This window comes from Roseibium sp. (assembly GCF_048260565.1).
In the GTDB taxonomy this organism is placed as follows: Bacteria; Pseudomonadota; Alphaproteobacteria; order Rhizobiales; family Stappiaceae; genus Roseibium.
Genome location: NZ_JBLXGP010000005.1, coordinates 115,344 through 171,438 on the forward strand (window position 1 = coordinate 115,344; position 56,095 = coordinate 171,438).

Sequence of the window (56,095 nt, forward strand, 5' to 3'; positions counted from 1 at the left end):
CCGGCAGACGCGTGGGTTTGCCGTCGGCGGTAATGACGGCGACCACCACATGTGCGGCAACCAGCAGGTCTTCGCCGCGGCAGATCTCCTGATCGAGGACGATACGCGCGCCCTTCAGTTCCGAAAGCCGTGTCCGGACTTCCAGAACGTCGTCAATCGTCGCAGGCTTGCGAAAGTCCATGTTCATGGTCCGCACGGCAAAGGCCAGAGATTGCCCGGTTTCCCCCGCCTTGAGTTGCGCGTGATGAATGCCGGCAAGACGCAGAAAATCGGAACGGCCCCGCTCGAAAAAGCGCACAAAGGCGCCATGATAGACGATGCCGGTGAAATCCGTGTCCTCATAATAGACGCGGACCGGCAGCACATGAACGCCGTCGTCAAGACGGCCGGCAAGATCGGGCCAGGTGGTCACCGCAGTCTCCAAACTCAATATCAGGGCACATGAAACAGGTTCCACGTGACAAAGTACATGCAACGGGGCCCAAATGGCAGAAGGCCTCGCAACGGACCAGAGCCGGCGGAGCCTTCGGTTTTGTCGTTGAACCTGATCAGGCGGCGGCGACCTCGGCCAGGAAGCTCTCGACCGACTTCCTGAGCTGTTCTGCCTGCTGCTTCATCTCCAGCGTCGCTTCGCGCATCTGCTCGACCGATCTGGAGTTTTCCACCACATCATCGTTCAGTGAGGCAACGGCTTCGGACACGTTGCGCGTTCCACCGGCCGCTTCCGTCACGTTCTGCGAGATTTCGGATGTTGCCGATCCCTGCTGCTGGACCGCCGAGGAAATGGTCGTCGTGTAGTTGTTCACTTCCTCGATCGAGCTCGAAACGTTCTGGATTTCCTGAACGGCATCGGTGGTCGATGCCTGAATCGCCGAAATCTGGGCCGAAATTTCTTCGGTCGCCTTGGCGGTCTGCTCCGCCAGCGACTTGACTTCGGACGCCACGACCGCAAATCCGCGCCCGGCTTCCCCGGCCCGCGCCGCCTCGATGGTTGCGTTCAGGGCGAGCAGGTTGGTCTGCTCGGCGATTTCCGAAATCAGCGACACCACATCGCCGATCTTGTTGGCCGCCTCGGCAAGGCCCTCGATCTTCTGATTGGAGGTCTGTGCGCTCGTCGTGGTCTGACCGACGATCTCCGCGGTGGTTGCCACCTGCCGGGAGATCTCGGCAATCGAGGCGTTGAGTTCTTCCGTCGCCGAAGCGACCGCCTGCACGTTGGCGGAGGCGTTCTCGGAATCACTCACCGCCCCGGCGCCGCGTTCGGCCGCCGCTGCAGACCGGTCGCTGAGCACATTGGACAGGTCATCGACCCGGCGGATGTTATCCTCCACCACGGCCAACACCTGCTGCGCCTCGGCTCGGAATCCGCTGATCAGCGAATCGATCCGCTGTTCACGCTCCTCACGAGCGACATGACCGACCTTGCGTTCTTCGGCAAGCCGCTCCCTTTCGATGGAATTCTCCTTGAAGATCGCGATGCACCGCGCCATGTCGCCGATCTCGTCGCCGCGCTCGGTGGCGTCGATATCGACCTCAAGCTCACCGTCCGCGATCCTGCGGGCAGCGGAATTCAGCGTGTTGAGAGGTGCGAACATGCGCACGGTCAGCCACCAGATCAGGCCGACGATCGGCAGCATGCACAGGATGCCCACCAAAATCACGCCATAGGTAATCTTGCTGGCCGCTGCCGTAAGTTCGGTCTGCGGAACGGCCTCGATCACGCCGTAAGTCTTGTCATGAACCTGCGCTTCGGAGCGGAAGAAACGGTAGAGCGTATCGTCGAGCGACAGCAGGTCCGGACCGTCCTGCACATCTGCAAGCTGAAATTTGCGAAGCGCGCTGCCGTCGGCACCGAGTTCGATGGCCGTGCCCGCGCTGTCGACGAGAAAATTCGATTCATGCTCGCCGATCCCGGTCGGCTCGTTCAGCAGCGCGGCAAAGCGGTTCATGTTGACCGACAGGCCGACCGCGCCGAAGTAGCGGTCCATGTAATAGATCGGAGCGGCAATCACGAGGGCGACCTTGCCGGCGTCCGACACCACAAAACCGGAGCTGTACATGGTTCCCGGCTTCAGCGTTTCGTCGCCGGCCGCTTTCATGACCTGATCGAGAGCCAGCTTGAACGTGTTCTGCGCCAGTTCCGGTGCGACGATGTTACGGGCGAATTCGGATCCCTTGTTGTAGGAATAGACGAAATCCCCGTCCGGACTCATCAGCGCGATATCGCCGAACAGGCCCTGGTTCACGATCTTCTTGAACGCCTGATGTACGATCTCGTGGTTGGTGATGTAGTAGTTGTCCGCGCCCTCGGGGGTCACCAGAAGATGCCTCTGATCGGCCGGGTTCGGATTGTCGTCGACGAAGAATTTGCGCAGGTCCTGTTTCTCGCCGTCCTCCAGGCTTTTCCAGCCGGCATTGGCCTTCAGGAGCGCGTCCTTTGCATCTTCGAGGGAGACGAAAAAGCCCGCGCTGTCGCGGACCTGCTCGAGCGCCAGTTCCAGCGTCTTCTGCTTGCCGAGCGTCGCGCTCTTGAGCGCGGCGTTGGCCTGGGTGTTCGCGACACCGCTGGCAAGGTTGGACGTGACCAGCACGATCGCCAGACACATGACTGTTGTTCCGGCAAGGAACATCAAGGCGAGTTTTGTGGATAGGCGCTTACGAATCATCCGTCCCCCCATAGAGATGGGGGATAATTTGCGGAAGTTCGCAAACAAACCCTTAAGAACTAAGGATTATTCGCGATACAGATCTCTATTTCCCGTCCGGATCGACAAACAGGCCCAGTTGAGGCGCATCCTGCCGTTGCGGCACTTGCAGCCCCAGATGACGGAAAGCCTGCGGCGTCAGGACACGACCGCGCGGCGTGCGCTGCAGGAAGCCGTTTTGAATGAGATAGGGCTCGACGATTTCCTCGATCGCATCGCGCGGCTCCGAAAGGGCAGCCGCAATGGTCTCGATACCGACCGGCCCTCCCCCGAAATTCAGGGCGATCTGGTTGAGGTAACGCCGGTCGAGACTGTCGAGGCCGGCATTGTCCACTTCCAGCTGGGAAAGAGCCCGGTCGGCCATAACGCGATCGACCGTGTCCAGGCCCGCGACGACCGCAAAGTCGCGCACGCGGCGCAACAGGCGGCCGGCGATCCGGGGCGTGCCGCGGGATCGTTTGGCGATTTCGTGGGCGCCATCCGGCGCCATGCCGATCCCCAGGATCCGCGCGCCGCGATTGACGATGTGTTCCAGCTCCTGGACCGTATAGAACTCCAGCCGCACCGGAATCCCGAACCGGTCTCTCAGCGGCGTCGTCAACAACCCAAGGCGCGTGGTCGCCGCGACCAGGGTGAATTTCGCCAGGTCGATCTTGACCGAGCGGGCCGCCGGCCCTTCGCCGATGATCAGGTCGAGCTGGTAATCCTCCATTGCCGGATAGAGCACCTCCTCGACCGCCGGATTAAGCCGGTGAATTTCGTCGATGAAGAGCACGTCGCGCTCTTCAAGGTTGGTCAGGAGTGCAGCCAGATCGCCCGCCTTTGCGATCACCGGACCGGATGTGGCGCGGAAATTGACACCGAGCTCACGGGCCATGATCTGCGCCAGGGTGGTCTTGCCGAGCCCGGGAGGCCCGACGAAAAGCACATGGTCCAGCGCCTCGCTGCGCGCCTTGGCGGCTCCGATGAAGACCTTCAGGTTCGCCCGCGCCTGGGCCTGGCCGACGAAATCGTCAAGCACCTGCGGACGCATGGTGCTGTCGATTTCGTCGCCGCGGACTTCAGGCGTTACGATGCGGCTGTCCTCAGACATTGGCGGTCACCAGGATCAGCAGGACCAGGAGCAGGACCGAGTAGGCGACCCTGAAGGCAAAGAATTTCCTGTACTGTCTGACCACGTAGGGGTCATCGGATTTGATCTTCCGGCCTTCGATCGCATAGTCCCGGCCGTCGACCGAAAGCGCGAATTTGTGGTCGATGTACATCATCCCGCCGAGGCCGAGGACGAAGAAGACGACTGCGATAACCGCAAAGATGGCGACGTTCATCCGGCGAGCTCCTTCAGTCCCAGGCGGATCAGGGTCTCGGTTGTGGCATCCTCACCGGCCGATTTCATCGCCCTTGCGACCGCGGCGCTCGCCTGCGGCTGGCCGTAGCCGAGATTGGTAAGCGCGGAAACCGCCTCCGCCACCGGACGGGCGGCGACGTTTTCGGCGACCGTCTGCGAAACCGCGATGGTCTCGCTGTCGACGCTGGCAAAGGCCGGCGCCTTGTCCTTGAGCTCGGCCAGGATCCGCTCCGCCACGCGCTTGCCGACGCCAGGCGCGCGCGAAATGGTCGCCTTGTCGCCAAGGGCAATGGCGTTGGCGATTTCACCGGCCTTCAGGATCCCGAGAATCGCGAGCGCCACCTTGGCCCCCACGCCCTGGACGGTCATCAGCAGGCGGAACCACTCCCGCTCCCCGTCCTCGGAAAAACCGTAAAGACGGATCATGTCTTCGCGCACCAGGGTTTCGATGGAAAGGACGGCGGCTTCGCCTGGCCGCGGCAACACCTGCAGGATGCGCGAGGGACAGTGCACCTGGTAACCGACCCCGTGCACGTCGAGGATGACATAGTCCTCCCCGTAGCTATCGATCACACCCTTCAGTTTTCCGATCATGCGGCCCCCATCTGCGCCAGCCGTGCCGCCGGCGCGCCCCTGTGATGCGCGTGGCAGATCGCAATCGCCAGGGCATCGGCCGCATCGTCCGTATCGAACACCGCGCGCGGCATCAAAACCTTGACCATTGCCCGGATCTGCTCCTTTTCCGCGTGTCCCGTTCCGACCACGGTCTTCTTCACCAGGTTCGGCGCATATTCGGCAACACTGATGCCTGCAAGGGCGGGAACCAGCAGCGCGATGCCGCGCGCCTGGCCGAGTTTCAGCGTCGCTCCGGCATCCTTGTTGACGAACGTATGCTCCACGGCCGCCTCGGCCGGGGCCTGCAGTTCCACGATCCGGGCGAGCCCGTCATGAAGCTGCACCAGCCGCTCGGCGAGGCCCTTTTTGTTGTCGGAGGTCACCGTACCGGAAGCGACGAAGGTCAGCCGGTTGCCGAGCGCCTCGATCACGCCCCAGCCCGTCCGCCGCAAACCCGGGTCGATGCCGAGAACTCGAATCGGATGTGTCATGGAACAAAGCGGTAACAAAACTTCTGCGTTGACGCCAGTTAAAGCGGACTTTAGGCAGTAAGACCCCGTCTTTTTCAACTTTCTTCGACCACTTAGGCAGCCATGCAGGATTTATTGGGTTCATTCACGCCAGGGCTTCTGGCCTTCCTTGCCTGCATCCTTTTCATTGCCGGTGCGGTCCGTGGATTTTCCGGTTTCGGCGCCGCGATGATCTTCATGCCCGTCGCCACGAGCGTGGTCTATCCGCCGACGGCCGCCGCCAGCTTTCTTTTCCTGGATTTCTTCATCGGGCTGCCCCTGGTCTTCCGCGCGCTGCGGTTATGCGACTGGCACACGGTTCTGCCGGCGGTCATCGCCTCGGTCATCTTCGTACATGTCGGCGCGTGGTTCCTGGCGAATACGGACGTCCTCCTGCTGCGCTGGCTGATCTTCGCCATCGTGACCGGGGTTCTGCTGCTCCTGATTTCCGGCTGGCGCTATCACGGCAAGCCGAGCATTCCCGTGTCCTTGGGTATCGGCGCGACCTCCGGAATCCTGGGCGGCGTCAGCCAGGTGTCGGGACCGCCGGTGGTCGCTTTCTGGCTGTCGAGCGCCAAGGAACCGGCGATCGTCCGGGCCAACCTGATCGTCTATTTCACGCTCGCCAGCATCGGCACGATTTTCGCCTTTGCCCTCAACGGCTTTTTCACCGCGGAAGTCGGACGTCTGATCATCGCCGGTATCCCGACCTATGCCCTGGGGATCTTCCTGGGCTCTCGCGGCTTCGGCAAGGCCGACCCGAAGTACTACCGGGTCACCGCCTATGGCCTAATCGCGCTGGCGGCCGCCACCAGCATGCCTTTGCTCGACGGCATCCTTCGGTAAAACAAAAAAGCAGGGCCGAAGCCCTGCTTTCAATTCCGTGATTGAAACGCGCCTCAGGCGAGCGCGGCCATTGTCTCGTCGTCGATGTCGAAGTTCGCATAGACGTTCTGCACGTCGTCATCGTCTTCGAGCATGTCGATCAGCTTCATCAGCGTCTGCGCCTTGTCCGCATCGACCGGTGTCAGGTTCTGCGGCTTCCAGATGATCTTGACCGAATCGGCCTCGCCCAGGTTGCCTTCCAGAGCTGCGGACACATCGTTCAGATCTTCAAAGGCGGTGTAGATCGTGTGGCCGGTCTCGTCGGACTGGACGTCTTCCGCGCCCGCCTCGATCGCCGCTTCCAGAACCGCGTCGGCCTCGCCGGCTTCCGGCTTGTAGACGATCTCGCCGACACGGTCGAACATGAAGGAGACCGAGCCGGTTTCCCCGAGCGACCCGCCGCATTTGGTGAAATAGGAGCGGATGTTGGATGCGGACCGGTTGCGGTTGTCGGTCAGCGCCTCGACCACGACGGCAACGCCTGCCGGGCCGTAGCCTTCATAGCGGATCTCTTCGTAGTTCTCGCTGTCGCCGGCCTGGGACTTGTTGATCGCCCGCTGGATATTGTCCTTGGGCATGGACTGGGCCTTGGCGTTCTGGACCGCCAGACGCAGGCGCGGGTTTGCGTCCGGATCGGGATCGCCCATCTTGGCTGCGACGGTGATTTCCTTAGACAGCTTGGAAAACATCTTGGAGCGCATCGCATCCTGACGGCCCTTGCGATGCATGATGTTCTTGAATTTTGAATGTCCTGCCATGGCTCTTCTCGGCTTTGTGCGGATACGATTTCAGAAAGCTGGCCCGCTTATAGGCAAAGCCGCCGGTAAAATCCAGCGGACGCATCAGGCAGGCCGGTTCGCAGCGGTTCAGCTCTGCCAGAACGGCGGCAGCACCGGCTCCAGCCGGCCGCCGATCCGCACTGGAGCAATGGCCGTTGCCAGTCCGGTGGCATCGTCGGTTTCAATGGCCACGCCGCAGATCGTCGCCTCGCCCGAAGCGGGTGTGAACCGGCCGCCGGGGATCTTGCGCAGGAAGCGGTTGACCGGCTCTTCCTTGTCCATGCCGAGCACGCTGTCATAGGCGCCGCACATGCCCGCATCCGACAGATAGGCGGTGCCGCCTTCCAGGATCTGGTGATCGGCGGTCGGCACATGGGTATGGGTGCCGACGACGAGACTGACCCGGCCGTCAAGAAAATGGCCGATGGCCTGTTTCTCGCTGGTGGCTTCGGCGTGGACGTCGATGATGATCGCATCGGCGACCTGACCGAGGGGACAATCGTTCACCACCCGGTCGATGGCGTTGAAGGGATCGTCCAGCGCGTCCATGTAAATCCGGCCCATGACGTTTGCGACCATCACCTGGGCACCGTTGCGCGCGGTATAGAGATGCGCCCCCCGGCCCGGCGTGCCGGAAGGAAAATTCACCGGCCTGAGCAGCCGGTCCTGCCGCTCGATATAGACAAGCGTATCGCGCTGGTCCCAGACATGATTGCCGGTGGTGACCACATCGGCGCCGGCATCCAGGACATCCTGCAGGATCGCCTCTGTAATCCCGAATCCGGAAGCGGAATTCTCGCCGTTGACGACGACGAAATCGAGCCGGTGATCCTCGACCATGCCCGGAAGCTGCTCGATAACGGCGGTTCGCCCGGTCCGGCCGACAAGATCGCCGAGAAATAAAAGCCTCATTCTGCCTCGCTGAGGGGTTCACGACCAGATGTGCGAAAAAGACCGGTAGCCGTTCTCGGTCAGGATGCCATCCAGGGGTTTGTCATGGGGTTCGGCCGGTACATGGTCGACTTCCTGCGTCTGAAACGCAAGTCCGATGCAGGTCAACGGTCCGTTCTTTTCCAGCGCGGCGATCGCGGTATCGTAGTGACCTTTGCCGTAGCCGATCCGGTTACCGGCCTTGTCGAAGGCCGCAAGCGGCATCAGCAGGACATCGGGCCTCAACTCCGGCGAGGCGGCATCCGGCACCGTGGTCCCGAACCCGGCCGGCACCAGGACGGTCTCCCGGGTCAGCTCACGGAAGATCAGATGCGGCTTGCTCACCACCGGCAGACACAAACGATGCCCCTTTGCCCGCAGCCGGTCGAGCAGCGGTCGCGGATCGATCTCGTCCCGGATCGGCCAGAAGCCGGAGACGACGGCGCCCTCGGGGATAGGCAGGCTGTCGACGGCATCGACCAGGGCAAGCGACAGCTCGATCCGGCGGGTCGGCTCCATTGCGGCACGCCTGGCAAGCGCCTGCCTGCGCAGGACGTCCTTCTCGGCGGCCAGGGAGTTCTCGGTCTGCGTCATGAAACGTGAGCGGAAGGTTGCAGGCTGTTGTCGAATACGGACGTAGCCGCGCGATCGTTGGAATATGCAATCCCGGAGAACCTACAGAGTAGGTGGGCGCCGTGATGCCACAGTCCACGGACCGAAGCAGTGACAGCTCCCTAAGGAATGCGTAAGGCCCCGGGGATAGTGTTTCCTGACGGATCGTGCAGCCACGCCTTCTCCATATAGCGGTGGCAACCGGACAATACCAGCCCGGTGGAGCATCGGATTTCAAAATGGATGGAAACGGATCGCGCCGGTAGCCGAACCGCTTAGTCGGCCTTCAGGCTCCTGGTCAGGCTCTCGGCGAGAACCTCGATCTTCTGTGCGGCCGTTGCGATCGCGGAAGCGGTTTCTGCTTCCCGCCGGTCGAGCGCCTCGCGGGCCACGCTGCCGGCATCCCGGACGGTCGCAAGTTCCTCCTCGAGGCGGGCGACTTTCTTTTCCAGTTCCACGAGCTGATCCGTGGCCATGATCCCGGCCATGACCGTCAGGCGCTGATCGCCGATTTCGCCGAAAGCACCGCGCAATTCGTTGATCCAGCCGTCGAAACGTTCCGCGAGGCCGAGGAGCCTATCCTCTTCGCCGTCGTCGCAGGCCATGCGGAACGAGCGGCCATTGATGGTCACATTGATTTGCGCCATCCCCGGTCAGCCTCCATGCGCATCGAGCACGGTCCGGATCGATTCCATCGCCGAGACAAGACGGCGGGAAACGTCACGGTTCGCATCTTCGAGACGGGCGGCCCGGGCCTCGGCTTTGTCCAGGCCGGCGGCGAGATGGGACCGATCCTCCCCCAGCCGCTGCAGGTCTTCCTGCAATGCATTGAGCGACCGGTCCGCATCGATCCGGCGTTGTATGGAAACCTCAAGCCCGCCCAGCGCCTTTTCAAGACGCTGCAGGGCGGATTCGATTGCTCCACCTGCCTGTGATCCCGTATCCGGCATTTCAATCTCTCTCACATGCGCCTGCAATTTACCGGCGCGGCATCATGCATCCACAATGAAAGAGTTATGGTCGAAATTAAGGCCGCATCCATAACACTCAATGGTTCAAGTTCCTTGCGAGCAAGCAGGCACAATCCTCTGAGACCATTGGCAAGGGTCCCGTCACGCCCGATCCCGGTCAGAAGATTAGGCACCCGGCCATAACCCAGTCAATGCCGCGGTTGTCAGAATCCTCAATTCCCTTTGCATACCGCTTCCCCGCATTCTGCCGTTTATTCGCGCCCGCCGTTTATTGACTCGCGCAGGGTTCCTGATATTTGTCGGGCGCCTTTCGATCCGGCGCCCCGAAAACACCTGCTGCACCCTGCCGGCAGGACCTGGTGCGGCGCCTGGAACGAATCCGAAAAGGCCCCACGAATTCATCCGGCACGCGCCGTTGCAAGCTACGGAAAAAAAATGACCGACCTTGAAAAACATCAGCGAATGGCAAATGCGATCCGCTTTCTTGCCATTGACGCCGTTGAAAAGGCGAAATCCGGCCACCCGGGCCTGCCGATGGGCGCGGCGGATATTGCGACCGTCCTTTTCACCGAGTTTTTGAAGTTCGATCCGACCACCCCGAAATGGGCGGACCGCGACCGCTTCGTCCTGTCGGCCGGTCACGGCTCCATGCTTCTCTACAGCCTGCTTTACCTGCTGGGCTACGAAGACTTCACGCTGGACGAGCTGAAGAACTTCCGCCAGTTGGGCGCCCTGACGGCCGGCCATCCGGAATACGGCCACGGCGGCGGCATCGAAACGACCACCGGCCCGCTCGGCCAGGGCATCGGCAATGCGGTCGGCATGGCCATCGCCGAAAAGCTTCAGCAGGCCCGATACGGTGACGACGTCGTCGATCATTACACCTACGTTCTCGCCGGCGACGGTTGCCTTATGGAAGGCATCAGCCAGGAAGCCCTGTCTCTCGCCGGGCACCTGAAGCTCAACAAGCTGATCCTGATCTGGGACGACAACGGCATTTCCATCGACGGCAGCGTCTCCCTGACCGACAGCACCGACCAGGTCTCGCGTTTCGCGGCCTCCGGCTGGAACACGCTGAGCGTCGACGGCCATGACCCGGCGGCCATTTCCGCCGCCCTGCGCCAGGCGCAGGCGAGCGACCGGCCGACACTGATTGCCGCCAAGACCACGATCGGCTTCGGCGCACCGAACAAGGGCGGCACCTCCGGCGTTCACGGATCTCCGCTCGGCGCCGACGAAATCGCGGCGACCCGCGAAGCCCTGAACTGGCCCTATGAGCCGTTCGAAGTCCCGAGCGACATTCTCGACGCCTGGCGAATTGCCGGGCTGCGTTCCCGCCAGGCGCACAAGGACTGGGAAAAGCGTTTCGCGGAACTGGACGCCGATACCCGGGCCGATTTCGAGCGCCGCAACCGCGGCGACCTGCCCGCCGGCTACGTGGCGGCCGTTCAGGACTACAAGAAGAAGATCGCCGAAGACCAGCCGACCATGGCGACCCGGAAGGCCTCGGAAGCCGTGCTCAACGTTCTGAACGAAGTGATTCCGGAAACCATCGGCGGCTCCGCTGATCTGACCGGTTCGAACAACACCAAGACCCCGCAGACGGTTCCGGTCACCCCGGACGATTTCTCGGGCCGCTACATCCACTGGGGCGTGCGCGAACACGGCATGGCTGCGGCGATGAACGGCATGGCGCTGCACGGCGGACTGATCCCCTACTCCGGCGGTTTCCTCGTCTTTTCCGACTATTGCCGGCCCTCCTTGCGCCTGGCTGCCCTGATGAAGCAGCGGGTCATCCACGTCATGACCCATGATTCCATCGGCCTCGGCGAAGACGGCCCGACCCACCAGCCGGTGGAGCACTATGCAGCCCTGCGCGCCATTCCGAACCTCTATTTCTTCCGCCCGGCGGACGTCACCGAGACGCTGGAATGCTGGCAGTTGGCCCTTGAGACGAAGGATGCGCCGTCGGTCCTGGCCCTCACCCGCCAGAACCTGCCCGCACAGCGCAAGAGCTACGAGGAAACCAACCGCTGTGCCCGTGGCGCCTATGTTCTGATCGAGAGCGAGGAAGACGCCGCCGTCACGATTTTTGCGTCCGGTTCGGAAGTGGAAATCGCCACGGCCGCCCATGCGACCCTGACAGCGGAAGGCATTGCCGCCCGCGTCGTATCGGTTCCGTGCTTCGAACTGTTCGAGGCCCAGTCGGACGACTACAAGGCGAACATCATCGGCACCAGCCCGGTCAAGATTGCGGTCGAGGCGGGTATCCGCATGGGCTGGGACCGGTTCATCGGCATCGACGGCGCCTTCATCGGCATGTCGGGTTTCGGCGCCAGCGCGCCGTATCAGGTTCTCTACGAACACTTCGGCATCACCAGCGATGCCGTGGTGGCTGCGGCGAAAGGTAAACTCGCCGCGGCGTAACAGAACGCGCTAGAAGAAGGCTGCATGCCCTTCCCGCATGCAGCCGCTTGAGGCCCCGACCCCCAGGGCCTGGAATTCGGGAATGCCGTTCTGGGCGTTCAACCAGTCAGTGCGGAGGGGACGCACGACATTATCTGGGAGTGAAGTATGGTCACCAAGGTAGCAATCAACGGATTTGGCCGCATCGGCCGGAATGTTCTTCGGGGCATCGTGGAGTCGGGCCGCACCGATATAGAAGTCGTCGGCATCAACGACCTGGGCCCGGTCGAAACCAATGCCCATCTGCTGCGTTACGATTCCGTGCATGGCCGTTTCCCCGCCAAAGTGACCGTTGACGGTGACACCATTTCGATCGATGGCGGCAATCCGATCAAGGTCACAGCGATCCGCGATCCGAAGGACCTGCCCTGGGGCGAACTCGGCGTCGACATCGCCATGGAATGCACCGGCATCTTCACCGCGCGCGATCAGGCCGCCATGCACCTCGACGCCGGCGCCAAGCGCGTTCTGGTGTCCGCACCGGCTTCCGGCGCCGACAAAACCATCGTCTACGGCGTCAACCACGACACGCTGACCAAGGACGATCTCGTCGTCTCCAACGCGTCCTGCACCACCAACTGTCTGTCCCCGGTCGCCTATGTGCTGAATGAAACCGTCGGCATCGAAAAAGGCATGATGACGACGATCCACTCCTACACCGGCGACCAGCCGACGCTGGACACCATGCACAAGGATCTCTACCGCGGCCGCGCCGCGGCCATGTCGATGATCCCGACCTCCACCGGTGCCGCCAAGGCCGTCGGCCTGGTCCTGCCGGAACTGAACGGAAAGCTCGACGGCTTCGCCATGCGCGTGCCGACGCCGAACGTCTCCGTGGTCGACCTCAAGTTCATCGCCAAGCGCGCGACCACCGTCGATGAAATCAACGCCGCCATCAAGGCAGCGGCCGACGGCGCCCTGAAGGGCGTGCTCGGCTACACCGACGACAAGAACGTCTCGATCGACTTCAACCACGATCCGCATTCGTCGATCTTCCACACCGACCAGACCAAGGTCATGGACGGCACCCTGGTATCGGTCCTGTCCTGGTACGACAACGAATGGGGCTTCTCCAACCGCATGGCCGACACGGCCGTCGCCATGGCGAAGCTGATCTGATGCAGCGGACCGGATTGACATCCGATCTGTGAAAATCGAAGCGGATGCGGCCCGGCCGCATCCGTTTTTTATTGTCCCGTGCTTGAACGTGTCGCAGTTATCTTGCGTTTCACCTCCGCTATGATTTCCGCGGGAGCAGGCTTTCCCGGCCGCATCGCGATCACGCACGCTCTTCGGCATCGGGATTACCCTGACGACACATTCTTCACGTCCTTAATTGGGGGGTTCAAGACATATGGCATTCAAAACACTTGACGATCTGACAGACATTTCCGGCAAGCGCGTCCTTATCCGCGTCGACCTCAACGTTCCCATGAAAGACGGCATGGTGACCGACACCACCCGGATCGAGCGCATCCTGCCGACCATCCGGGCGGTCATCGCCAAGGGCGGCAAGGCGATCCTGCTGGCCCATTTCGGCCGTCCGAAAGGCGAGCGGGTTGCCGACATGTCCCTGAAGCCGGTCGCACGACCGCTGTCGGAACTGCTCGGCCAGGCCGTCGACTTCGCCGATGACTGTATCGGTGAAGCTGCGGCGGAAGCCGTCGGCAAGATGCAAGACGGCAGTGTTCTGCTTCTGGAAAACACCCGCTATCACAAGGGCGAGGAAAAGAACGACCCGGATTTCGCAAAGGCGCTGGCCGCCAACGGCGACGTCTATGTCAACGACGCCTTCTCCGCCGCCCATCGGGCACACGCCTCGACCGAAGGGATCGCGCGGCTCCTGCCCGCCTATGCCGGCCTGACCATGCAGGCGGAACTGGATGCGCTTGGCTCCGCGCTCGGCGAACCGAAGCGCCCGGTGCTGGCCGTGGTCGGAGGTGCCAAGGTGTCCTCCAAGATCGACCTTCTGGACAACCTCGTCGCCAAGGTGGACATGCTGGTGATCGGTGGCGGCATGGCCAACACGTTCCTGGCTGCCCAGGGCATCGATGTCGGCAAGTCGTTGTGCGAACACGATCTGGCGGACACGGCCCGCACGATCATGGCCACCGCCGAAAAGGCCGGTTGCGAGATCGTCCTGCCAGAAGATGCAGTGGTGGCGAAGGAATTCAAGGCCGGTGCCGACAACGAAACCGTCGCCCTTGATGCCATTCCCGCCGACGGCATGATCCTGGATGTGGGTCCCGCCTCCATTGCAAAGGTCAACGAAAAGATCGACCAGGCCGCAACGCTGGTGTGGAACGGTCCGCTCGGTGCCTTCGAGATCGCGCCCTTCGACAAGGCGACGGTCGCCGCCGCACAGCATGCGGCCGAACGCACCAAACAGGGCAAGCTCAATTCGGTCGCCGGCGGCGGCGATACGGTGGCGGCCCTGAACCATGCCAATGCCGGGTCCGCGTTTTCCTATGTTTCCACGGCAGGCGGCGCCTTCCTGGAATGGCTGGAAGGCAAGGAACTTCCCGGCGTGAAGGCCCTCGAGGCCTGAGGCTGAACTTTACGGCAGTTGACGCGCGGCCTCCGGTCGCGCGTTTTCTGTATCCGGAAATTATTTTGGACACCAAATTAAAACTGTCGCAAAGTTCTGGCCTTTGCCGACAATTTAAACGATTTAATCGCCTTTCGACGACTTCCAAAACCGGCAGTATTTGCTAGAACCGCGTCAACTTGATGCCTCGCGTCAACAAATGGCCGCGAACATTTCGGACAGTTACGATTTAAACGCCGGATTACGGGAGAATTGAATGGCTCGAATTACCCTTCGCCAACTGCTTGATCACGCTGCTGAGCATGACTACGGGGTTCCTGCGTTCAACATCAACAACATGGAACAGGCGCTGGCCATCATGGCCGCTGCCGACAAGACGTCCGCTCCCGTCATCATCCAGGCGTCCCGCGGCGCCCGCGCCTATGCCAACGACGTCATGCTGAAGTACATGATGGACGCCGTCTGCGAAATCTACCCGCACATCCCGGTCTGTGTGCACCTCGACCATGGCAACGAGCCGGGAACCTGCATGACCGCGATCCAGGCCGGCTTCACCTCCGTCATGATGGACGGATCGCTGGAAGCCGACGGCAAGACCCCGGCCGACTGGGACTACAACGTCGGCGTCACCGGCAAGGTGACCGAGATGGCCCACCTCGGCGGTATTTCCGTGGAAGGCGAACTCGGCGTCCTCGGTTCCCTTGAAACCGGCATGGGCGACAAGGAAGACGGCCACGGCGCAGAGGGCAAACTCTCCCACGACCAGCTTCTGACCGATCCGGAAGAAGCGGTGAAGTTCGTGCAGGCGACCAAGGTCGATGCGCTCGCCATCGCCATGGGCACCTCCCACGGCGCCTACAAGTTCACCCGCAAGCCGGACGGCGAAATCCTCGCCATGCACGTGATCGAGGAAATCCACCGCCGCCTGCCGGACACTCACCTGGTGATGCACGGCTCGTCGTCGGTGCCGCAGGACCTTCAGGACATCATCAACCAGTATGGCGGCGAGATGCCCCAGACCTGGGGCGTGCCGGTGGAAGAAATCCAGCGCGGCATCAAGAACGGTGTGCGCAAGATCAATATCGACACGGACAACCGCATGGCCATCACCGGCCAGATCCGCAAGGTTCTCTCCGAAAACCCGGGCGAATTCGATCCGCGCAAGTATCTGAAGCCGGCCCGCGACGCGATGGAAAAACTCTGCATCGCCCGCCTGGAAGCCTTCAACACGGCCGGTCAGGCGCCGAAGATCGGACGTATAGCAACCCTTGCGGAAATGGCAGCCAGCTACAAGGACGGCAGCCTGGATCCGAAGATCGGCTGACCGTCCGGCCTGTTCAGTCTTTGACAACAACGACAAGTTTATTGAAAGAGGGGCCTTGCGTCCCTCTTTCGCCGTCTTTAGGGACAAGAAACCGGACAGGCGCATGATGCGCCATTGTTTCATTATTGAACGGATCTCATCGTGAACCGCCCGCGCCTCTTTCTCATCACGCCACCGGCGTTCGATCCCGCCAAGCTCGCCGCAGATCTTGGCGACGCCTTCAAGGGCGGGGATATCGCCTGCGTGCTGATTTATATGCCCGACGCTGACGGCAAGGCGCTTCAGGAAGCCGCACAGGTTCTCGTTCCGGTCATCCAGGACGGCGGCGCGGCAGCCCTCATCTATCGCGACACCCAGGTGACCGGGCGCAGCGGCGCGGACGGCGTTCATATCGACACGTCCCTGGAAGACGTAAAACTGGCGGTGGAAAGCCTCCAGCCGGCGAAGATCGTCGGCGGCGGCGGCACCAAGTTGAAGCACCAAGACATGGAATGGGCCGAGACCGGGATCGACTACCTGTTCTTCGGTCGCCTGGATCTGGAAGAAAAGCCCGATCCCCATGCCAAGACACTGTCCAAGGCGGAATGGTGGTCGCAGTTGTTCGAAACGCCCTGTGTTGCTCTTGGAGGCAATACCATCGCATCCGTCGAAGCGGCCGCTGCAACCGGCGCGGATTTTGTCGCGCTGAAGGACGCGGTCTGGCAGAATCCGGAAGGCCCGGCTGCCGCCGTATCGGCGGCCAATGCCATTCTGGAAGCTCATCCGTTTGAGGACACCGACTGAGGAACGAGGCCGAACCGCATGGAAGTGATCCGCAAGAACCTGCGCACATGGCTGGCCGGAGCACTCTCCAAGCTTGTTCTGGGCACCCTCATTCTGATCGGCGCCTGCCAGACCGGCCTGGTTTCCCGATCCCTTGCGCAGAGCGAACCGCAGACCGCGCCGGCATCGCCCCCCGTTTCACAGCTCCCCACTCCCCTGCCCGAGGCCGTACCGGAGGGGGCTGCAACAGGCGATCAGACGCTGGAGACGGAGAAGCCGCCGGCACTCGTCAGCACGACTGACGTGCAGCCTCCCCTACCGCCGGAAGGCGCCAGCACCACGCAGGACTATGTCTACAGCCTGTTCCAGCGCGGCTGGTATCTGTCGACGCTCGCCGCGGCGACACCGCTGGCGGAAGAGGGCAATACGGCGGCTCAGACCCTGATCGGCGTTCTGTTCGAAGCGGGACTCGGCATCCCTCAGGACAAGGAAAAGGCAGCCCAGTGGTACGAGCTGGCCGCCGTCAAGAACGACCCGCACGCTGCATACCGGCTCGCGCAACTCTACCTGCTGGGCACCGGTGTCAAACAGGACAAGAAACGGTCGGCCGACCTGTTCGAAATCGCGGCCAAAGCGGGCAATGCGGAAGCCAAATACAATCTCGCCCTGCTCTACCAGGAAGGCGAAGGCCGGCCGTACAATGAGGAAAAGGCGCGCGAGCTCCTGGAAGAGGCCGCCGAACTCAACGACCCGCAAGCCCAGTATGTCCTCGGCCTGTCCTATCTGGAGGGACCCGGCGGCTACAGCGATCCGGGCAAGGGCGCCTTCTGGCTCGGCCGGGCGGCCCGGCGCGGCAACACCGCGGCTCAGGTTTACTACGGTATCCTGCGGTTCCAGGGCAAAGGCGTCGAACCGGACGAAAAGGAAGCCGCCGACTGGTTCGAGCGCGCCGCGCAGGCGGGGAACCCGGTCGCCATGAACCGCCTTGCCCGCGTCTATGCCTATGGCCGGGGCCGCCAGCAGGATCCGGTCGCCGCGGCCGCCTGGCACTACGCCGCGCGCGCCCTCGGCGTTTCGGACCTGAAACTGGACGGCTTTGTCGCCACCTTGAACGGCGACCTGCTGGCGGAAGCCAGGAAACGGGCGGAACAGTATTCGGCGACCGTTTTCGCGCCTTCGGAGGATCCCGCGCGCACGTCGCCCTGAGCGCGGTAACACTTTTCGCCTTTTTTCCTTGAATCCGGCCCGCATTTGTGGTCGACAGGCGCCACATCGGGTTTGCGCATGGGAAACTTGTCCCGTCTCCGCACCCGCTTTGTCTCAAACAGTCAATTCAATCGGTCGTTCCATGAAAATCAACGGTAACGAAATCAAGCCTGGCAATGTTCTCCAGCATCAGGAAACACTCTGGGCAGTCGTAAAGGTCGATCACGTCAAGCCGGGCAAGGGCGGCGCCTTCGCCCAGGTCGAGATGAAGAACCTCATCGACGGACGCAAGCTCAACGAACGCTTCCGTTCCGAAGACAAGGTCGAACGTGTTCGCCTTGAGCAGAAAGACTTCCAGTACCTGTACACCCAGGAAGACATGCTGATCTTCATGGACACGGAAACCTACGAGCAGCTCGAACTCCAGGCGGATTTCGTCGGCGACCGCGCGGCCTTCCTCCAGGACGGCATGATGGTGACCGTGGAAATGCACGAGGAACGTCCGATCGGCATCACCCTGCCCCAGCATGTTACGCTCGAGATCGCCGAGGCCGACGCCGTGGTCAAGGGACAGACCCAGTCCTCGTCCTACAAGCCGGCCATCATGGAAAACGGCGTCCGCGTCATGGTTCCCCCGTTCATCACGGCGGGCGAAAAGATCATCGTCGACACCGGCACGCTGGAATACGTCCGCCGCGCCGACTAGGCTTTCCCCAATCTGCACTCCGGCGCGCCTGACATCCGGGCGCGCCTCATAACAAGCGACAAAAAGAAAATGGCTCGCACCGCCCTCCTCAACGTAATGGTTCAGGCCGCCATGAAGGCAGGCCGCAGCCTTGTTCGCGATTTCGGCGAAGTGGAAAATCTCCAGGTTTCCCGGAAGGGTCCGGGAGATTTCGTCTCCGCCGCAGACCGCCGGGCGGAAGAGATCATCCGTGCCGAACTGACGAAGGCCCGCCCGGCATTCGGCCTGGTGATGGAGGAAAGCGGCGAGGTCGAAGGAACCGACGGCCAGCACCGCTGGCATGTGGACCCGCTCGACGGCACCACGAACTTCCTCCACGGGATTCCGATTTTCGCCAGTTCCATTGCCCTTGAGCGCCAGGGCCAGATCGTCGCCGGGGTGATCTACAATCCCGTCATGGACGAACTCTATACCGCCGAACGCGGCCGGGGCGCCTTCCTGAACGACCGCCGCCTGCGGGTCGCGGGCCGGATGGAGCTTCCCGACATGGTGTTCGCCACCGGCCTGCCGTTCATCGGCAAGGGCGACCATGGCCGGACCCTGAAGGAATTGCGCTACATCATGCCGGAAGTCGCCGGCGTCCGCCGTTGTGGCGCCGCCGCTCTCGATCTGGCCTGGACCGCGTCCGGGCGTTTCGACGGCTATTGGGAACGCGGCCTCAATTCGTGGGATATTGCCGCCGGCATTCTGATGGTGAAGGAAGCAGGCGGATACGTCTCCGACCTCTCCGGCAAGGACAAGATGCTGGACACCGGCGATGTGGTTGCGGGCAACGAATATGCCCAGAAGCATCTCCTGCGGCTTTTGAAGAACGTCGACTGATCCGTCTCACCCCGGTCTTCACCGGCTTTCAGTTCACTGAAACTCCGCGCCTTGCAGTGGCCGCGGAGAGATTTGTCGTGCGTTAAGCATTGCCCGCGAACGATTAACGGTTTTCAATCCCCGGGAAATCACGTTATCAATCGTTTACCAATAACAGGCGGCTACTCAGCGACCGATGGCAAGAGACTTCGACCCCTACAGTCTGTCCAGTCCCCGGGCATACCTGTCGTTCATGATCATCTTCCTGGTGATCGTTGCATTCATAGGTTTCATTCTTTACCGGCAGATCTCGGTTGCCTTCATGAGCAACCCCGGCCTGAACGGCCTGATTATCCTGGTGGGCCTGTTCGGCATCCTGCTGTTGTTCGGCAGGGTCATCCGGCTGTTTCCCGAAATCACCTGGGTGAACAGCTTCCGGGTCGGCGATCCGGGCCTCGACACCCGCTCCCCTGTCCTGCTGGCGCCCATGGCGACCCTGCTGGGCAACAAGGTCGGCGAAATGGCGCTGACCCCGATGACGGCCCGCTCGATCCTGGATTCGATCGGCATGCGCCTGGAGGAATCGCGCGAGATCTCCCGTTATCTCACCGGCCTTCTCGTCTTCCTCGGCCTGCTCGGCACCTTCTGGGGCCTGCTCCAGACCGTCAGCGCGGTCGGCGCCACCATCCAGTCGCTCGATGTCGGCTCCGGCGATGCCAATGTGATTTTCGAGGATCTGAAAGCAGGCCTTGAAGCCCCGCTATCGGGCATGGGTACGGCGTTTTCCTCGTCCCTTTTCGGCCTGACCGGTTCCCTGGTTCTCGGTTTCCTCGACCTTCAGGCAGGCCAGGCGCAGAACCGGTTCTACAACGAACTGGAAGACTGGCTCTCGACCGTCACCGACATCGAGCCGGAAGATTCCTCGGTTCTGGCCGCCCCCAGCGACAACTCCGAGCGCATTCAGGCCTCAATCGCCCAGTTGCAGAAGACGGTCGAGGAAGGGGGCAGCAAGAAGGCGTCCCAGGCCATGGCCAACCTCGCCGAGGGCATCCAGGGGCTGGTCAAGCATGTGCGGTCCGAACAGCAGATGATGCGCGACTGGGCGGAGAACCAGGGCGAACAGCAAAAACGGATCGAAGCGCTTCTGTCCTCGATTTCGGCGGCCTTCGACCGCGCGAAGGACTAAGCCATGGGGAGCTTGCGTGCCAGACGCCGCGCCACGGGGACAGACTACTGGCCCGGCTTCGTCGATGCGATGGCAACGCTCCTGCTCGTCATCATCTTCCTGCTGTCGATCTTCATGCTGGCGCAGTTCTTTCTGAGCCAGCAGCTCTCCGGGCGCGACACGGTCCTGAACCGGTTGAACGCGCAGATCAGCGAACTGACCGAATTGCTCGCCCTGGAACGGGCAAACAGCAGCGAACTGAACGATACGATCACCGGCCTTCGCGCCAGCCTCGGCGACGCGAATACGGAAAACGAACGGCTTCTCGGCCTTTTGGACAATTCATCCGGCGAAGCACAGGCCGCAGGCGGCCGCGCAGCACGCCTGGAAACCATGCTCGACGAGGAAAAGCAGGTCAGCCAGCGGGCGTTGGCCCAGGTCGAACTCCTGAACCAGCAGATCTCCGCCCTGCGCCGTCAGATCGCTGCCGCCAATGCGGCTCTTGATGCGGCGGAAGCCAAGGAAAGCGAAAGCCAGGCCAAGATCGCGAGCCTCGGCCGGCGCCTGAACGCCGCCCTGGTCCAGAGGGTCCAGGAACTGTCGCGCTACCGCTCCGACTTCTTCGGCCGCCTGCGCGAGATCCTGTCGCAGCGCTCCGATATCCGGGTCGTCGGCGACCGCTTCGTCTTCCAGTCGGAAGTCCTGTTTTCCTCCGGATCCGAAGAGATCAACCCGGACGGCAAGGGCGAACTCGACAAGCTCGCCGACGCGATCCAGGAACTCAGCCTGCAGATCCCCGACGAGATCAACTGGGTGCTTCGCGTCGACGGCCACACCGACGCCCGACCGCTTTCGGGAACGGGCCGGATCCGCAACAACTGGGAATTGTCCGCCGCGCGCGCGATTTCCGTGGTGCGCTACCTGATCGAACGCGGTGTCGATCCCAAGCGCCTCGTGGCGGCCGGGTTCGGCGAATACCAGCCGCTGGAGGAAGGCGACAGCCCGGAAGCCTTGGCCCGCAACCGGCGCATCGAACTCAAGCTCACCGAACGCTGAGTCTATCCGACCGTTTGCGTCTTCCCCTCACCGCGCTACACTCTTTCCAGCCAAACGACCGGGGGAGCCATCCATGCTAGACCTGCGCCCGAACTGCGAATGCTGTGACAAGGACCTGCCGCCCGAAGCGACAGACGCCATGATCTGTACCTTCGAGTGCACCTTCTGCCGCGACTGCGCGGAAGAGGTCCTGAAAGGCCAATGCCCGAACTGCGGCGGGAACCTGGTCGCAAGGCCGATCCGGCCAGCGGAAAAGCTGCAGCGCTTCCCGGCCTCCACGAAGAGGGTGCTGAAACCGGAAGGCTGCGCGGCGGCAGGCTAACGGAAACATAAAAACGCGGCCTCCGGACGCAGCAGCAAAAATGCGAAACCTCTTCCCCTAGGTTGAGGTCTCTTTCCTGCCGGCCGCAAACGCCGGCAGGAAAAGGGAGGACATCAGTTGGCCGACGCTTCCGCGACATCCTCGGCGGTTTGGCGCCGCGAGAAAAGCCACATCACGGAGACAAAGAAGACGGGCACGAAGACGATGGCCAGCGTCGTGCCGGTAATCGTTCCGAACAGAACCGCATAGCCGATGGCCTGGCGCGCGCCGGCGCCCGCGCCGCTGGACAGGACCAGCGGCACGACCCCCAGACCGAAGGCCAACGAGGTCATCAGGATCGGGCGGAAGCGCAAGCGGGCCGCCTCTCGCGCCGCCTCCAGCGCGGTTTCCCCGAGGGCCGTCATGCGATCGCGTGCGAACTCCACGATCATGATCCCGTTCTTGCCGGTCAGGGCGACCACGGTCAGCAGGCCCACCTGGAAGTAGACGCCGTTTGACTGGTGACCGATCTGAGCCCCGATGAGCGCGCCGAGGATCCCGACGGGCATGGCCAGCAACACCGAGATCGGGATCGTCCAGCTTTCGTAAAGCGCCGCCAGACACAGGAAAACGGCGGAAAGCGCCAGCCCATAAAGCAGCATGGCCCCGGCACCGGCTTCCTTTTCCTCCAGCGACATGCCTGTCCAGGCCAGCCTGAACCCGGGCGGGAGCTGTCGGGCCAGATCCTCCATGACGGCGATCGCGTCACCGGACGTATAACCATCGGCGGCGGAGCCTTCGATGTTCATGGACGGCAGCGCATCGTAGCGGTTGACCTGCTGCGGTCCGTAGACCCATTCCTGGGTGGAGAAGGTCGAGAAATCGACGAAATCGCCATTCTCGTTCTTGATCCGCCACAGGCTGATGTCTTCCGGAACGGAGCGTGCCGAAGGCTCACCCTGGACCACGACCTGCTTCATCCGTCCCTGGTAGAGGAAGTCGTTGATGTAGCTGCTCGACCAGATGGTCGTCATGAAGGTACCCACATCGGCCGCCGAAACGCCGACGGCGCCGGCCTTGGCCCAATCGATGTTCAGGCGGAACTGCGGGGCATCCGCAACGCCGCTGGGGCGCACGGCTGTCAGACGCGGGTCTTGCGAAGCCAGTCCGAGCAACATGTTGCGCGCCGCCAGCAGGTCCTCGTGCGACTGACCGGCGGTGGCCTGAAGAACGGCACTGAACCCGTTGGACGTGCCCAGTTCCATCACGGCCGGCGGCACGATCGGTACGACAATCGCTTCCCGGATGCCGCCAAGCAGCGGACCATAGGCCCGTCCGGCAATGGCCATCACCGAGTTCTGCGGACCGGTCCGTTCAGACCAATCCTTCAGCTTGACGAACATCATGCCCATATTCTGGCCTTGTCCGGCAAAGGAGAAGCCGCGGACGGCGAAGATCGAGGAGACATTGTCCGCCTCCGCGGTGCGCCAGTACTTCTGGACCTTGTCGAGGACCGCTTCCGTTGCCTCTGCGGTGGACCCGGAGGGCAGTTCGACGATAACAAGTACCGCCCCCTGATCTTCATCCGGCAGGAAAGAGGTTGGCGTGCGCTGATACAGGAAGACCATGCCGCCAACCAGAACGGCGAAGATCAGCAGCATGCGCACAATGCGATTCGTGGCGCCGCGGACAATCGACAGGTAACCCGAGGTCAGACGCCCGAAGGCCGTCTCGAAACCGGTCCCGAACGACCTCACGAGGCGCCCGACGACACCCTTGTTCGCTTCGGAGTGGGGCTTGAGGAGTGTTGCGCAAAGCGCCGGCGTGAAGATCAGCGCCACCAGCACCGACAGGCCCATGGCCGAGACGATGGTCACGGCGAACTGCTTGTACATCTCCCCGGTCGAGCCGCCGAAGAATGCCATGGGCACGAACACGGCCGAAACCACGATACCGATGCCGACAAGAGCCCCGGTAATTTCGTCCATCGACTTCCTGGTCGCTTCGCGCGGAGACAGATGCTCGTCCCGCATCAACCGTTCCACGTTCTCGACCACCACGATGGCATCGTCCACGAGCAGGCCGATGGCCAGGACCATGGCGAGCATGGTCAGCGAATTGATCGTGAACCCGAGCAACGCCATGATGCCGAAGGTGCCCATCAGAACCACCGGAACCGCCAGCGTGGGGATGAGCGTGGCGCGGAAATTGTGCAGGAACAGCAGCATCACGAAGACCACGAGAACGATGGCTTCTATCAGCGTGTGCACGACGGCCTCGATCGACAGCTCGACGAAGGGCGTGGTGTCATAGGGAATGGCGTAGCTCACACCGGCCGGAAAGGTTTGCGAGAGTTCCTCGATCTTCGCCTTGACCAGCCTGGACGTCTCCAGCGCATTGGCGCCGGACGCGAGCTGGATGGCCATGCCGGTGGATTCCTTGCCGTCCAGATATGTGGCAAGTTCATAATCCTGGGAGCCGAGTTCGATGCGGGCGACATCCCGCAAGAGAACCAGTCCGCCGTCGGTATCCGCCCGCAACACGATACGCTCGAAGTCTTCCGGCGTTTGCAGCAGGGACTGCGCCGTTATGGTCGCGTTCAGAAGCTGTCCCTTCGGCGCCGGCATGGCCCCGAAGGACCCGGCGGAAATCTGGGCATTCTGGGCGCGGACCGCCGCCGTGACATCGGACGGCGACAGGCCGTAGTACTTCAGCTTCTGGGGATCGAGCCAGATCCGCATGGCGTATTCGGAGCCGAATACCGTGACCGAACCAACGCCTGAGACACGCGAAATGGGCTCCACGACATAGGAGTTGATGTAGTCGGAAAGGTCGACGCCGGATCGGCTCCCGTCCTCGGAGATCAGGGCGATCACCATCAGGAAGCCGGTGGCCGATTTCTCCACGGTGATCCCCTGCTGGGTGACGACGGAAGGAAGGCCGGCTTCTGCCTGCGCCAGCTTGTTCTGCACCTGGACCTGGGCGATATCCGGATCCGTGCCCAGCTCGAAGGTCAGGGTGATGCTTGCCGCGCCGGTGGAGGTGGTCGAGGAGTTGATGTAGCGCAGGCCGTCCAGGCCGGTCATTTCCTTCTCGATCTGCTGAACCACCGTGTCCGAGACGGTTTCCGCTGACGCACCGGGATAGACCGCGCTGATGACAACCGAAGGTCCGGCAATTGACGGATACTGGGAAATAGGCAGGCCCGTGATGGAAATCACGCCCGCGGCCATCACGATGATCGCGAGAACCCAGGCGAAAATCGGACGCCCGATGAAGAATCGAGACATTATTCTTTTCCTTCCCCGGCACCCGCCTGTTCGGATGGGCTATCCGAAGCAGCGCCCGAAGCAGCATCCGAGGCAATCTGAACTTCGGCACCGACCTGGGCCTTCTGGAAACCGGACGTGACGATCCGGTCTCCTTCGCTCAGGCCGGACGAGACGACCCACTGGTTTCCTTCCGAGCCGGAAATTTCAATGGGACGCTTGGCGATCTTGCTGTCCTCGACAATCCAGACGTTTGCCGTGCCGTCGGTGTCGCGCATGACGGCGCTTTGCGGGACAAGAAAGGATTTTTGCGAATCGCCTTCCGGGAGCAGGACTTCAACGTAGAGGCCCGGCAACAGCATGTGCTGCGGGTTCGGGAACGTGATACGAAGCGTCACCATGCCGGTCGTCGGCTCAACCCGTGGCTCGGCGGCCTGCAGGTGACCGATCTCGGCGTAAGTGTTGCCGTTCGGCAGGAGCAGCTTGATCTCGGCCTCGTCGAGGCGCTTGCGCTGGTCTTCGCTGGAATGCCATTTCAGCAGATCATTCACAGATTGGGTTACGTCCACATAGATGGGATCGAGCGTGCGGATGGTGGTGAGCGGGTCGGCTTGCTCGGCGCTGACCAAGGCTCCGATGGTGGTGTCGGACAGGCCGATCACGCCGGAAATCTGCGCCCTGATCGTCGTCCGGTCCAGATCGATCTGGGCCCTGTCGAGCTGGGCTTCCGCGGCCTGAAGCGAAGCAAACGCCGCGTCGCGGGTGGCAACCGCATTGTCCCGGCTCGCCTCGGAACCGACACGGGTGGAAAAGAGGTTTTCGGCCCGTTTCGCGGCGGACTTCGCCAGATCGTAATTCGCCTGGGCTTGAGCAACGGAGGCCTTCGCCGCAGCCACGGTCGCGGCATAGACGTTGCTCTCGATGGAATAGAGCTGCTGGCCCTTCTCGACCTCGGACCCTTCCTCGAACAGTCGCTCGTTGATGACGCCGGAAACCTGCGGCCTGACCTCGGAAATCGTGGACGCCTTGATGCGGCCAGGCAGACGGGAGGTCGGCGTGTAGTCGGTCGATTTCGCCGTGAGAACGGTCACCGACGGGGCCGGGCGCTGCTGCGCATGGGCGGTTATTGATGCCAAGCTTAGCGCCAACGCTGCGAGAGAGACGCCTAAAATTGCGTATTTCTTGTTGTTTATCATCATTTTTACCTGGGTCATAAATGCGGGATCCGGGGATGGGAGACCGGTTCCTCGTGTGTGTGCGCTAATCGGAAAACGGAGCTGGCGTTCAGGTGGGAGGCGCCTTCAGGGTTTTGATCTGGTAGCGGATCAGCTTCGCGCCCAATTCCTGGAGCTTGAAGCACTTGTTTGAGCGGAGCCACTCCGAGAGCAGGCCGTTCATCATCGCCATCAGGGCGATTGCTGCCTCCGAAGGCGTGAACTCCGGGTTCAATTGCCCAAGGTCCTGGGCACGCCCGGTGATTTTGGCCAGGACTTCCAGCATTTCCGTATTTGCTTCGGCAAACAGGGCTGTGTCCTCGCCGGCATGAGGATTGGAGGACATGATTTCAATCATGTGCTGAAGATGGATATCGCCTTCGACTTCCTGCAGGAATTCGCAGCTTGCCGTTTCCAGAAGCTGGAGCGGATCGGAATGTTGTTGTTCAGCGGCAACGCGCAGCATCGCTGCCTGGGGCGGATCCGCACGCTCCTGCAATGCGCGCAGGAGCTCGGATTTGTCCTTGAAATGCCAATAGAACGCGCCGCGGGTCACGCCAGCGGCGCGCGAAATCCGTTCAAGCGAGGTGTGAGCAATACCGCTTTCCAGGAACAGCAGTTCTGCCGCATCAAGGATCGATTGCCGCGTCCTTTCCGCGTCTTCCGCCGTCTTCCGCATGAAACTCTCCTGTGCACTGCAACATCGCTTATACATACATTCTTGTATGTATGTAAAGTCGTTTGTTTCGTGCCCGGGACCGCCCGCGCGATCTGAAGCGGAAGGGTACAGCCGCCCATCCGCAAACCAACACCCCGACCCCGATACCGGTCCCGGAGACAGAGCTGGGTTGTGTTCGCGGTCATGGTTGGCACATTTGGCGCCAACGATGTCGAAGCAGGTGGATTGGGGTTCAGCGCACTGCCGCTCTCTACGAGAGAACCGGCTACAAAAGGCACAAAGCGGTCAATGCCGGCGCTTCACAGTTCTGGAAAAGAGCAGGGTCCGGATCGGACCCCGGTGCCGGAAGGTTTCACGGGCTCAGGCTGAAAGGCAAACAAAAAAGGCCGCCGCAGGAAGCGGCAGCCCGTTTTCGTCAAGACCTGGGGAAGAGGGGCCTGTGGTCAGGCCTTGCTGTCGTCCTCGCCTTCGTCGTCGTTATCGTCGTTATCGTCGTTATCGTTGCCGGCATCGTCGCCCTTCAGCGAGTTCAGCTTCGCGAAGACGGCATCCGCGTCGAATTCCTCTTCCTCTTCGCGCGCGATCGGCTTGCGCGTATCCATGGAGAAGGCGGCTGCGAGCGCTTCTTCGCTGGTGGATTCTTCCACCGGCATCAGCGTCTCCACAACTTCGCCTTCCGGACGCGGCGGTGCGTTCTTGGCGGCCTTTTCCACTTCCATGTCCAGTTCGAGCTGGCTGCAAAGGCCAAGGGTGACCGGATCGGAGGGAACCAGGTTGGCCGAGTTCCAGTGGGTCCGGTCTCGGATCGCTGCGATCGTCGGCTTGGTGGTGCCGACCAGACGCATGATCTGGGCGTCCTTGAGTTCCGGGTGATTACGCACCAGCCACAGGATCGCGTTCGGGCGGTCCTGGCGGCGGGATACCGGCGTGTAGCGCGGTCCCTTGCGCTTGGCTTCCGGCACGATGACCTTGGACCCCTGCAGCTTCAGCTGATGGTTCGGATCGTTCTGCGCCTTCTCAACTTCTTCCCGGGTCAGCTGCCCGGTCAGGATGGGGTCGAGGCCCTTGATGCCCTGTGCGGCTTCGCCATCGGCAATGGCCTTCACCTCGAGCGGATGCAGTTTGCAGAAGCTCGCAATCTGGGTGAAGCTCAAGGATGTGTTGTCGACGAGCCAGACGGCGGTTGCCTTCGGCATCAGCGGCGTGTTCGCCATCGGTTAAATTCCTCCTGTCGGCTCCCTCGCCCGGCAAGGCGAAAAAGCAGTGGTCCATTTGAATTGAATGGGAATTGACCGTGAATATAAGACGACAGGCGATCAAAAGCAAATCCGTCGTTTGCCTTATGAAAGTCTCCTGAAAAGCAGGACTTTATTGCCCGTTTCCGGCCTTGAATGCCGTTCCGACGGTCTTAGGATGAACAGAACGGGTCTCCCTGGGACGGGGGCCGGATCGGGAGGATCGACATGAAAACAGCGCTTGTAACGGGCGCCGCGCGCGGAATCGGACTGGCCACGACACAGCTCCTTCTGGACAAGGGCTGGCAGGTCATCATGGTGGACATCGACGGCGAGGAACTGATGAAGGCATCCGCGCCGCTCGACAATGTCCAGGCCATCGTGATGGATGTTTCCGATCCGGAACAGGTCGAGCGCTGTTTTGCCGATGTGGCGAAGACCCGCGGCCGCCTCGAAGGGCTGGTGAACAACGCCGGCGTCGCCGACTTCGGCCCGATCAGAGAGACCACCTTCGACCGCTGGCGCACGGTCATGAAGACCAACCTCGACGGCGTCTTCCTGATGACCCAGGCGGCGACCGACCTGCTGATCGCCGGCAAAGGCGCGATCGTGAACATCGCCTCGATCTCAGGCCTGCGCGCCAGCACCCTCCGCGTTGCCTACGGCACCTCGAAAGCCGCCGTCATCCAGCTCACGCTGCAACAGGCCGCCGAACTGGGCGAATTCAGCATTCGCGCCAATGTGGTGGCGCCCGGACCGGTGAACACCAAGCTGGCCCTTGCCGTGCACACACAAGAAATCCGGGAAGCCTATCACGACGCCATTCCGCTCAACCGCTACGGCAGCGAAAAGGAAATCGGCAACGCCATCGTCTTCCTCCTGTCGGAGGAGGCGAGCTACATCACAGGCCAGCTGCTGTGCGCGGACGGCGGTTTCGAGGCCACCGGCATCGGCCTGCCCGCGCTCAGGCGATAGCAATTATTTCCTGCGGCAGGATCAGTTCACCTCGAGCATGATCTTGCCGATATGGCCGGAGCTTTCCATCCGCCGGTGGGCTTCTGCCACTTCAAGCAGCGGAAAGGTCGAATCCATCACCGGACCGACCTTACCCGCCTCGATCAGCGGCCAGACTTTCTCTTTCAGGTTCTGCGCGATTGCGGCCTTGAAGGCATTGTCGCGCGGCCTGAGAGTCGATCCGGTGTGGACCAGCCGCTTCATCATCAGCCGGCCGAAATTCACATTTTCCGAAATGCCGCCAAGCGTAGCGATCTGGCAAATGCGGCCTTCCACGGCCGCCACGATCCAGTTCTTCTCCACATAGTCGCCGCCGACCATGTCCAGAATGACATGCACGCCGTCGCCCCCGGTCAGATCCTTGATGACCTCGACGAAATCTTCGGCCTTGTAGTTGATCACATGATCGGCCCCCAACGCTCGAACCGCCTCCGCCTTTTCCTCCGATCCGACAGTAGTGAACACTTCCGACCCGAACGCCTTGGCAAGCTGAATGGCGGTCGTGCCGATCCCGGACGTGCCGCCATGAACGAGAAACCGCTCGCCCGGCTTCAGACCGACCCGATCGAACACGTTGCTCCAGACCGTGAAATAGGTTTCCGGCAAGGCCGCTGCCTGGAGCATCGACAACCCTTTCGGAACGGGAAGCGCATGGGCTTCCGGCACCTTGCAATATTGCGCGTAGCCGCCGCCGGGCGCGAGTGCCGTCACCTTGGCTCCGATCTCATGCATCACGGCGCCCTCGCCGCGCGCTACAACCGTGCCCGCCACTTCCAGTCCCGGAAGGTCCGAAGCCCCCTTGGGCGGCGGATAGGCGCCCTTGCGCTGCTGCACGTCGGGCCGGTTCACGCCGGCGGCTTCCACCTTGATCAGGATTTCCCCTTCGGCCGGCTCCGGCAGCGGGCGCTCTTGCGGAACCAGAACCTCCGGACCGCCCGGTTCGGAAATCGCCATGGCGGTCATTTTTGCCGGTAGGTCAGTCATGCTCAATCTCCTCAGGCCAAGGTCTCAAAAATGTCCATTGGGGTTTAGCCCGACCGGCCGAGGCTGACAATGTCGGTTCTGGAAGATAAAATTCGTCACTTAAACCGATGGCCGCAGCCGGCGGAAAGGAACAGACCCATGAGCCTTTTTGACGACGACACCCCGAAGAAACCGCAGGGAACGAAGATCATTGTCGGGCAGGACCTCAGCACTTTATCGGAATCGGAACTCGCCGAGCGGATTGTTGAACTGGAACAGGAAATAATTCGCACCAAAGAGACTTTGTCGAAGCGTAGTAATATTCGCAATGAAGCCGAGGCCCTATTCGGAAAACCAAGTACGTAATTATTATGAGGCGTTTTTCTTTAATACAAAAAAGTCCTACTTTGGGTCACTTGGATAGGTAAAAATTTAGTCGTTTACTCCTTATTAATCTTTCCAAAGTATAAACAGAGCTATCCAGTCATCTGGATCTTGAGTGGCTCCTGTCCACTCTGTTTGACGCCTCCCTGTTAAAGACTCAGAGCCGCTCTGCTGCGGCTCTTTTTTTTGGTCATTCCACACGCTATCATCCCCGGAAACTGTCGTCGGCGGACCTGGTGGGACCGCTTGGCATGCGTGTTGCAACGAATTCCGGCAGAAGCCCAATTCGTCTCGAAGTGAAACAGTTCCGCTTCGAGGCGCTTCTTTCGCGGAGACGTTTCCCGAAAAGGCACACGGGCAGGTGAACGAGAAGTAAAAAGGCGTACCGATCGATGACGGATGAGACACCCACCCGCAACACCGCACCCGAAATGGTGCATATTGCCAACCGGCTCGCATCTTCCGACAATTTTCAAAGCCTGTTTGAAGAGGGCATGTCTCTGGTCGAGGAAACGGCGCTCTATCTGGACGGCGACGGTCGCGCCGAGGCAAAGCTGCTGCCGCGTGCGGCCTCGCTCGCCTATGCAACCGAATCCATGCGCCTGACCACGCGCCTGATGCAGCTGGCTTCGTGGCTTCTCCTGCAGCGTGCCGTCAACGAAGGTGAAATGTCCCGCGAGCAGGCCGGCAGCGACAAGAACAGGGTTCGCCTGGAAAAGCTCAGCAGCCCGGTCGACAGTCCGTCCTGGGCCGATATGCCGGAAACCCTGAGGGATCTCGTTTCCCGCTCCGTCCGGCTTCAGGAACGCATTGTCCATCTGGATCAGATGCTTTACCGCAAAAACGATGACAACGGTTCGGACGAAACCCCGTCCAACCCGGTCGAAGCGCATTTGAACAAGCTTCACGCCGCCTTCGGACAAATGGGCTGAAGGCGCGCATCTGGCCGGAGGCCATTCCGCATCCAGTGGCTCTCCGCCTTTGACAGCTTCAAGACTTTTTCAGCCGCCTCGCAGGATCGTTCTGGGGGCGGCTTTTTTTGCGCCTGCAAGCACAGGCATCGACAAACAAAAAAACCCGGCACGAGGCCGGGTTTTCAACAAAACGCAACGATGTCAGGGGATTACGAACCCAGGAAACCTGCGTACTTGTTCTTGAAGCGGGACACGCGGCCGCCACGGTCCATCAACTGACGGTCGCCACCGGTCCAGGCCGGGTGGGACTGCGGGTCGATGTCGAGCTGCAGGGTATCGCCTTCCGCACCATAGGTGGAGCGGGTGGTGAATTCGGTACCATCGGTCATGACGACCTTGATGGTGTGGTAATCGGGATGGATATCCGCTTTCATGACCGGTCCTTTCAAGCACCCGGACCCGGCATTTCTCATCCAACGCCGCACCCGGATACAAACGAAACAAAAAGGCCGCCGATCCCCAACGGATGCAGCCTTCCATAAACATGAGGCGGGGATATACCCCAAGCCGGCGCCCGAAACAAGGGGGTTACCGGCAATCGCGCGTCAATTTAAGCCTTGGCATTTCAGATGCGATCCCCCAAGTCTACGAACGAACGGATCAGCCGGCCAGGGAGGGAAAAACCGTGAGCAGTGACAGCAGTGACAAGACCGCCCGCGGCCGCAAATCCCTCCGCCCGTTAGCCCGCCTCCTTCCCTACCTCAAACGGCATCGCAGGATGACTGCCGCGGCCCTGGTCGCCCTTGTCTCCGCCGCCGCCATCACCCTCGTCCTGCCCACCGCGGTCCGGCGCGTGATCGACTTCGGGTTCGCCGGCGACAATCCGTCTTTGATCAACACCTATTTCTTCGTGCTGTTCGGCGTCGTGGCCGCCCTCGCGACCGCCAGCGGGGTGCGCTATTTCCTTGTGATGTGGATCGGCGAACGGATCGTCGCCGAGGTCCGCGCCGATGTCTTCGAACACATGACCGCGCTCAGCCCCGGTTTCTACGACCAGGCGAAATCAGGCGAGATCCTGTCCCGCCTGACCGCCGACACGACCCAGATCAAATCCGCCTTCGGCGCCAGCGCGTCGCTTGCCATGCGCAACACACTGATGTTCATCGGCGCGTCGATCATGATGGTGGTCACCAGTCCGCGCCTGTCCGTCATCGTTCTGCTCGCCATTCCTGTGATTCTGGTTCCGCTCTTGGGGTTTGGCCGCTCGGTCCGCAAACGGTCCCGCTCCGCGCAGGACATGCTCGCCGCCGCCTCCGCCTACGCATCTGAAATGCTGGGCGCGGTCCGCACCCTGCAGGCCTTCACGCACGAGACCTACGCGTCAGACAAATTTCGCAATGCGGCCGAAACCGCCTTCCGAGCCGCCCGCATGGCCACCGCCGCCCGGGCGGTACTGACCGGCTTCGCTATCTTCGTGATCGGTGCGAGCGTGGTCGCCGTGCTTTGGATCGGCGCCAGCGACGTGCTGGCCGGCCGCATGTCCGGCGGCACATTGAGCCAGTTTCTTCTGTATTCGATCCTGGCGGCCGGATCGCTGGCAAGCCTGTCGGAGGTCTGGGGAGAACTGTCCCAGGCGGCCGGCGCCGCTGAACGGCTCAGCGAGCTTCTCGACATCGAACCGGAAATCGCAGCCCCTGAAAATCCCGTTGCCCTGCCCGCAAGGCCGACAGGGGCGATCGCGTTCAACGATGTGTCCTTCGCCTATGACGGCGCCAAGGACATGCCTGTCCTCAACGGTGTGACCCTGACCATCGAACCGGGCGAAACCCTCGCGGTCGTCGGACCGTCAGGGGCCGGCAAGTCGACGCTGTTTCACCTGCTGATGCGGTTCTACGATCCGAAATCGGGGCAGATCACCCTCGACGGGCACGATCTGCGTGCGCTCGATCCGAAGGATCTGCGGCGCACCATTTCCCTGGTCCCCCAGGACACAGCGGTTTTCGGGACAAGCATCGCCGAAAACATCGCCTACGGCCGGCCCGATGCCTCCAGAAACGAGATCGTTGCGGCTGCCGCGGCGGCCCATGCGGACACTTTCATCACCAACCTGCCCGACGGCTATGAAACCTCCGTGGGCGAGCGTGGCATTACCCTGTCGGGCGGACAACGCCAGCGCATCGCCATTGCGCGCGCCATCCTGAAGGATGCGCCTGTGCTTCTGCTCGACGAAGCGACCAGCGCGCTGGATGCGGAAAGCGAGAAGCTGGTCCAGGATGCCCTGGACGGGTTGATGCAGGGCCGCACCACGCTTGTTATTGCCCATCGCCTGGCAACGGTGCTGAAAGCCGACCGGATCATCGTTATGGAGGCTGGCCGGATCGTGGAATCCGGCACCCATGCCGAACTCTCCGCCCAGGGCGGGCTTTACGCCAAGCTGGCTCGGCTGCAGTTCAATACGGATGGGCCCGAAACGACTGCGCCCGCGACCCAGACTGGCTGAGCGCGGGCGCGGTTATATCTTTCGTGAAATCCGGCCTCAGTCCTCGTCGGGGACAGCGACCGTGTAGTTGAGCGGCAGGCGGCCGCCGTCGGCATAGATCGTCTGGCCGGTAACATAGCTTGCGTCCGCGGACGCCAGGAACGCCGCGACGCTGGCGATCTCAGAAGGGTCTCCGATGCGCAGCATGGGCGTGCGCGACAGGATCCGGTTCCGGGCGGCCGGGTCGTCATTCACCGATGCCAGCATGTCCGTCATGATCGAGCCGGGGCCGATTGCATTGACGCGGATACCATGCGGGGCCAACGCCAGGGACGTCGCCTTGGTCAGCTGGTTGATCCCGCCCTTGGAGACGCAATAGGGGATCTGGTTGGGGATCGCGACGACGGAGTTGATCGACGACATGTTGATGATCGCCCCCGGCGCACCGCCACCTTCGACCTTTTCCACCATGTGCCGGGCAACCGCCTGGGAGCACAGGAACGCGCCCTTCAGGTTGATCGACAGCACCCGGTCGAAATCGTCTTCCTCAAGATCCAGGAAATCCGATCCGACGACGATGCCGGCATTGTTGACCAGAACATCGATATCGCCGAACGCATTCAGCGTTTCAGCCACCAGATTGCGCACGTCCAGGCGTTCGGCCACATTGCAATGCAGGTACATCACATCGCCGAAGCCTGACAGGTCCTCAACTGCGCTCTGTCCGGCCTCGTCGTCGACATCCGCAATGACGACCTTCGCTCCATCCATGACGAAACGCTTGGCGACGGCATAACCAATTCCACGGGCGGCACCCGTGACAATGGCGACCTTGTTCTCAAGGGACACTGAAAACCTCTTGGCATTTATTGAACGGGCCGTCGAAACGGCGCCCCGACCATAAGAGTCTCATGTCCGCATGTCGATGGCTTCTTTGCCATCGACGGTTTAGGGTACGGACCCATAAAATTCTGCTTTCAGCCGGGACCGCCGAGACCGCGGTCCTTCATAGCCCCGAAGATTTCATCGAGGATGGCCGGATCGTCGATGGTGGCGGGCATCCTGTAGCTCTCGCCGTCGGCGATCTGGCGCATGGTTCCGCGCAGGATCTTGCCGGAGCGGGTCTTTGGGAGACGCTCCACCGTGATGGCCAGCTTGAACGCGGCCACCGGGCCGATCTGGTTGCGGACCAGCTTGATCAGTTCCGCCTCGATCTCCTCATGCGGCTGATTGACGCCCGCCTTCAGCACGACAAAGCCGCAGGGCAGTTGCCCCTTCAACTGGTCGGCGATGCCGATCACCGCGCATTCGGCCACGGCCGGATGGGTGGCGAGCACTTCTTCCATCGCGCCGGTGGAAAGCCTGTGCCCCGCCACGTTGATGATGTCATCCGTGCGCGACATGATCGACAGGTACCCGTCGTCGTCGATGACCCCGGCGTCGGAGGTTTTGTAATAGCCGGGGAATTCGGCGAGATAGGCGTCATGGAAGCGCTTTTCCGCATTCCACAGCGTGGGCAGGCATCCCGGCGGCAGCGGCAGCTTGATCACGATATTGCCGAGCGTATTCGCCGGCAGCGGATGCCCCGCATCGTCCAGGATCTGCACATCATAACCCGGCATGGGAACCGTCGGGGATCCCGGCTTGACCGGCAACTGGCCGAGGCCGAGCGGATTGCCGACGATGCACCAGCCGGTTTCCGTCTGCCACCAGTGATCGACGATCGGCACCTGAAGCTGCTCCGCCGCCCAGTTGACCGTATCCGGATCGGCACGCTCGCCTGCCAGGAACAGGGCCCGGAATTTCGACAGGTCGTACTTGCCGATCAGCTTGCCGTCGGGATCCTCCTTGCGGATCGCGCGGAAGGCGGTCGGCGCGGTGAAGAGCGACACCACGTTATGTTCGGAAATCACCCGCCAGAAGACGCCCGCGTCGGGCGTGCCGACCGGTTTGCCCTCGAACACGATGGTCGTGCAGCCATGCAGCAGCGGGGCATAGACGATATAGGAGTGGCCCACCACCCAGCCAACGTCGGACGCGGCCCAGAACACCTCGCCCGGCTTGATGTCGTAAAGGTTGGACATCGACCATTTCAGCGCAACCATATGGCCGCCGTTGTCGCGCACAACCCCCTTGGGCTGGCCGGTCGTGCCGGAGGTATAGAGAATGTAGAGCGGATCGGTCGCCTTGACCGTGGCGCAGTCGACCGTGCGACCGGCCGATTGAGCCGCATCCATCAGCACGCCGAGGTCGTGATCCCGCCCGTCGACCAGATCCGCCGCCTGCTGTTCGCGCTGGAAGACGAAACAGGCATCCGGCTTGTGCGAGGACTGGTCGATCGCCGAATCGATCAGCGGCTTGTAGGCGATGACCCGTCCGGGCTCGATACCGCAGGACGCCGCGATGATCGCCTTGGGAGTGGCGTCATCGATCCGGGTGGCCAGCTCATGGGCGGCGAAACCGCCGAAGACGACGGAATGGATCGCGCCGAGCCGTGCGCAGGCAAGCATCGCCATCGCCGCTTCGGGGATCATCGGCATATAGATGATCACCCGATCGCCCTTGCCGATGCCGTTGTCGGCCAGAACCGCCGCCATGGCCTGCACCCGGTCCAGCATCTCCTTGTAGGAATACGTCGCCGCCGCACCCGTGATCGGGCTGTCGTAGATCAGGGCCGGCTGATCCGCCCGTCCGCCTTCCACATGGCGGTCGAGGCAGTTGTAACAGGTGTTGCACTCCCAGTCGGGAAACCACCGGCCGTACTGGCCGGACCTGCCATCGAATGCCTCGTCCCCGATTTTGAACCAGTCGATCTCCTCGGCCGCTTCTTTCCAGAACCTGTGAGGTGCATTCTTCCAGGACTGATAGGTTTCAGCATACCGGCTTGCCATTTTTCCCGTTCCTCCCAAGAAACATCCGTCCCCGACACCCAGTATCGATATCCGGCCCGGAGACTTTTGAGAACAGTGCGCGACAGCATCCATACTTGCAAGGCTGCGGCCAATACGACATTAGAAGGGATCGGGGCATTACGTAGCCCTCACCGCCTCATCACCCGTCCGAACCCCGGTCCCGTTTCTTCATGCATCCCATTTCCGACCCGCTGTTTTACGCCGCCGCCATCCCTGCGATCTTTCTGGTCGGCCTGTCGAAGGGTGGTTTCGGCGGGACGCTCGCCATGCTCGGCGTTCCGCTGATGGCGCTCGTGATTTCCCCGATCCAGGGCGCCGGCATCATGCTGCCGATCCTGATCGTCATGGATGCGGTGGCGCTGTTCGCCTACCGGGGGACCTTCGACCGCAAAAGCCTGATGATCCTCATGCCGGCCGGTATTTTCGGAATCGGCGTCGGCTGGGCCACCGCCGCTTATGTCCACGAGGAATTCATCACCCTGATGGTCGGTGTGATCTCCCTGCTTTTCGTGGCCAATTACCTGTACAAGGGAAAGCGGGCGCATGTCCCCGCAGAGCATAACAGACCGAAGGGGTATTTCTGGGGGGCCGTTTCCGGCTTCACCAGCTTCGTCAGCCATACCGGCGGCCCGCCCTACCAGCTCTACATGGTGCCGCTCCGGCTGGCACCGACGCTCTTCGCCGGAACGGGGGCAATCTATTTCGCCACCCTGAACTTCCTCAAGCTGATCCCCTATTTCATGCTCGGACAGTTCGACACGACCAATCTGACGACCTCGGCTGTCCTGCTGCCGATCGCGCCGGTCGCCACCCTGACAGGGGTCTGGCTGGTCAGGGTCGTCGATCCCGGCTTCTTCTACCGGATCATCTACGTGCTGATGGGCGTCATCGGCGTAAAGCTGGTTTATGACGGGATCAGCATGTACCTGTCCTGAGCGGTCAGACATCTTTTTTGCGCCGCACAACTAGTCGGATTGCTAGTTTTCAGAACCGTTGCAAAATCCGGGCGATAGAGATTTGATGGCTCCAAGAACGATCTTCGGGAGGATCCGGCCATGGACGCCACAGCCAGCTCTTATTCAATTGGGCTCGACAAGAATGCCGCCAACTACGCACCCCTCAGCCCGCTGAGCTTTCTCAACCGGGCGGCGGATGTCTTTCCCGACCACATCGCCGTCGTTCACGGATCCCGGAGACTGGATTACAAGACCCTTTACAGCCGCTGCCGCCAGCTCGGATCGGCCTTGAGCCGGCTCGGTATCGGCAAGGACGATACGGTCACAGTCATGTTGTCCAACGTCCCGCCGATGATCGAGGCCCATTACGGCGTGCCCATGACCAAGGCGGTGCTGCATTCGCTCAACACCCGCCTGGATGCCGCCATCATCGCCTTCCAGCTCGACCATGCGAACACCAGGGTCCTGATCACCGACCGGGAATATGCGCCGGTGATGAAGGAAGCGCTGGCGCTGGCCAAGGTGAAGCCGGTGGTGATCGACTATTCCGATCCGGTCTTTCCGCAGGACGGCGAGCGGCTCGGTACGCTGGATTACGACGACTTCGTCGCAAGCGGCGACCCGGACTATGCATGGTCGCTGCCCGACGACGAGTGGGATGCCATTTCCCTGAACTACACCTCCGGCACGACCGGCAATCCGAAGGGCGTCGTCTACCATCACCGTGGCGCTTATCTGCTGGCTCAGGCGAACATCCTGACCGCGTCCATGGCCAAGCACCCGGTCTATCTCTGGACCCTGCCGATGTTTCACTGCAACGGATGGTGCTTCCCCTGGTCGCTGTCGGTCGTTGCCGGCACCCATGTGTGCCTGCGCTGGGTCCGGCCCAAGGCCATGTGGGACCTGATCGCCGACGAGGGCGTGACCCATCTCTGCGGCGCGCCGATCATCATGTCGACGCTTCTGAACGCCTCCTCCGCCGACAAGCGCGACCTCGACCGGGTGATCGAATTCTTCACCGCCGCCGCGCCACCGCCGGAGAGTGTGCTTGCGGCCATGAAGGACGCGGGTTTCAACGTCACCCACCTCTACGGCCTGACGGAAGTCTACGGGCCGGCCGTCGTCAACGAATGGAAGAGCGAGTGGGATGCCCTGACCGGGGCCGAACAGGCGGCCAAAAAGGCGCGCCAGGGCGTGCGTTACGTCGCGCTTGAAGGCCTGACCGTGCTCGACCCGAACACCATGGAGCCGGTGCCGGCCGACGGCCGGACGATCGGCGAAGTCATGTTCCGGGGCAATGTGGTCATGAAGGGGTATCTGAAGAACCCGGAAGCGACCCAGGAAGCTTTCGCCGGCGGATGGTTCCATTCCGGCGATCTCGGCGTTCTGCACCCGGACGGCTATATCCAGCTGAAGGACCGCTCGAAGGACATCATCATTTCCGGCGGCGAAAACATCTCCTCCATCGAGGTGGAGGACGTGCTTTACAAGCATCCGGAGATCCAGGCTGCGGCGGTCGTCGCCCGGCCGGACGAAAAATGGGGCGAAACCCCTTGCGCCTTCGTCGAGCTGCGCGAAGGCGCGACCGTGACCGAAGAGGACATAATCGCCTTTGCCCGCGAACATCTCGCCGGCTTCAAGGCGCCCAGAACCATCGTTTTCTGCGAACTGCCCAAGACATCGACCGGCAAGATCCAGAAATTCGCCCTGCGGGAGCAGGCAAAGACTCTCTAGAGCGAAACGCCATTAACTTTTTAGAAACCACAAGTTCAATCGGAATGGCGTGATCCCTGTCAAATGTGACGAGGATCACGCCGCGCGCAAGCTCGCAGGCCTATCGAAACACGCAAATCGATCCAACATTCGGGAACGGCTGAAGGTCCGCCTCAATGAACCGCTTGCGTGTTTTGACGTTTTTTCTGGCAATGCTTGCCGCCTTGCCCACTTTGCCAGGGACTGCTCTGGCCTTTACGGGCCTGAAACCCCTTGTGATCCTGATGCCGGGTGCCGGTGGTCCCGTCTCCAGCGATTTCGTGATGCGCAACCGGAATCTGTTCCGGCAGGCCGGCTTCGACACGAAGGTCGTCACGGTTCCCCGCGCCGCGGTAAATACCGCGAATGTTCATGGCGACAGACGCAAGGTCTTTCTGATCGGCGTGGACCGCGGCGCAAGCCGCGTTACCGCCGCTTTGGCACTGGGCGCACAGGTCGATGCGGTCGTTATGCTTTCCGGCGATTACAGGAAAGCCATACAAACCCTGATGTCGCCGGTTCTCCTTCCCGAGACCCTTGTGGTTCATCACCGCGGCGACCGCTGCGGCCAGACGCCCCCGGCCCATGCGTCCGCTTTTGCGAGCTGGTCCGGCGGCAAGGCAAAGATCGCCTGGATGTCCATGTCGGGAATGCCGGACCGCAATCCTTGCGGTCCGTTCGGAGCGCACGGGTTCTATTTCAACGATGCGGAACCGGTTTCGGCAATCATCCGTTTCCTGAAGGCCCAATAAAAAACGCCGCGGAAATCCGCAGCGTTTTTGAAATTGGCAGCTTCGTCAGTGAAGCGTTTCATCTTTGCGTATTCGCTCGATCTCGTCCTTGAGCTTGAGCTTTTGTCGTTTCATATCGGTCAATTCCAGGGAGTCCGTACTCGGATGAAGGTGAGCACTTTCGATCTTGCGTTCCAGCGCAGCGTGACGGCGCTCAAGTTCTGCTAGATGCGACTGCATGGACATGGAATTGCCTCCTGTCTGTTGGCCTCAAACCAGATCATGGTGCCACGGCTTCCGGGCCTTGTCGATTGCCGTTTACGTTCCGGCATGAAGATTTGCCGTCGAACGTGTAAATCCTGGGTACAAGGCTAGGAAAACCTTAATCCTACGGCCAATTTGAAGCTTCCTATCGCGACAATTCGCATCAGCTGATTCTGCAATCTGCTATGAATAAGCGCGGCGGAATGTGGCATCTCACTGCCTTATTTTACGCGCAAGCGAAACGAGACGCTTGTCGAAACGGGATTTTATGCAATAGGAAACACCGGCGTACCGTTTGTCGGGGGAGTGCAATGTCGGAAGCGGATGAAAAGGCACTGAGAATTCAGTTGGCACAGCTGCGGCAGGAACACCGCGACCTCGACGTGGCCGTGGAGGCGCTGGCCACCACGGCGAACTGCGATGCGCTCCAGCTTCAACGGCTGAAAAAGAAGAAACTCATGATCAAGGATCGGATCTCCTCGCTCGAGGATCAGCTCTTTCCCGACATCATCGCCTAACCCGCCATTCCTTGAAAACAGCCTTGCATCGGCTAGGCCGCCGCCTATACTCCGCGCCTTTCCGGACACTCTCAAGTCAGGACACACGACATGGCCGCAGCCGACGTTGCAATCATCATGGGAAGCCAGTCCGATTGGCCGACCATGAAACATGCAGCCGAAACCCTTGATCAGCTCGGGATCTCCTACGACGCACGTATCGTGTCGGCGCACCGCACACCGGACCGGATGTACGAGTTCGCGAAAGGCGCGAAGGCCGAGGGCTTCAAGGTAATCATCGCGGGCGCCGGCGGAGCGGCCCACCTGCCGGGGATGACCGCGGCTCTCACCCCTCTGCCCGTGTTCGGCGTTCCGGTCGAAAGCAAGAGCCTGTCCGGCGAGGACAGCCTTCTGTCCATCGTTCAGATGCCGGGTGGCATTCCGGTCGGGACGCTTGCGATCGGCAGGGCCGGAGCAACCAACGCGGCCCTTCTGACCGCCGCGGTCCTGGCCTTGAGTGATCCGGAGATCGAGAAAGCCCTGGAGGCCTACCGGGCCCAGCGCACCGCGGATGTCGCCGAACGGCCGTCCGACGATTGAGCTTGAGCAGGTGAGACGCAGGCCATGAACGAGAACACCCGTCTTTCTCCCGGCGACACGATCGGCATTCTGGGCGGCGGCCAGCTCGGCCGCATGCTGGCGCTGTCCGCCGCCAGCCTCGGCCTCAAGGCCCATATCTTCTGCCCGGATCCGGAAAGCCCCGCCTTCGACGTCTGTTCCGCCTACACGATTGCGCCCTATGAGGATATCGGGGCGCTGGACACCTTCGCCTCCGCCTGTTCTGCCGTCACCTATGAATTCGAGAACGTGCCTGCCCTGACCGCAGCCCATCTCGCCGCGTTGGTGCCTGTGCGGCCCGGGGTCAAGGCGCTTGAAGTCTCCCAGGATCGCTTGAGCGAAAAGAATTTCCTGTCCGGCTCCGGCGTCGCGCTCGCCGGCTATGCGCGTGTCGACAGCGACGAGGACCTTCGGGCGGCCCTCGACCGCTTCGGCGGCACAGGCGTGCTGAAGACCCGCCGCTTCGGTTATGACGGCAAGGGCCAGGTCATGATCCGTAAACCGGAAGACGTAAAGGGCGCGTTTGACAGGATCGGCCGCGCACCGGCCGTCCTGGAAGAGCTGATCGGGTTTGAACGCGAAGTCTCGGTGATCGTCGCCCGCGACCTCGACGGCCATTGCGATGCCTATGACGTTTCCGAAAACCATCACGAGAACCACATCCTGAAGACCTCGACCGTTCCGGCGAATGTGAGCGGCACGACCGCGGCTGTCGCCCGCGATATGGCGATCCGGATCGCATCCTCGCTCGATTACGTCGGCGTCATGGGCGTGGAGATGTTCCTGTCGCGCGGAACCGATGGCGAAACCCTGCTGGTCAACGAGATCGCTCCGCGCGTGCACAATTCCGGTCACTGGACCGAGGATGCCTGCCTGACGTCCCAGTTCGAGCAGCACATGCGCGCGGTGGCCGGCTGGAGGCTCGGCGCCTGCGCCCGCCATTCCGACGTGGTGATGGAGAACCTGATCGGCGACGAATGCGACGCCTGGCCGAAAATCCTGGCCGATCCGAATGCCAGACTGCATCTCTACGGCAAGCGCGAGGCGCGACCGGGTCGCAAGATGGGTCACGTCAACCGGATCAGTCCGCTCACGACCGCATGATGTTCTGACCTGTCAGGACAGCAGCCCCAGGGCTTCGCGGCGGTAGAACCGGCGATTGGCCAGAATGGCAACTGTCAGCAATCCGCCGGCAAGGCCGCACCAGATGCCGACCCCTCCCAGGCCGAGCCAGAATCCGAGGCCAAGGGACAGGCTGATCCCGATCACCCAGTATCCACCGAACGCATAGATCAGCGGGACCTTGGTATCCCCCAGGCCGCGCAGATTGTTGACGCCGATGATCTGCGCGCCGTCGGCAATCTGGAAGAAGGCCGCCACCGCGAGGAACGAGGCGCCGAAGGCCAACACCGGCTGGGATTGCGGATTGCTGAAATCCAGGTAAAGCGAGACCAGCGTTTCGGGGATCGACCAGAAGACCGCCGCAAAACAGGTCATGGCGCCCATGGTGATCACCAGCGCGGTCCAGCCGGCGCGCCCGACCCCGGCGTGGTCCTGCCGTCCCGATGCAAGGCCGACCCGGGTCATGGCGGCCTGGCTGAGCCCCACCGGCACCATGAAGGTCAGCGACGCGATCTGCAGCGCAATCCCGTGACCGGCCAGTTGCAGGGTCCCGAGCCAGCCCATCATGATCGCGGACCCCGAAAACAGCGCGGCTTCCAGGATGATCGTCACGCCGATGGGCAGGCCCAGCCGCAGGATCTGGAAGAAGGCCGGCCAGTCGGAACGCCAGATCCGGCCGAAGATATAATATCGCTTCAACCGGGGGTGCAGCGCCGCATAGGCAAACAGCAGAACCATGGTCACGGCGGAACTGATAACCGACGCGATCCCCGCGCCGACGAGTTCAAGACGGGGAAAGCCGAAGTGCCCGAAGATCAGCAGATAGTCGAGACCCGCATTGGCCACCGCACCGGCAATCGTCGCCCACAGAACCACCTGGGCCCGTTCCATGATCGTCAGGAAACCGCGCACCGCCATGATGCTCAACGCCGGGAACATCGTCCACTTGAGGACATCCATGTAACCACCGGCCGTGGCCGCGATCTGGGGATCCTGTCCGAGGAACAGCCAGATCTCCTCGGCATAGGCCATCAGTCCCCATACAGGCAGGCAATAAAAGGCGACAACCCAGAAGCCCATGCGCACCGACCGCCGCAATTCGCGCATGGCTCGCTGACCGCGCGCCTTTGCCGCCAGAGGGATCACCGCCTGGATGACACCCATACCGAAGAACCACAGCAACATGTACATGTTGAACGCCAGCACGGACGCCGCCAGTTCCTGCGCGCCGAGACGGCCGATCATCAGGACGTCGGTGGTATTGATCGCCATCTGGGCCAATTGGGCCCCGACCAGCGGCAAGCCGAGCGCAAGGGTTGGCCGGATGTCGCTCTTCCAAAGCGCCAGAAAGCCGCCGTTGCCCGGACGGATACCGTCCCAGCCAGCCATTTGAGCCTCCAGGAAATGACACCAAAGGTCGCAACCTTCGGTTTTGCACGCTGCCTCGACAGAATGTCCGCAACAGTGCGTACTTCCCTGTAACCCGCGAATGCCGCCCTGTCCAGAACACCGTCCCACCGGAGAGGAATGGCCGAATTCCGCGCGGAAATCTTTGTAAAAGCCAGTGGACAACTCACAGGCCTTCTGATATGACCGCGCGCATTGTGAGCGGCGCGTTAGCGGCGACGTGTTTCTGCACGCATGTGCCGGGTCCGGAGACCCTGAAAGTGCTCATGTTCTTCAGAGACGATCGCCACACAAGACCGTAACAAGGCTCACCGAAATTCAGGTTACAATCACGGTCGCGAAAGGTTCGCGACACGTCTCAGAACGGGAAAAGACGCGTGCAGGTTCTGGTTCGCGACAACAACGTCGATCAGGCGCTCAAGGCGCTGAAAAAAAAGTTGCAGCGTGAAGGTGTCTTCCGCGAAATGAAACTCCGTGGCCATTTCGAAAAGCCGTCGGAAAAGAAGGCACGGGAAAAGGCTGAAGCCGTCCGCCGCGCCCGCAAGCTGGCCCGCAAGCGGGCGCAGCGCGAAGGCCTGCTTCCCGGCAGAGCCCTCAGCCGCTAAGAGTGCGGATCAGAATACATAGCTGATATCAGGCCAGAATCCGGGCCGGCCGAACAATCGGCCGGCTTTTACTGTTTATTCAGGCCTTACAAACGTATTTTCGACACGATCACGCTCCAAGCAGATATTCACGCTTTCAAAGCACAGGCAACCGGACTGGATGATTCAGCACCCATCAAATGCATTGCGCTCCGCCCTCGACCCGAAACATGCGCTCGGCCTTTTGCTCGCCGTCGGGATTGCGGCAGGCCTGGGTGGATGCCAGTCCAGCGGTATTTATGACGATGTGCCGATCGACCGCGCGGTCGGCTCTTCTGCCAATATCGATTCGCTCACGGCCGTGATCGAAGCCAATCCGCAGGACGCGAGCGCCTACAACACGCGCGGCATCGCCTACGGACAGGCGGGCAAGCTCGACAAGGCGATCGCCGATTTCAATGTCGCGCTGCAGCTCAATCCGAATTCCTACCAGACCTACACCAACCGGGCACTGGTCTTTCGCCGCATGGGCGATACCCAGCAGGCGATTGCCGACTATACCCGGGCGATCAACATCAAGCCGGACTACGACGCGGCCTATGTCGGCCGCGGCAACGCCTACCGGACCCAGGGCAACTATGGCGCCGCCCTGGCCGACTTCAACTCCGTCATCGCGCGCAACAGCGGCGATGCCCGCGCCTATTACAATCGCGGCCTGATCTACCAGGCCCAGGGCCAGCACAACCGGGCCATCGAGGATTTCGCAACCGCCATCGGCCTGAGCCCGAATGTCAGCGAAATCTACACCGCACGGGGCATTTCCTATCTCGCCATCAACGACCCGGATGCAGCCTTCACCGATCTGTCCATGGCCGTAAACCTGGACAAGCAGTCGGCCGTTGCCTGGGCGAACCGTGGCGCGGCTCTGGAGCTGCTGGGCAAACCGAAAGACGCCCGCCGGAACTACACCAAGGCTCTGAACCTGGATAATTCCAACGCTCTGGCCCGCGACGGCCTGACGCGGGTCAACAGGTCCGGATAATCCAAGGGTAGGAACCGGACTGCCCCTGACTTCGATCATTTTCCGCGACATCAATAGCCGGTAATCTGGTTCCATCGCACGTCACGAGGGAGCCAGAGTCATGGCGAACGGCCGCAAAATTCTTGTCATCGACGGTCACCCGGATCCGGACTCCGACCACTTCTGCCATGCACTTGCCCAAAGCTATCGCCAGGGCGCGGAAGCCGGCGGGCACGTTGTCGACGTGGTGAGGATCGCCGATCTAAACTTTCCTTTCCTGCGTTCGCCAAAGGATTACGATACCGCGCCCGTCCCGGCGTCCCTGGAACAGGTCACACACGAAATACTTGCGGCGGATCATGTCGTCCTGATCTACCCTCTGTGGCTTGGAACCTTGCCGGCGCTCACGAAAGCCTTTCTCGAGCAGGTGTTTCACCGCGAGACCGCCTTCGAACCGGCCGAGGAAGGCAAATGGCCCAAGGGCCGGCTGACGGGCAAATCCGCCCGGGTGATCGTGACCATGGGCATGCCCGGCCTGATCTACCGGGTCTGGTATGGCGGACACAGCCTGAAGAGCCTGGAGCGCAACATCCTGAAATTCATCGGCTTCAAACCGGTCCGGGACACGGTTTTCGGCATGGTCGAAGCGGTCAGTGACGAGAAACGCAAGGGCTGGCTGAAACGGGTCGAGGACCTGGGACGGCAGGCAATCTGAGACTGTCTCCGCTCAGAACGGGCAGTCCGCGCGAAAGGTCACCAGACGGCCGTCCGACGGATGATGCAACGTCAATTCCTCGGCATGAAGCGCAAGCCGGCCGGAAGCGTCTAGCGCTGCCCCTTTCGCATAAAAACGATCACCGGCAATCGGATGACCGAGGGCCAGCATATGCACACGCAACTGGTGCGAGCGCCCTGTCAGAGGGTAGAGGCGCACCCGTGTCGTGACGCTGTCCCGCTCCACCACCTTCCACCGCGTCAAAGCCGGTTTGCCGCGTTCGTGACACACCATCTGCTTGGGCCGGTTGGGCCAGTCGCAGATGAGCGGCAGATCGACCTCCCCCTCGTCACCGGCCATTTGCCCCCAAACCTTTGCGACATAGGTCTTTTGCGTTTTGCGGCGCTCGAACTGCAGCCCGAGGTGCCGGTGCGCTGCCCGGTTCATGGCAAGGACCAGGACGCCCGACGTATCCATATCGAGCCGATGGACGATCCGCGCCTCCGAATAGGCTTGTTGAGCCCGTGCCTCGATGCAGTCGGCATGTTCGGCAGCCTTTCCCGGCACGCTCAGCAAACCGCTCGGCTTGTTGACGACCAACAGATCCTCATCCCGGTGGAGCACCTCCAGCCAGGGCTCGACAGGCGGATCGTATATGAAGGCTGCAGGCGCGGACATGCGGCGCTTATACCCCCTTCCCGGCAAAAGAAAAGGCGCGGGATTTTGTCCCGCGCCTTTCGAAAATCGGATAGTCCGACCGATCAGAACGCCTTGACGATTTCCTCGGTCATCTTCTTGGCGTCGCCGAACAGCATCATCGTCTTGTCGAGGAAGAACAGTTCGTTCTGGATGCCGGCGTAACCGGAGCCCATGCCGCGCTTGACGAAGAGAACCGTACCGGCCTTGTCGACGTCGAGGATCGGCATGCCGTAGATCGGCGATTGCGGATCGTCGCGGGCCGACGGGTTGGTCACATCGTTCGCCCCGATCACGTAAGCCACGTCGGCCTGCGCGAATTCGGAGTTGATGTCCTCCAGCTCGAACACCTCGTCGTAAGGCACGTTGGCTTCCGCCAGGAGCACGTTCATGTGCCCGGGCATGCGGCCAGCGACCGGGTGAATGGCGTATTTCACCTCGACGCCTTCTTCCTTCAGGAGGTCGCACATTTCGCGCAGGGCATGCTGGGCCTGGGCGACGGCCATGCCGTAGCCCGGCACGATGATGACCTTGGACGCGTTCTTCATGATGAAGGCGGCGTCTTCGGCCGAACCCTGCTTGACCGGGCGCTCTTCTTCGTCACCGCCGGAAGGACCGGCAGTCTCGCCGCCGAAGCCACCGAGGATCACCGAGATGAACGAGCGGTTCATGCCCTTGCACATGATGTAGGACAGGATCGCACCCGACGAGCCGACGAGCGCGCCGGTGATGATCAGGGCCATGTTGCCGAGTGTGAAGCCGATACCGGCGGCCGCCCAACCCGAATAGGAGTTGAGCATGGAAACCACCACCGGCATGTCCGCGCCCCCGATCGGGATAATGATCAGGATGCCGAACAGGAACGCCACCAGCACCAGCCCCCAGAAGATGAGGGCGCTTTCGGTGTTGACCAGACCGACGACAAGAAGCACGAGGCCGATCGCCAGGGAGAGGTTGATCAGGTGGCGGCCCGGCAGCATGATCGGCTTGCCCGACATGCGTCCGTCCAGCTTCAGGAAGGCGATGACCGAACCGGTAAAGGTGATCGCACCGATCGCTGCCCCGATGGCGGCTTCAACCAGTGCCTGGGCATGGATATGCCCCGGAGCGCCGATGCCGAAAGCCTCGGGCGCGTAAAGCGCGCTGGCCGCGACGAAGACGGCTGCCAGACCCACCAGCGAGTGGAACGCGGCAACCAGCTGCGGCATGGCCGTCATGGGAATGCGACGGGCGATGACCGCCCCGACCCCGCCACCGAGGCCGACGCCGGCCACGATCAGGAGACCGGAGCCCAAGGTGACGCCCGAGGCAAACAGGGTCGTCACGACGGCGATGGTCATGCCGAGCATGCCGTAGTAGTTGCCCTTGCGCGAGCTCTCCGGGCTGGACAGTCCGCGAAGCGCCATGATGAAGAGAACGGCGGAGACGAGGTAGAGGAGCGCCGTGATATTTGCAGACATCAGATCGGCCTCCTATCGCTGCTTTTTCTTGTACATGGCAAGCATTCGGCTGGTCACGAGGAAGCCGCCGAAGATGTTCACGCTTGCAAGTACGAGGGCGAGGAATCCGAAGATCCGCGCCATGAGGGCGCCGTCGCCGGCCGTCAGATCGACGCCGACCGCCAGAAGCGCACCGACGACGATCACGGACGAAATGGCGTTGGTCACGGCCATCAGCGGCGTGTGCAGGGCCGGGGTCACCGACCAGACCACGTAGTAGCCGACGAAGATCGCCAGCACGAACACAGAGAACAGGAACACAAACGGTTCGATCACGCTTCCGGAGGCCGCCACATGCATGGCGGTATCTCCGGCACCGGCCGTCAGCTGGTCCACATAGCCCTGCGCGGCCGCGGCAGCATCATTTGCCGTTGCCGCAGCTTCGCGTGCGGCGTCCGCAGCAGCATTCGCACGCTCCAGAATTTCGCTTTGAGACAATTCGCTCATTACTTCCCTCCTTAGGCCTCTACCGGTGCAAAGGCGGGATGAACCACCTTTCCATCGCGGGTCAGGACGGTTGCGGTCACCAGCTGGTCTTCCCAATCGGGCTTCAGCGACTTGGTTTCCTTGTCGATCATGGTTTCCAGGAACGCGAACAGGTTCTTGGCGTAAAGGGCGGAGGCGGATGCCCCGATCCGGCCGGCCATGTTGAGGTGGCCGACGATCTTCACATCGGAAACGGTGGCCACCTTGCCCGGCTTGGCACCTTCCACGTTGCCGCCCCGCTCGACCGCCAGGTCGACGATCACGGAACCGGGTTTCATGCTGGCGAGCATGTCCTTGGAAACGAGCTTCGGCGCCGGACGCCCGGGAATGAGCGCAGTCGTGATGACGATGTCCTGCTTGGCAATATGGGAAGAGACCAGTTCGGCCTGCTTCTTCTGGTATTCCTCGGACATCTGCTTGGCATAACCGCCGGCGGTTTCCGCCTGCTTGAATTCCTCGTCCTCGACGGCGATGAATTTCGCACCGAGCGATTCGACCTGCTCCTTGGCGGCCGGACGGACATCCGTGGCGGTCACCACGGCGCCCATACGGCGTGCGGTCGCGATCGCCTGGAGGCCGGCGACGCCGGCACCCATGACAAAGACGCGTGCGGCGGGAACGGTACCGGCCGCGGTCATCATCATCGGCATGGCGCGGTCGTATTCGTAGGCGCCTTCGATCACGGCCTGGTAGCCGGCAAGGTTCGCCTGAGACGACAGCACGTCCATGACCTGGGCGCGGGTGATGCGCGGCATGAATTCCATGGCGAATGCGGCAACACCGGCATCCGCCATTGCCTTGACCTCGTCCTCATGGCCGTAAGGGTCCATGGTGGCGATGACCAGCGCACCCTTTTTCATGGCCTTGAGTTCATCGGCATTCGGCCGGCGAACCTTCAGGACGACGTCCGCGTCCTTGAGGGTGGTCGCGGCACTGGTGGAAATCGTGGCGCCCGCTTCCTTGTAGTCGGCGTCGGGAATGCGCGAGGCCAGACCGGCCCCTTTTTCGACGGACACGGTAGCTCCCAGAGCGATCAGTTTCTTGACCGTATCCGGCGTTGCGGCCACGCGTGATTCAACCGCGTCGCTTTCGCGCGGCACAGCTATTTTCATTGGGTAACCTCCCAAGAGCAAAAAAGCATCCCCGGCACATACCAGGGATGCCTTTTGATGGATCGATTAGACGGTCAGAATCGCCAGAAGGGCGGTCAGCACGAAGACGGCGGCTGACGGAACCCAGCCCTTGGCACCAAGTGCAAGGCCGATCGCGCCTGCGACGAGCGTCGCGATCAGCATCAGCCAGCCGAAAACAGTAGCGGCGGTTCCGCCGAACGAGAACAAAATCAGGCACAGGACGATGTTGAGAACGGCCACGGTGCCGACCTTGGAGAAATTGATGAACCCCTCATAGGTGGCTTCGTGTGCCTCGTAGTCCATGGCGGGCGCGGAATTATCAGACATGTGGTCCCCCGATTAAAAGCTGTCGTCGGCAAACTTCTTACATGAAAGCCGACGGACTGGGCAATGTTTTGCGTAAACAAAGGTACTTTCGTCAACCTGCAATAATGTCCCGAAATCGATCAGGCGGCAGATTTTTCAAAAGGAAAGCCCGCTGAGGCAAGAACTTTTTCCTGCCGTTCCGCCACTGTTTTAGCCGAAAAATCTTCGATCTGCTCGTTGAAAAGGCGGAAAAAATTCAACTCGGCGCGCAAATGAAGAAAAACGCCGCCGAGACCTATCGCCGCGCGGTCCATGAAGACAAATTCCTGCGGCACAGTGACCCGGCCGAGTTGTTTCAGAGCGCTGTGGACACGAAACGCCTCCTTGCGCCCGTATTCCGCGGGGCTCACCCCGTCCGCGATCGACCGGACGCGGTCGGTCAGGAGAGGCCCGTAGATGAATCGTGCCCAGATATTGAGGACATCGATCATCTCACGCTTGAGATCCTTGAAGCCCCAGCGCTCATAAGCCGAAACGACCCGGGCTTCGTCCTCTTCCAGCAAGCCCATATAAAGATCGACGACCCCTTCAACGAAGCTTTCCGGGAAAATGCGGATGCAGCCGTAATCGAGAAGATTGATACCGGCAGGCGCCCCGTCTTCCTGAAACACCGTGTAATTGCCCAGGTGCGGATCGCCATGGATCAGCCCGTAATGGCTGAAGGGATGCCACCAGGCCTGGAACATGGTCGTTGCAATGAGGTTGCGTTCCTCCAGGCTGTGCTCCTTGAACTCAAGCAGCGGCGCGCCTTCGAGCCAGTTCATGGTCAAAAGGCGCCCGGTCGACAGCTCGTCGACCGCTTCGGGAACACGGATCCGCTCATTGTCCGCCAGCATCGCCCGGTAGACGGCCATGTGCGCCGCTTCGCGCACATAGTCGAGTTCCTCGCGCACCCGGGCACTGATTTCCTTGGCAATCTCCCTTGTGTCGATCGCCGCCTGCATGCGCCGGTGGATCGAAAACAGCATCTGCAGTTGCTTCAGGTCGGCTTCGACCGCCGACGCCATATCCGGATATTGCAGTTTGCAGGCAAGGTCGCGGCCATCGAGGGTGACCGCCCGGTGCACCTGCCCGAGCGAGGCTGCCGCTGCGGGTTCCTTACCGAACGCCTTGAACCGGGACTGCCAGTCGGCGCCCAGTTCCGCCCGCATCCGGCGCTTGACGAAGGCCCACCCCATGGGCGGCGCATTGGCCTGAAGCTTGGCAAGTTCGGTGGTGTATTCCGGCGGCAGAACGTCGGGGATCGTCGACAGCAATTGGGCAACCTTCATCAGCGGCCCCTTGAGCCCGCCAAGTGCCGCGGCGATTTCGGCCGCGTTCTTTTCGCTGTCGAGGTCCATACCGAACAGGCGCGCGCCGGCCATCTTGGCGGCAATACCCCCGACACTCGTTCCGACCTTCGCATAGCGTCCGACCCGGCCCGTCAGCCGGTTTGCCTCGCGATCCTTTTCGCCTGCCATGATTCTAGAGCTACTCCGGTTGTGCCCCTGGTAATGTAGGTACGCAGCTCCGGGCGGCCAGATCACCACGCGGATCGATTTGCTGCGCCGACTAAACCGCCTCCGGCGCCGACGGCGCGAAGGTTTCCAGTTCCTCCGCGATCGCCGTCCGGTACTGCGTCAGCCCCTTGTAGGCGATCTGCCTATCGTCGAGCTCCCTTAGCTGGGCCGCCAGACCGGCCGCCAGCTCCGCGCCGCGCTCGTGAGTCTTCAAGAGCGAGATCGGATCGTGGTGGATCTTGATGGTGAACAGAATGTCGCCCGACTTCGGCAGCCTGCGCAGGGTCTGGCGTTCGACACGAACGAACAGATGCGCAAGCGCGCCAGCACCTTTCTCCTCGATCTGCGGCGCAAGCTGCTTGGCCTGCGGATGATGCAGGTCCGGATCGTCGTAGATCGACCAGTTGTAACGCCCGACAAGCTGATCGGCGGTCAGGTTGTCGAAGATCCGCGCGACCACCGGCCCCATCCGGCCATCGTTGAATCCGGGCACATTGTCATGGATGGCATGCATCGACCGGCCGAATTTTTCCGCCAGCGACCAGGACGACGGGAAGCACAGCGACGCGGCGGCGAGCCTGTAACCATCCTCGCCCTTGCGCATCAGCACCAGGTCTTCCTGCACCAGACGGGACGCGGCTTCCAGAGGCGCATAATCGGTAAGGCGAACCCGGGGTCCGTCGTTCAGGACTTCCACCACATCGGACGACACGGAATGCGTTGCCCGGTGATGGGCGGCTAGATCCTCAAGGATCAGATCCAGAACTTCTCTCTGAGCCGCTTCGGTTCCCGATTCGGCCCTGAAAACTCGGCTGTGCACCGTCTCCAGAAGCTCCGCCTTGCGCTTCAGATGGACAACCAGGTGCCCGTCCGGATCGAGCCAGCGAGAGACGTCGACGGGCTCGAGCCCCACGGTAAAGGGACGCTTTGAGCCGTCATAGGGCGTATGCCGAAAAGCCATCCACATGTCTCCGCCGGATAAAGGCCGCTAGTCGTCCAGTTCTTCCAATTCGTCGATGATCCGTTCGATCACGGACAAGCCCTTTTTCCAGAAATCGGGATCGCTTGCACTGAGACCGAACGGCGCAAGCAGTTCCGAGTGATGCTTGGTGCCGCCGGCCTTCAGCAGGTCGAAGTACTTCTCCTGGAAGCCCGCCTCGGCATCCTCGTAGACCGCGTAGAGCGAATTCACCAGGCAGTCGCCGAAGGCATAGGCGTAGACGTAGAACGGCGAGTGGATGAAATGCGGGATATAGGTCCAGAAGCATTCGTAGCCGGGCTGCATCTTGATCGCGGGACCGAGGCTCTCGCCCTGAACCGACATCCACAGTTCGCCGATCTTGTCTGCGGTCAGTTCGCCGTTGCGCCGTTCCGTGTGCAGCTTGCGCTCGAAGGTGTAGAAAGCGATCTGGCGCACGACCGTGTTGATCATGTCCTCCGCCTTGGCGGCGAGCATGACCTTCCGCTCTTCCTTCGTCTTTGCCTTTTCCAGGAGCGACTTGAACGTCAGCATCTCGCCGAACACGCTGGCGGTTTCAGCCAGCGTCAGCGGCGTCGGCGCCATCAGCGCGCCGTTGGGGGCGGCCAGAACCTGGTGCACGCCGTGGCCCAGTTCGTGGGCAAGCGTCATCACGTCGCGGGTCTTGCCCTGGTAATTCACCAGAACGTAAGGATGCGCGCTCGGCACAGTCGGATGGGCGAAGGCGCCCGGCGCCTTGCCGGAGCGCGCCGGCGCATCGATCCAGTTCTTTTCAAAAAACCTGCCGGCGATATCGGCCATGTCCGGCGAAAAGGCGCCATAGGCCGAAAGCACCGTTTCCTTGGCCTCATCCCAGGAGATCACCTTCGTATCGGCCTTCGGCAGCGGCGCGTTGCGGTCCCAGTGATTGAGCTGGTCCATACCCAGCCACTTGGCCTTTAAAACGTAATACCGGTGGGAAAGGCGCGGATAGGCATCGCGCACGGCGGACACCATCGCATCGACGACCTCGCGCTCCACCCGGTTCGCCAGGTGACGGCTGTCGGCAATGTCCGTGAAATGCCGCCAGCGGTCGGAGATCTCCTTGTCCTTGGCAAGGGTATTGGTGATCAGCGTGAAGGTGCGCAGGTTTTCCGAAAAGGTCTTGGCAAGCGCTTCAGCCGCCGCCTTGCGTTTTTCCGGAGACGGATCCTGCAGGAAATTCAGGGTCGGTTCGATCGCCAGTTCCTTGCCGTCAACCTCGAACGTCAACGAGGCGATGGTTTCGTCGAACAGCCGGTTCCATGCGCCTCGGCCGGTGACGGATTTTTCATGGAAGAGCTGCTCGACCCGGTCTTCCAGCTGATACGGCCGGTCCTTGCGCAGATCCTCGATCCACGGCCGGTAATGCTCCAGACCCGGCGTCTTGAAGGCCGCCTCGATGACATCGTCCTCGATGCGGTTGAACTCCAGGGTGAAGAACAACAGATGCGAGCCGGCGGTGGTGATCTGCTCCTGCACGTCGCCGTAGAACTTCTGCCGGGCCGGATCGGTGGTATTGCCCGAATAGACCAGCCCCGCATAGGAGATCAGCCGCCCGAGATGGTCTTCGAGTTCCTCATAAGCCCGGATCGCCGTCAGCAGGGCGGGCACATTGTTGGCCGCAAGATCCGCAAGCCGGCCCTTGTAGGACGCCTCGAAGGTCTTTGCCCGGTCGAGTCCGGCAGCCAGATCGGCGGCAACTTCAGGCGCATCGATGGCTTGATAGAGATCGGTCAGGTCCCATTCCGGCAGGAGGCCGAGGTCTGTATCGGGCGAGGCTGGCGAAGCCGAAAAGACGGCAGGGTCAAGGCGCATGAGGAGGTCTCCGGACGGCACGAAGGAATCAGACGGCCGATTCGAAAGCAAAACCGGCACCTTTTGAATTTGTAGGCCCGAAGACCGGACCATCGCAATTCCACAGCGCAGTTATTTTTGCATCGGCTTGGAGGATTTGTTTACCCATCTGCGACCAGACTGGCCCGAATTGAGACAATCCGCAGCAAACAACAACGGTGAATCATGACAGCCACCAGCGGCAAGATTTTGATAGTCGATGACGATCCGATCCAGCGCCGCCTGCTCCAGGAGGCCGTCCAGAAATTCGGCTATCGCTTCAAGACTGCCGAAAACGGCGCTGAAGCCGTTCGCATCATGACCGGGCCGGAAGGCGCCGACATCGATCTGATGATCCTCGACATGGTCATGCCGGAACTCGACGGCATCGGCGTTCTGACGCGCCTGCGCGCGGACAAGATTTCCACGCCGGTCATCGTTCAGACCGCCCACGGCGGCATCGATACCGTGGTCAACGTCATGAACGCCGGCGCTCAGGATTTCGTGGTCAAGCCGGTGGCGCCGGAACGGCTCGACGTCTCGATCCGCAACCTGCTCAAGACCTCCGCGCTCGAAGACGAGATCACCCGGTTCCGCAAGCAGGCCTCCGGCACCCTGACCTTCGACGACATCATCACCCATTCGCCCGCCATGGAACGGGTGATCAATCTCGGCAGGCGCGCCGCGTCTTCCAACATTCCAATCCTGATCGAGGGCGAGAGCGGCGTCGGCAAGGAACTGATCGCCAGTGCGATCCAGGGTTCCGGCGACCGGAAATCGAAACCGCTCGTCACTGTCAATTGCGGCGCGATCCCGGACAATCTGGTGGAATCCATCCTGTTCGGCCACGAGAAGGGCGCCTTCACCGGCGCCGTCGAAAAACACGTCGGCAAGTTTCAGGAGGCCCACGGCGGCACCCTGTTCCTGGACGAGGTCGGCGAATTGCCCGCCGAAGTGCAGGTGAAGCTCTTGCGTGCGCTCCAGGAAAACGAGATCGACCCGATCGGCGCCAAGCGCCCGGTCAAGGTGGATTTCCGGCTGATCTCCGCGACCAACCGGCGCCTGATCGACCTGGTCAAGGAAGGTACGTTCCGCGAAGACCTCTATTACCGGCTGAACGTGTTC

Annotated in this window: 55 protein-coding genes and 1 other RNA gene (2 of these 56 only partly in view); 26 read left to right on the plus strand and 30 right to left on the minus strand. The window is 61.7% G+C overall.

All coding sequences use genetic code 11. The annotated features are described in order from the left end of the window. The 6 genes from ybgC to ruvC all read right to left on the minus strand — a co-directional run. Positions 1–412, minus strand: the 5' portion of a protein-coding gene (gene ybgC, locus ACN0SO_RS13300) for a tol-pal system-associated acyl-CoA thioesterase (protein ID WP_417678420.1). The gene continues 32 nt to the left of window position 1, outside the view; 412 of the gene's 444 nt are visible here — the first part of the coding sequence; its start codon is at positions 410–412; its stop codon lies beyond the left edge, outside the window. 136 nt (positions 413–548) lie between these two features. After that, entirely contained in the window at positions 549–2,666 is a 2,118-nt protein-coding gene (locus tag ACN0SO_RS13305) for a methyl-accepting chemotaxis protein (RefSeq protein ID WP_417678422.1), read from the minus strand. Positions 2,667–2,751: 85 nt separating this feature from the next. After that, positions 2,752–3,798 (minus strand): Holliday junction branch migration DNA helicase RuvB, encoded by a 1,047-nt coding sequence (ruvB, locus tag ACN0SO_RS13310; RefSeq protein ID WP_417678424.1) that lies wholly within the window; start codon positions 3,796–3,798, stop codon positions 2,752–2,754. Then, on the minus strand, positions 3,791–4,033 hold the full coding sequence (locus tag ACN0SO_RS13315; protein ID WP_417678426.1) for an endonuclease: 243 nt from the start codon (positions 4,031–4,033) through the stop codon (positions 3,791–3,793). Before ACN0SO_RS13315 ends, ruvB begins: the two co-directional genes overlap by 8 nt. After that, complete coding sequence (ruvA, locus tag ACN0SO_RS13320) at positions 4,030–4,647, minus strand: Holliday junction branch migration protein RuvA (protein ID WP_417678428.1); 618 nt, start codon at positions 4,645–4,647, stop codon at positions 4,030–4,032. Before ruvA ends, ACN0SO_RS13315 begins: the two co-directional genes overlap by 4 nt. Then, a complete protein-coding gene (gene ruvC, locus ACN0SO_RS13325; RefSeq protein WP_417678430.1) occupies positions 4,644–5,159 on the minus strand; it encodes a crossover junction endodeoxyribonuclease RuvC in 516 nt (171 codons plus the stop codon). The genes ruvA and ruvC overlap by 4 nt, the downstream gene beginning before the upstream one ends. 114 nt (positions 5,160–5,273) lie before the next feature. On the opposite strand from ruvC, the gene ACN0SO_RS13330 reads away from it, so the two are divergent. After that, positions 5,274–6,023: a sulfite exporter TauE/SafE family protein gene (locus tag ACN0SO_RS13330; RefSeq protein ID WP_417678432.1), complete on the plus strand. Its 750-nt coding sequence runs from the start codon at positions 5,274–5,276 to the stop codon at positions 6,021–6,023. Between the two features lie 53 nt (positions 6,024–6,076). On the opposite strand, the gene ACN0SO_RS13335 is transcribed toward ACN0SO_RS13330, so the two are convergent. From ACN0SO_RS13335 to ACN0SO_RS13360, 6 genes are all read right to left on the minus strand, one after another. Then, a complete protein-coding gene (locus tag ACN0SO_RS13335) occupies positions 6,077–6,820 on the minus strand; it encodes a YebC/PmpR family DNA-binding transcriptional regulator (RefSeq protein WP_417678434.1) in 744 nt (247 codons plus the stop codon). A gap of 108 nt (positions 6,821–6,928) precedes the next feature. Further along, positions 6,929–7,753, minus strand: a complete 825-nt coding sequence (locus ACN0SO_RS13340; protein ID WP_417678436.1) for a TIGR00282 family metallophosphoesterase — start codon at positions 7,751–7,753, stop codon at positions 6,929–6,931. A gap of 18 nt (positions 7,754–7,771) precedes the next feature. Next, a complete protein-coding gene (locus ACN0SO_RS13345; RefSeq protein ID WP_417678438.1) occupies positions 7,772–8,365 on the minus strand; it encodes a 5-formyltetrahydrofolate cyclo-ligase in 594 nt (197 codons plus the stop codon). 39 nt (positions 8,366–8,404) lie between these two features. Beyond that, positions 8,405–8,562: non-coding RNA, 6S RNA (gene ssrS / locus ACN0SO_RS13350), on the minus strand. Positions 8,563–8,658: 96 nt separating this feature from the next. Continuing rightward, positions 8,659–9,030, minus strand: coding sequence for a cell division protein ZapA (locus ACN0SO_RS13355; RefSeq protein ID WP_417678440.1), 372 nt, complete (start codon positions 9,028–9,030; stop codon positions 8,659–8,661). A gap of 6 nt (positions 9,031–9,036) precedes the next feature. Beyond that, positions 9,037–9,333 (minus strand): DUF4164 domain-containing protein, encoded by a 297-nt coding sequence (locus ACN0SO_RS13360; protein WP_394713499.1) that lies wholly within the window; start codon positions 9,331–9,333, stop codon positions 9,037–9,039. Between the two features lie 456 nt (positions 9,334–9,789). Here ACN0SO_RS13360 and tkt point away from each other — a divergent pair, with 456 nt between their 5' ends. From tkt to ACN0SO_RS13415, 11 genes are all read left to right on the plus strand, one after another. After that, complete coding sequence (gene tkt / locus ACN0SO_RS13365) at positions 9,790–11,781, plus strand: transketolase (RefSeq protein WP_417678442.1); 1,992 nt, start codon at positions 9,790–9,792, stop codon at positions 11,779–11,781. A gap of 147 nt (positions 11,782–11,928) precedes the next feature. Beyond that, positions 11,929–12,939, plus strand: coding sequence for a type I glyceraldehyde-3-phosphate dehydrogenase (gene gap, locus ACN0SO_RS13370; RefSeq protein ID WP_417678444.1), 1,011 nt, complete (start codon positions 11,929–11,931; stop codon positions 12,937–12,939). Positions 12,940–13,174: 235 nt separating this feature from the next. After that, positions 13,175–14,368 (plus strand): phosphoglycerate kinase, encoded by a 1,194-nt coding sequence (locus tag ACN0SO_RS13375; RefSeq protein WP_417678446.1) that lies wholly within the window; start codon positions 13,175–13,177, stop codon positions 14,366–14,368. 256 nt (positions 14,369–14,624) lie between these two features. Then, the gene (gene fba, locus ACN0SO_RS13380) at positions 14,625–15,692 is read left to right on the plus strand and encodes a class II fructose-bisphosphate aldolase (protein WP_346911665.1); all 1,068 of its coding nucleotides are present in this window, start codon (positions 14,625–14,627) and stop codon (positions 15,690–15,692) included. Positions 15,693–15,833: 141 nt separating this feature from the next. Then, the gene (locus ACN0SO_RS13385) at positions 15,834–16,475 is read left to right on the plus strand and encodes a thiamine phosphate synthase (RefSeq protein ID WP_417678448.1); all 642 of its coding nucleotides are present in this window, start codon (positions 15,834–15,836) and stop codon (positions 16,473–16,475) included. Between the two features lie 18 nt (positions 16,476–16,493). Continuing rightward, complete coding sequence (locus tag ACN0SO_RS13390) at positions 16,494–17,660, plus strand: tetratricopeptide repeat protein (RefSeq protein ID WP_417678450.1); 1,167 nt, start codon at positions 16,494–16,496, stop codon at positions 17,658–17,660. A 142-nt stretch (positions 17,661–17,802) separates the two neighbouring features. Further along, on the plus strand, positions 17,803–18,366 hold the full coding sequence (efp, locus tag ACN0SO_RS13395) for an elongation factor P (RefSeq protein WP_417678452.1): 564 nt from the start codon (positions 17,803–17,805) through the stop codon (positions 18,364–18,366). A 69-nt stretch (positions 18,367–18,435) separates the two neighbouring features. Then, a complete protein-coding gene (locus tag ACN0SO_RS13400) occupies positions 18,436–19,227 on the plus strand; it encodes an inositol monophosphatase family protein (RefSeq protein ID WP_417678454.1) in 792 nt (263 codons plus the stop codon). A 175-nt stretch (positions 19,228–19,402) separates the two neighbouring features. After that, entirely contained in the window at positions 19,403–20,392 is a 990-nt protein-coding gene (locus ACN0SO_RS13405; protein ID WP_417678456.1) for a flagellar motor protein MotA, read from the plus strand. Positions 20,393–20,395: 3 nt separating this feature from the next. Beyond that, positions 20,396–21,427, plus strand: coding sequence for a peptidoglycan -binding protein (locus tag ACN0SO_RS13410; protein ID WP_417678458.1), 1,032 nt, complete (start codon positions 20,396–20,398; stop codon positions 21,425–21,427). 73 nt (positions 21,428–21,500) lie between these two features. After that, a complete protein-coding gene (locus tag ACN0SO_RS13415; protein WP_417678460.1) occupies positions 21,501–21,749 on the plus strand; it encodes a DUF1272 domain-containing protein in 249 nt (82 codons plus the stop codon). Positions 21,750–21,862: 113 nt separating this feature from the next. Here ACN0SO_RS13415 and ACN0SO_RS13420 read toward each other — a convergent pair whose 3' ends face one another. The 4 genes from ACN0SO_RS13420 to ACN0SO_RS13435 all read right to left on the minus strand — a co-directional run bounded on the left by ACN0SO_RS13420 (position 21,863) and on the right by ACN0SO_RS13435 (position 28,104). Further along, a complete protein-coding gene (locus ACN0SO_RS13420) occupies positions 21,863–25,018 on the minus strand; it encodes an efflux RND transporter permease subunit (RefSeq protein ID WP_417678462.1) in 3,156 nt (1,051 codons plus the stop codon). Then, the gene (locus tag ACN0SO_RS13425; RefSeq protein WP_417678464.1) at positions 25,018–26,133 is read right to left on the minus strand and encodes an efflux RND transporter periplasmic adaptor subunit; all 1,116 of its coding nucleotides are present in this window, start codon (positions 26,131–26,133) and stop codon (positions 25,018–25,020) included. The genes ACN0SO_RS13420 and ACN0SO_RS13425 overlap by 1 nt, the downstream gene beginning before the upstream one ends. A 148-nt stretch (positions 26,134–26,281) precedes the next feature. Continuing rightward, the gene (locus ACN0SO_RS13430) at positions 26,282–26,890 is read right to left on the minus strand and encodes a TetR family transcriptional regulator (RefSeq protein ID WP_417678466.1); all 609 of its coding nucleotides are present in this window, start codon (positions 26,888–26,890) and stop codon (positions 26,282–26,284) included. Between the two features lie 443 nt (positions 26,891–27,333). Beyond that, on the minus strand, positions 27,334–28,104 hold the full coding sequence (locus ACN0SO_RS13435; RefSeq protein WP_417678468.1) for a DUF1013 domain-containing protein: 771 nt from the start codon (positions 28,102–28,104) through the stop codon (positions 27,334–27,336). A 249-nt stretch (positions 28,105–28,353) separates the two neighbouring features. Between ACN0SO_RS13435 and ACN0SO_RS13440 the strand changes: the two genes are divergently transcribed. Beyond that, positions 28,354–29,100, plus strand: a complete 747-nt coding sequence (locus ACN0SO_RS13440) for an SDR family NAD(P)-dependent oxidoreductase (protein WP_417678470.1) — start codon at positions 28,354–28,356, stop codon at positions 29,098–29,100. A 21-nt stretch (positions 29,101–29,121) separates the two neighbouring features. Here ACN0SO_RS13440 and ACN0SO_RS13445 read toward each other — a convergent pair whose 3' ends face one another. After that, positions 29,122–30,123 (minus strand): NAD(P)H-quinone oxidoreductase, encoded by a 1,002-nt coding sequence (locus tag ACN0SO_RS13445; RefSeq protein WP_417678472.1) that lies wholly within the window; start codon positions 30,121–30,123, stop codon positions 29,122–29,124. 138 nt (positions 30,124–30,261) lie between these two features. Here ACN0SO_RS13445 and ACN0SO_RS13450 point away from each other — a divergent pair, with 138 nt between their 5' ends. Continuing rightward, positions 30,262–30,468, plus strand: coding sequence for a DUF1192 domain-containing protein (locus ACN0SO_RS13450; RefSeq protein WP_417678474.1), 207 nt, complete (start codon positions 30,262–30,264; stop codon positions 30,466–30,468). A 410-nt stretch (positions 30,469–30,878) separates the two neighbouring features. Beyond that, on the plus strand, positions 30,879–31,418 hold the full coding sequence (locus ACN0SO_RS13455; RefSeq protein WP_417678476.1) for a DUF1465 family protein: 540 nt from the start codon (positions 30,879–30,881) through the stop codon (positions 31,416–31,418). Positions 31,419–31,609: 191 nt separating this feature from the next. Here ACN0SO_RS13455 and rpmE read toward each other — a convergent pair whose 3' ends face one another. Continuing rightward, complete coding sequence (gene rpmE / locus ACN0SO_RS13460; RefSeq protein ID WP_190292052.1) at positions 31,610–31,834, minus strand: 50S ribosomal protein L31; 225 nt, start codon at positions 31,832–31,834, stop codon at positions 31,610–31,612. Between the two features lie 110 nt (positions 31,835–31,944). On the opposite strand from rpmE, the gene ACN0SO_RS13465 reads away from it, so the two are divergent. Beyond that, entirely contained in the window at positions 31,945–33,900 is a 1,956-nt protein-coding gene (locus ACN0SO_RS13465; RefSeq protein WP_417678478.1) for an ABC transporter transmembrane domain-containing protein, read from the plus strand. A 36-nt stretch (positions 33,901–33,936) separates the two neighbouring features. Here ACN0SO_RS13465 and ACN0SO_RS13470 read toward each other — a convergent pair whose 3' ends face one another. After that, a complete protein-coding gene (locus ACN0SO_RS13470) occupies positions 33,937–34,728 on the minus strand; it encodes an SDR family NAD(P)-dependent oxidoreductase (RefSeq protein ID WP_417678480.1) in 792 nt (263 codons plus the stop codon). A gap of 128 nt (positions 34,729–34,856) precedes the next feature. Further along, positions 34,857–36,770, minus strand: a complete 1,914-nt coding sequence (locus tag ACN0SO_RS13475) for a propionyl-CoA synthetase (RefSeq protein ID WP_417678482.1) — start codon at positions 36,768–36,770, stop codon at positions 34,857–34,859. 191 nt (positions 36,771–36,961) lie between these two features. Between ACN0SO_RS13475 and ACN0SO_RS13480 the strand changes: the two genes are divergently transcribed. The 3 genes from ACN0SO_RS13480 (at position 36,962) to ACN0SO_RS13490 (ending at position 40,251) form a co-directional block, all read left to right on the plus strand. After that, the gene (locus tag ACN0SO_RS13480) at positions 36,962–37,726 is read left to right on the plus strand and encodes a sulfite exporter TauE/SafE family protein (RefSeq protein WP_417678484.1); all 765 of its coding nucleotides are present in this window, start codon (positions 36,962–36,964) and stop codon (positions 37,724–37,726) included. A gap of 120 nt (positions 37,727–37,846) precedes the next feature. After that, positions 37,847–39,481 (plus strand): acyl-CoA synthetase, encoded by a 1,635-nt coding sequence (locus ACN0SO_RS13485; protein ID WP_417678486.1) that lies wholly within the window; start codon positions 37,847–37,849, stop codon positions 39,479–39,481. 155 nt (positions 39,482–39,636) lie between these two features. Further along, entirely contained in the window at positions 39,637–40,251 is a 615-nt protein-coding gene (locus ACN0SO_RS13490; protein ID WP_417678488.1) for a hypothetical protein, read from the plus strand. 45 nt (positions 40,252–40,296) lie between these two features. Here ACN0SO_RS13490 and ACN0SO_RS13495 read toward each other — a convergent pair whose 3' ends face one another. Further along, positions 40,297–40,476 (minus strand): YdcH family protein, encoded by a 180-nt coding sequence (locus ACN0SO_RS13495; protein WP_417678490.1) that lies wholly within the window; start codon positions 40,474–40,476, stop codon positions 40,297–40,299. 329 nt (positions 40,477–40,805) lie between these two features. On the opposite strand from ACN0SO_RS13495, the gene ACN0SO_RS13500 reads away from it, so the two are divergent. The 3 genes from ACN0SO_RS13500 to ACN0SO_RS13510 all read left to right on the plus strand — a co-directional run bounded on the left by ACN0SO_RS13500 (position 40,806) and on the right by ACN0SO_RS13510 (position 42,713). Beyond that, on the plus strand, positions 40,806–41,012 hold the full coding sequence (locus ACN0SO_RS13500; protein WP_417678492.1) for a YdcH family protein: 207 nt from the start codon (positions 40,806–40,808) through the stop codon (positions 41,010–41,012). 90 nt (positions 41,013–41,102) lie between these two features. Further along, positions 41,103–41,591 (plus strand): 5-(carboxyamino)imidazole ribonucleotide mutase, encoded by a 489-nt coding sequence (gene purE / locus ACN0SO_RS13505; RefSeq protein WP_417678494.1) that lies wholly within the window; start codon positions 41,103–41,105, stop codon positions 41,589–41,591. 24 nt (positions 41,592–41,615) lie between these two features. Beyond that, entirely contained in the window at positions 41,616–42,713 is a 1,098-nt protein-coding gene (locus ACN0SO_RS13510; protein WP_417678496.1) for a 5-(carboxyamino)imidazole ribonucleotide synthase, read from the plus strand. Positions 42,714–42,725: 12 nt separating this feature from the next. Here the strand turns inward: ACN0SO_RS13510 and ACN0SO_RS13515 are convergent, their stop codons facing one another. Beyond that, positions 42,726–44,120 (minus strand): MATE family efflux transporter, encoded by a 1,395-nt coding sequence (locus ACN0SO_RS13515; protein WP_417678498.1) that lies wholly within the window; start codon positions 44,118–44,120, stop codon positions 42,726–42,728. A gap of 395 nt (positions 44,121–44,515) precedes the next feature. Here ACN0SO_RS13515 and rpsU point away from each other — a divergent pair, with 395 nt between their 5' ends. From rpsU to ACN0SO_RS13530, 3 genes are all read left to right on the plus strand, one after another. Continuing rightward, on the plus strand, positions 44,516–44,743 hold the full coding sequence (gene rpsU / locus ACN0SO_RS13520; RefSeq protein ID WP_417678500.1) for a 30S ribosomal protein S21: 228 nt from the start codon (positions 44,516–44,518) through the stop codon (positions 44,741–44,743). A gap of 160 nt (positions 44,744–44,903) precedes the next feature. Then, entirely contained in the window at positions 44,904–45,764 is an 861-nt protein-coding gene (locus ACN0SO_RS13525) for a tetratricopeptide repeat protein (RefSeq protein ID WP_417678502.1), read from the plus strand. A gap of 100 nt (positions 45,765–45,864) precedes the next feature. After that, positions 45,865–46,458: an NAD(P)H-dependent oxidoreductase gene (locus ACN0SO_RS13530; RefSeq protein WP_417678504.1), complete on the plus strand. Its 594-nt coding sequence runs from the start codon at positions 45,865–45,867 to the stop codon at positions 46,456–46,458. A gap of 12 nt (positions 46,459–46,470) precedes the next feature. Here the strand turns inward: ACN0SO_RS13530 and rluA are convergent, their stop codons facing one another. The 8 genes from rluA to ACN0SO_RS13570 form a co-directional block, all read right to left on the minus strand. Beyond that, complete coding sequence (gene rluA, locus ACN0SO_RS13535) at positions 46,471–47,136, minus strand: bifunctional tRNA pseudouridine(32) synthase/23S rRNA pseudouridine(746) synthase RluA (protein ID WP_417678506.1); 666 nt, start codon at positions 47,134–47,136, stop codon at positions 46,471–46,473. 83 nt (positions 47,137–47,219) lie between these two features. After that, positions 47,220–48,614 carry an NAD(P)(+) transhydrogenase (Re/Si-specific) subunit beta gene (locus tag ACN0SO_RS13540; protein WP_417678508.1) on the minus strand — a complete coding sequence of 465 codons (1,395 nt, stop codon included), beginning with the start codon at positions 48,612–48,614 and terminating at the stop codon, positions 47,220–47,222. 12 nt (positions 48,615–48,626) lie between these two features. Beyond that, complete coding sequence (locus ACN0SO_RS13545; protein ID WP_417678510.1) at positions 48,627–49,100, minus strand: proton-translocating transhydrogenase family protein; 474 nt, start codon at positions 49,098–49,100, stop codon at positions 48,627–48,629. An 11-nt stretch (positions 49,101–49,111) separates the two neighbouring features. After that, positions 49,112–50,251 carry a Re/Si-specific NAD(P)(+) transhydrogenase subunit alpha gene (locus tag ACN0SO_RS13550; RefSeq protein WP_417678512.1) on the minus strand — a complete coding sequence of 380 codons (1,140 nt, stop codon included), beginning with the start codon at positions 50,249–50,251 and terminating at the stop codon, positions 49,112–49,114. Between the two features lie 66 nt (positions 50,252–50,317). Continuing rightward, entirely contained in the window at positions 50,318–50,599 is a 282-nt protein-coding gene (locus ACN0SO_RS13555) for an aa3-type cytochrome c oxidase subunit IV (protein WP_417678514.1), read from the minus strand. Between the two features lie 119 nt (positions 50,600–50,718). Next, positions 50,719–52,098, minus strand: coding sequence for an ABC1 kinase family protein (locus ACN0SO_RS13560; protein WP_417678516.1), 1,380 nt, complete (start codon positions 52,096–52,098; stop codon positions 50,719–50,721). A 91-nt stretch (positions 52,099–52,189) separates the two neighbouring features. After that, positions 52,190–53,098, minus strand: coding sequence for a heme-dependent oxidative N-demethylase family protein (locus tag ACN0SO_RS13565; RefSeq protein ID WP_417678518.1), 909 nt, complete (start codon positions 53,096–53,098; stop codon positions 52,190–52,192). A gap of 27 nt (positions 53,099–53,125) precedes the next feature. Further along, on the minus strand, positions 53,126–54,952 hold the full coding sequence (locus ACN0SO_RS13570) for a M3 family oligoendopeptidase (RefSeq protein WP_417678520.1): 1,827 nt from the start codon (positions 54,950–54,952) through the stop codon (positions 53,126–53,128). Between the two features lie 204 nt (positions 54,953–55,156). Here ACN0SO_RS13570 and ACN0SO_RS13575 point away from each other — a divergent pair, with 204 nt between their 5' ends. Continuing rightward, positions 55,157–56,095 carry the 5' portion of a sigma-54-dependent transcriptional regulator gene (locus tag ACN0SO_RS13575; protein ID WP_417678522.1) on the plus strand. Its footprint extends 618 nt past the window's final position, so 939 of the gene's 1,557 nt are visible here — the first part of the coding sequence; the start codon lies at positions 55,157–55,159; its stop codon lies off the right edge, out of view.

Coding starts and splice junctions, on each gene's coding strand:
- ACN0SO_RS13305 (WP_417678422.1), bottom strand. CDS start 2,666: ATGATTCGTAAGCGCCTATCCACAAAACTCGCCTTGATGTTCCTTGCC.
- ruvB (WP_417678424.1), bottom strand. CDS start 3,798: ATGTCTGAGGACAGCCGCATCGTAACGCCTGAAGTCCGCGGCGACGAA.
- ACN0SO_RS13315 (WP_417678426.1), bottom strand. CDS start 4,033: ATGAACGTCGCCATCTTTGCGGTTATCGCAGTCGTCTTCTTCGTCCTC.
- ruvA (WP_417678428.1), bottom strand. CDS start 4,647: ATGATCGGAAAACTGAAGGGTGTGATCGATAGCTACGGGGAGGACTAT.
- ruvC (WP_417678430.1), bottom strand. CDS start 5,159: ATGACACATCCGATTCGAGTTCTCGGCATCGACCCGGGTTTGCGGCGG.
- ACN0SO_RS13335 (WP_417678434.1), bottom strand. CDS start 6,820: ATGGCAGGACATTCAAAATTCAAGAACATCATGCATCGCAAGGGCCGT.
- ACN0SO_RS13340 (WP_417678436.1), bottom strand. CDS start 7,753: ATGAGGCTTTTATTTCTCGGCGATCTTGTCGGCCGGACCGGGCGAACC.
- ACN0SO_RS13345 (WP_417678438.1), bottom strand. CDS start 8,365: ATGACGCAGACCGAGAACTCCCTGGCCGCCGAGAAGGACGTCCTGCGC.
- ACN0SO_RS13355 (WP_417678440.1), bottom strand. CDS start 9,030: ATGGCGCAAATCAATGTGACCATCAATGGCCGCTCGTTCCGCATGGCC.
- ACN0SO_RS13360 (WP_394713499.1), bottom strand. CDS start 9,333: ATGCCGGATACGGGATCACAGGCAGGTGGAGCAATCGAATCCGCCCTG.
- tkt (WP_417678442.1), top strand. CDS start 9,790: ATGACCGACCTTGAAAAACATCAGCGAATGGCAAATGCGATCCGCTTT.
- gap (WP_417678444.1), top strand. CDS start 11,929: ATGGTCACCAAGGTAGCAATCAACGGATTTGGCCGCATCGGCCGGAAT.
- ACN0SO_RS13375 (WP_417678446.1), top strand. CDS start 13,175: ATGGCATTCAAAACACTTGACGATCTGACAGACATTTCCGGCAAGCGC.
- fba (WP_346911665.1), top strand. CDS start 14,625: ATGGCTCGAATTACCCTTCGCCAACTGCTTGATCACGCTGCTGAGCAT.
- ACN0SO_RS13390 (WP_417678450.1), top strand. CDS start 16,494: ATGGAAGTGATCCGCAAGAACCTGCGCACATGGCTGGCCGGAGCACTC.
- efp (WP_417678452.1), top strand. CDS start 17,803: ATGAAAATCAACGGTAACGAAATCAAGCCTGGCAATGTTCTCCAGCAT.
- ACN0SO_RS13400 (WP_417678454.1), top strand. CDS start 18,436: ATGGCTCGCACCGCCCTCCTCAACGTAATGGTTCAGGCCGCCATGAAG.
- ACN0SO_RS13405 (WP_417678456.1), top strand. CDS start 19,403: ATGGCAAGAGACTTCGACCCCTACAGTCTGTCCAGTCCCCGGGCATAC.
- ACN0SO_RS13410 (WP_417678458.1), top strand. CDS start 20,396: ATGGGGAGCTTGCGTGCCAGACGCCGCGCCACGGGGACAGACTACTGG.
- ACN0SO_RS13415 (WP_417678460.1), top strand. CDS start 21,501: ATGCTAGACCTGCGCCCGAACTGCGAATGCTGTGACAAGGACCTGCCG.
- ACN0SO_RS13420 (WP_417678462.1), bottom strand. CDS start 25,018: ATGTCTCGATTCTTCATCGGGCGTCCGATTTTCGCCTGGGTTCTCGCG.
- ACN0SO_RS13430 (WP_417678466.1), bottom strand. CDS start 26,890: ATGCGGAAGACGGCGGAAGACGCGGAAAGGACGCGGCAATCGATCCTT.
- ACN0SO_RS13435 (WP_417678468.1), bottom strand. CDS start 28,104: ATGGCGAACACGCCGCTGATGCCGAAGGCAACCGCCGTCTGGCTCGTC.
- ACN0SO_RS13440 (WP_417678470.1), top strand. CDS start 28,354: ATGAAAACAGCGCTTGTAACGGGCGCCGCGCGCGGAATCGGACTGGCC.
- ACN0SO_RS13445 (WP_417678472.1), bottom strand. CDS start 30,123: ATGACTGACCTACCGGCAAAAATGACCGCCATGGCGATTTCCGAACCG.
- ACN0SO_RS13450 (WP_417678474.1), top strand. CDS start 30,262: ATGAGCCTTTTTGACGACGACACCCCGAAGAAACCGCAGGGAACGAAG.
- ACN0SO_RS13455 (WP_417678476.1), top strand. CDS start 30,879: ATGACGGATGAGACACCCACCCGCAACACCGCACCCGAAATGGTGCAT.
- rpmE (WP_190292052.1), bottom strand. CDS start 31,834: ATGAAAGCGGATATCCATCCCGATTACCACACCATCAAGGTCGTCATG.
- ACN0SO_RS13465 (WP_417678478.1), top strand. CDS start 31,945: ATGAGGCGGGGATATACCCCAAGCCGGCGCCCGAAACAAGGGGGTTAC.
- ACN0SO_RS13475 (WP_417678482.1), bottom strand. CDS start 36,770: ATGGCAAGCCGGTATGCTGAAACCTATCAGTCCTGGAAGAATGCACCT.
- ACN0SO_RS13480 (WP_417678484.1), top strand. CDS start 36,962: ATGCATCCCATTTCCGACCCGCTGTTTTACGCCGCCGCCATCCCTGCG.
- ACN0SO_RS13485 (WP_417678486.1), top strand. CDS start 37,847: ATGGACGCCACAGCCAGCTCTTATTCAATTGGGCTCGACAAGAATGCC.
- ACN0SO_RS13490 (WP_417678488.1), top strand. CDS start 39,637: ATGAACCGCTTGCGTGTTTTGACGTTTTTTCTGGCAATGCTTGCCGCC.
- ACN0SO_RS13495 (WP_417678490.1), bottom strand. CDS start 40,476: ATGTCCATGCAGTCGCATCTAGCAGAACTTGAGCGCCGTCACGCTGCG.
- ACN0SO_RS13500 (WP_417678492.1), top strand. CDS start 40,806: ATGTCGGAAGCGGATGAAAAGGCACTGAGAATTCAGTTGGCACAGCTG.
- purE (WP_417678494.1), top strand. CDS start 41,103: ATGGCCGCAGCCGACGTTGCAATCATCATGGGAAGCCAGTCCGATTGG.
- ACN0SO_RS13510 (WP_417678496.1), top strand. CDS start 41,616: ATGAACGAGAACACCCGTCTTTCTCCCGGCGACACGATCGGCATTCTG.
- ACN0SO_RS13515 (WP_417678498.1), bottom strand. CDS start 44,120: ATGGCTGGCTGGGACGGTATCCGTCCGGGCAACGGCGGCTTTCTGGCG.
- ACN0SO_RS13525 (WP_417678502.1), top strand. CDS start 44,904: ATGATTCAGCACCCATCAAATGCATTGCGCTCCGCCCTCGACCCGAAA.
- ACN0SO_RS13530 (WP_417678504.1), top strand. CDS start 45,865: ATGGCGAACGGCCGCAAAATTCTTGTCATCGACGGTCACCCGGATCCG.
- rluA (WP_417678506.1), bottom strand. CDS start 47,136: ATGTCCGCGCCTGCAGCCTTCATATACGATCCGCCTGTCGAGCCCTGG.
- ACN0SO_RS13540 (WP_417678508.1), bottom strand. CDS start 48,614: ATGTCTGCAAATATCACGGCGCTCCTCTACCTCGTCTCCGCCGTTCTC.
- ACN0SO_RS13545 (WP_417678510.1), bottom strand. CDS start 49,100: ATGAGCGAATTGTCTCAAAGCGAAATTCTGGAGCGTGCGAATGCTGCT.
- ACN0SO_RS13550 (WP_417678512.1), bottom strand. CDS start 50,251: ATGAAAATAGCTGTGCCGCGCGAAAGCGACGCGGTTGAATCACGCGTG.
- ACN0SO_RS13555 (WP_417678514.1), bottom strand. CDS start 50,599: ATGTCTGATAATTCCGCGCCCGCCATGGACTACGAGGCACACGAAGCC.
- ACN0SO_RS13560 (WP_417678516.1), bottom strand. CDS start 52,098: ATGGCAGGCGAAAAGGATCGCGAGGCAAACCGGCTGACGGGCCGGGTC.
- ACN0SO_RS13565 (WP_417678518.1), bottom strand. CDS start 53,098: ATGGCTTTTCGGCATACGCCCTATGACGGCTCAAAGCGTCCCTTTACC.
- ACN0SO_RS13570 (WP_417678520.1), bottom strand. CDS start 54,952: ATGCGCCTTGACCCTGCCGTCTTTTCGGCTTCGCCAGCCTCGCCCGAT.